Below are 47,678 nucleotides of genomic sequence, written 5' to 3'. Positions count from 1 at the left end.
GAAGCGTTTCTTGTGCCATTCGTCCGAGTCCTTTGCACGGTCACCGACTACCAAGAGGACGCGCCAGAATACAGCGCGATCTTCCGTTCTCACATAGGACGCTGTTTACCCATGGCTGTCAATACTCGGTAGCCCTAGTTCCGGTCTCCCCAGGGACAGGACGCGGCGTGAAGCGCCAACATCTGACTCAGTACTGCCGTGAGACACGAAGTCGTGCTGCGCCCAGCGTTTGATACCGACTTACCGCCGGCATCGAGTGACACGAGTTCGGGTGGACACGTCTCATGCTCAACTATCTGACGTATCCGACCAACGCCATGCCGAGAAATGTACCGTGGACGCGCCTGAGAGTACATAGCTCTCGGACACGGCCCATGGAACACGACACGCCGCGTTTGCCGAGTCGGCCGGTGAGTGTTCCATGGACGGTCGTTTGTGAGGCAGATCGAAAAGTCGGCGGATCACTTACCAATCAGAAGCTTTGGACCTTCGAGTGGTCGGCGACGATCAATGGTGTGAATAGCCAGTGACGACGACTCAAAGTAAGGGACTGGTTTGGCCGACCTCAGTGGAGACCGCTGTGCCTACAATTGCCGCGCGAACCAATCGACAGGAGCAAGCAGTGCACGACAAACGGGGCGTTGACGCGGCCATCCATGACGTATCCATCGCGCACAAAGCAGAAGAAGGACTCCTGAACTGGTTCCAGTCCGAATGGCTTATGGACCCGCGCCCGCTGGCGGCCGATGTATGGGTGTTCTCGCCGGACTTCCAACGCATACTCGTCGTTCAGCACCGCTGGCGAGGCCTCGTACCTCCCGGCGGACGGGTGGAACCCGGCGAGACGCCGCGCGAGGGGGCGATTCGCGAGCTTGCGGAAGAGACCGGCATTGAACTCCTTATTGCCGACCGCCCGGCTTTCGCGGCTGCCCGCTCATACCGCTCAGACTGGACAGCGACACTGAACCTGTCTTACTGGACGACCGCCGACCCCACAACGGAACTCGTACCGGAGGATGGCCAACCCGCGCGCTGGGTCGACGTCCGCTCTGACTGGCGAACGTTCCACAAACCGGATGCGACTGCGATCGCCCGGTTTGCAGAACAACAGAGGACCTATTAACGGCTACGGCTTTTTGCCGCATTGAATGGAGGCATTTGCATTGATTCGCCGTCCACTCGACGGCCAATCCAGAGACAGCGGATATTTGGTGACAGGCGGCCCAGCTCCCGTTTGTTTTACTTGGGGGCATGGAAACATCAGATGGCAGCGACCGCGTCCTGCAAGCCGACGGGCTGGTCAACGCCCGCGATCTCGGTGGACTCAGGCGCGCGGATGGAACCTTCACACCGCGCGGGGTATTTTTCCGAAGCGAAAACGTCGACTGGCTTACCCCGGCGGGATGGCAACACCTCTACGACGCCGGGATCCGCACCATCGTTGACCTCCGCCAACAACGCGAGCGTGACACGGACGCCCAGAAGCGCCCCGACTGGCTCACCACGATCCACGTCGATCTCGACGGCCTTGAGAACACCGAGTTCTGGGCGGACTACTGGGACAACGGGCTGGTGGGCACCGCACTCTATTTCCTACCCCACCTCAAAGCGATGCCCGAACGAGCAGGCACCGCCCTGTCCTCGATCGTGAACGCCCCGCCCGGTGGTGTCCTTTTCCATTGCATGGGAGGCAGAGACCGGACCGGGATCATAGCCATGCTTCTGCTCTCGGCCATAGACGTCCACCATGAGGCCATCGTCGATGACTACCTTGAAACCGTGAGGCTGGGCGACCTGCGAGCAGCCAGCAGCAACCGGAACAATGTCGAACCCCTGCTCAATGAACTCTGCGAACGCCATGGCACCACCACGGAAGGTGCCTTCAGGACTGCGTTGGCAGGCTTCGACCTGGACGAATTCATCGAGGCGGCAGGGCTTAGCCATCAGGACCATGCCGCACTTGCCACCTGGCGCGGCAACACAGAAAACCTTCGCGCAGAAAGCGCCATTTGAAGCTGCGGTTTTCCCGCCAACCGAAGTTGACAGTCAAACCGCAAATATCCCGATGTACGCTTTCCACGTGACCTCAGAGAGAAGTTTGTGGCGACGGATCCTCCATGCGCTGAGGAACTTATTTGCAGACGGAGGCCCGTTGGCGCCCGGATGGGGCTTCGGTCGACGGCAGAACTGACAAGCCGGCCTAGTGGTTCAGCGTCTGGTAAGCATCTGTTGCAGTGACAGCTTCACTGTTTTCCATTCGCTGTCGATGATGGAGAACACAACGACGTCGCGCACCGTGCCGTCGCGCCACAGGTCGTGGTTGCGCAGGATTCCGTCTTGCTTGGCACCCAATCGGGCAACAGCCGCGCGCGAGGCGTGGTTGTGCCAGTGGGTTCTGAATTCCACCGCGATGCAGTCAAGGGTTTCGAAGGCGTGGGTGAGCTGGAGAAGCTTCGCTTCGGTGTTGACGGCGGTGCGCTGTGCGCTCTTGGCCAACCAGGTCGAACCGATCTCCAGCCGCCGGTTATCGGCCCTGATATTGCAGAATGTGGTCATCCCGCAAATGTCACCGGTGTCATTGCGGCGGATGGTCCAAGGCGCCATGGTCCCCGTTTCCTGGAGCGCACGTCTTTTGTGAATCTCCGCCATCATCTGATCCGGTGCCGGAATGCGTGTGAACCAGGTGTTCCACATCTGACCGTCTTCCACGGCTTGACACAAACCATCCAGGTGTTCCTCGGCCAAAGGCTCGAGTGTCACATAGCTTCCGGTCAGGGCCACGGGCTCAGCGAAGGTCATTTCGCAATCCTATGGCCAAACGTCTAAAGCCGTTGAGTAGTCCCGTTAGCCGATCGTCAAACGATCATCAGTAGTGACATTTAGCGCCGCGAAAATGCGGCCACTTATCGCTGCGATTCACACAGAAAGTCGTCTCACTGCTCATTTGTGTCTCATAGCGTGTTCTGGGTATTTCCGAGACGCCTGGATTTGGGCCGGCCAGCGGAATTGCCGCGGTAAATCGGCTCAGCGGTTGTTGATGGTCAGGCCCCAGTTGGCTTGCACGGAGCAGGTGCTGGCATACGGCTGGGCCGCGTATGTCACTTTCGTAAATCCCGGGTTGAGCATCCAAACATTGATGTCCTGGTCCACTGACCAGGCGATATTCTCTTTCAATGTGAACATCACTGTCTGCCCCCGGCCTACGACGATCGGCGCCGCCTTCGTTTGGCTGCTGTAAAGAGCCCAAACGCTAAGGTCAACTTTAATCGATCCCAAGGAATAAATTCGCAGAGGCGTGATGTAGATGTCCTGTGATGTTTGGTTGGCCTCCGTGTCCATACTCGTCTGCACTACCCCGAATTCCGCGGGAGCGAGTACAGACGAGTATAGACACGACATGTGCCGCTGGCGGGTCTGCGGGGATCGGGCGGGAGGATCTGTTCCGATTCTTCACGGTGCCCCCGGGGGACGTGGCGTTCGCCCACGAAGGGCTCTCGACGTACAACCCACGTGACCGACCAGCACACCACCTGCGGCACCAAGGTCGTCGTCGCGACTAGGCGCGATGCGCACTACGTGCTGGACGCCAACGGCTTCCCCGCCATCGACGAGTTGCTCGCCTGGCTGTCTGCGCATACGGCCGCATCGACTTCCTGGGCCTTTACCCCTTTATCCGGCCGCCGGTTTCGGGACTGCGGCAGCTGCGCGACCGGCACAGAGACCGCGAGGGCGGATAGCCCGCGGGCTCCTTGCTCAGGGTGCCTACGCTTTCATGCCGTTCCCTGCTGGCCGGTGAAGCTCACGTTGTCTGTCGCGGCGGCGTGTTCGGCGGGCGTGGTGAGGTGCTTGGCGGTGTCCAGGGTTTCCCGAATGTGCTGGGCGAGGGTGTGCTCGTCGGGGTCGTTGATCCAGCGTTCGTAGGCGACTTTGAACGCGGCGATCCCGATTTCCGCGGCGAGTGCTGCGGTGGTGGTGTCCAGACCGCGTTCGCGCAGCGCCTGGGTGAGGGTCGCGGCGAGGGCGGCGAGTTTGGCTAGTTCGCGTTCCTGGAGTTCGGGGTTGGCGGCGATGACGGCCTGGCGTTGCCGCACCAGGTCCTCGCGCTCTTCGTAGACGGGAGCGGCTTCGATCAGGGCATGGGTGACCACCTCCAGCGGTGGCAGCGGGACGGGGGCGCTGGCCGTGGCGTCCGCGAGGATGGCGGGGAGGGGGTTGTCGCTGGGGAAGAGGACCGCCCGTTTGTCGGCGAAGTGCCGGTAGAACGTCCGTTCGGTGAGTCCGGCGCGGCCCGCGATCTCCGCGACGGTGGTGGCCTCGAAGCCCTTGTGGTTGTAGAGCTCCAGCGCCGCCTTCTCCAGGCGGCCCCGTCCGTCAGGTTTCCATCGGCTCATGCTACGATCCTACACCGCGATGACAGAAACTGACATCCAAGTGATGACAGAACCTGACATGGGTGCTACAGTGATGTCACGAACTGACATCAGGACTCCCCCCGGTGGAGAGCCCACAACAGGAAGGGCACACCATGCACGTATTCGTCACCGGAGCCTCCGGACACATTGGCTCCGCCGTCGTCCCCGAACTCCTCGCAGCGGGACACCAGGTCGTGGGCCTAGCCCGCTCGGACAAGGCCGCTGCCGCGCTGATAGCTGCCGGTGCCGGGGTGCACCGAGGCGACCTCGACGATCTCAACGGCCTCGCCGCGGCCGCCGCAGCAGCCGACGGTGTCATCCACCTGGCCTTCAAGCACGACGCCATGTTCTCCGGCGACTTCGACGGCGCGGTCGCAGCGGATCTGCGCGCAATCGAGGCGCTCGGGGACGCACTCGCCGGCACCGGCAAGCCGCTGGTGACCACGTCGGGAACAGCGCTGTTCGCCTTCGCGGGACTGCAGGACGCCCTCACCGAGGACTACGCGCTCGACGCAGGTCCGCGGATCGACGCCGAGAACGCGGTGGTCGCACTCACCGAACGCGGCATCCGCTCCTCCGTTGTCCGGCTCACACCGACCGTGCACAGCACGCTCGACCGCAATGGCTTCATCCCGACCTTCATCTCCATCGCCCGGTCCAAGGGCGTTGCCGCCTATGTCGGCGACGGGGCCAACCGCTGGCCCGCCGTGCACACGCTGGATGCGGCACGCCTGTACCGGCTGGCCCTGGAATCCGCGCCAGCGGGGTCACGGCTGCACGCCGTCGGCGACGAGGGGATCACCTTCCGCCAGATCACCGAGGGCATCGGCCGCGGGCTGAACCTGCCCGTGGTCAGCATCCCGCCGACGGAGGCCGAGGCCCACTTCGGCTTCCTGAGCGCCCATGCCCAGGCCGACAACCCGTCCTCGAGCACGCGGACCCAGGACCTCCTCGGCTGGGAGCCCGTCCAGCCCGGCCTCATCGAGGACCTCGGCCAGGGCCACTACTTCGACGCCCCGCCGACCACCACGAACTGAGCCCGCCACCATCTCCATCACGCCCCATTTCAGGCCCGGGGTGGCTGGTCCCCAGCCACCCCGGCCTGCTCAAAGACCTGGAGAGCGGCGACCACCTCGCCGCACCGACGGCCTGACCACCCTCCCATGCCCCCACGCAGACCCCACCCAGGAAGGAAGAACCATGCCCCGCTCCCGTCCCGCGATCGACAGCGAACTAGCCGCAGCACTCCAGACCATTCCGATCGGCCCGAACGGCGTCTTCGACCTGACCGACATCCCCGCCACCCGCCAGGCCGTCCGCACGCTCGCCGAATCCATCGCCAGCACCATCCCCGACGAGCCCACCGTCACCGCCGACGAGATCCAGGTGCCGCGCGCCGAAGGCCCCGACGTCCCGGTCGTCCTGCTGCGTCCGCAGAACGCGCCCGGACCGGCGCCTGTCCTCGTGTGGTTCCACGGCGGCGGGCAGGTGCTCGGCTTCGCCGCGCAGGACACCCCCTGGCTCAAGCCGCTGTCCGCGGCACTCGGCTGCGCCATTGTCAGCGTCGACTATCGGCTGGCCCCGGAAACCCCCGCGCCCGGCGCCGCCGAGGACGGATACACCGCCTACCGGTGGATCAGCGACAACGCCACCGATCTCGGCCTCGACCCCACCCGGATCGGCCTGGCCGGCCAGAGCGGTGGTGGAGGCATCGCCGCCGCCACCGCCCTGCTGATCCGCGACCGCGGCGCAGCCACCCCCCTGTTCCAGCTACTGATGTACCCGATGCTCGACGACCGCAACACCACCGACTCCAGCCGCGAGATCACCGACATTGGCATCTGGGACCGCTCGACCAACCTCCTTGCCTGGCAGGCGATCCTCGGAGACCGCGCCGGCACCGAAGACGTCATGCCCTACAGCGCCGCCGCCCGGGCGACCGACCTCGCCGGCCTGCCCCCGACCTTCATCGGCGTCGGTGAACTCGACGTCTTCCGCGACGAAAACCTCGACTACGCCGCGGGCCTGCGCGCCCACGGCGTCCCCGTCGAGCTGCACCTCTACCCCGGCGCCTACCACGCCTTCGACATGTTCGCCCCGCAGTCCCACCTCGCGGCGAGCTTCCACCACACCCTGAACGACTACCTCGCCCGGCTCCTCACGGAGGCCCCGGCAACGCCGACTGCTCAATAACCGGCGACGACGCCCGGACATTCCGTGCAGCCGACTTCGAAAACCGGAGACCGACACATAGGCTCGTCGTGGGGGTGGCAGGGACGGCTTTTCCGAGAAGCGGAACCGACCAGCGGCCCGTGAAGGAAACGGGAATGGCAACAGGTACTGTCAAGTGGTTCAACGCCGAAAAAGGCTTCGGCTTCATCGCCCCGGACAACGGAGGCCCTGACGTGTTCGCACACTATTCGGCAATCGCTTCACGCGGCTACCGCTCGCTGGAGGAGAACCAGAAGGTTCAGTTCGACATCACCCAAGGACCCAAAGGACCCCAGGCGGAGAACATCCAGGCAATCTAACGGTCCAACAAGAGAGACTGGTCAGCCCATCCGCCGGCCAGTCTCTCGCCATGACCGGAACCCTCGGTACTGGCACCCGTTCGCCCCCGGAAAGCAAATAGACCTCCGACACTCCGGTTCAGCCAAGAGCTGTAGCGCCCAAGGCACCCGGCGCGACCCGTCCAAGTCATCGCGAATCTCAGTTGTCCAGACAGTGTCTGGACAACTCGATCAAGGGTGTCAGCGCCGCGGATTAGGTTGGATTCATGACCCAGATCGAGCCGGACCTGCCTAGCCTTAAAAAGTGGATACGACTAACTTCCAGTTGGCAAGCATGTTGGTACCCGCTGCGGCGGGGCTTCTCGGAGCCATCGATGGGGGTTGGTGCACCCTGATCGCAGCATCGAAACCGACGAAGAGCGCATCCAATCAAGCATTGGCCGTCCAGCAAGCCGAATGGAACCTCAGGCCAGGACCAGTGATCGACCAGACCCCACTTGCACATTCTGAACATATTCAGAATAATGGGTTTATGTCTATCGTCACGCACAGCCGCTCAGCCACATCCTCGGACTTGTCGCGGAACCCGGCGCAGGTCTTCCGCGCCGCTGAAGAAGGCCCCGTCACGATTACACGCCGCGATGGTGAACCCCTGACACTGGTCCGGTCGAGCACGATCGAGCAGGAGCACGACGCGCTGCGCCTTGCGGCGAACCTGGTGGCTGCGTCGCTGGCGCCTGGCGAAGAGAGCTTTGCCGAAAGATTGCTTGCGCCGTTCCCGTGGTTGGGTTTCCTGCCGCACGAACACCGTGAACGCTTTGCGACCGAGATCGTGGAAGTGGCCCGCGCCTGCGCCGCCGTCTCCAGCTTTGAGCGGCTGTTCGTCGTGCTGGCCGAATGGAGGGCGACGGCCGAAGCGATCGCGGCCGGGTACACACCTGACGACCAGCTTGATTGGCTGGATGATTCCGAAACGGTTGCTGACCCGCGGGCCGGAGAGTGAGCCCGAAGAAGGAGACCGTCCACCGTCCGCTGCGTCGTACCGAACACGAAATTGTTTTCGGGACGACAAATGCGAGCAAGGGATGGACTGATGTTCTCGCCGTGCAACGCAACACGGTCGTGGAGGCATGGGAGCGCCTGACCAAAGATCCCTTGAGCAACGACCTGACCTGTCATGGCATGAAAGGCGATCTGGAGTTCGTCACCCACAAAGGGGCAACCCACCGCAGGCGACAGTATGAGCTCTCCAATGGTGCGAGGATCTGGTTCTACGTCCACGACGGAACCGTGGTCCTCATCGATGTCCACACCCACCACCCGAACGCCACAAAATAATCCAAGCCGTTGGGGCACGGCTTGTACCCGCAGTGACCGGCCGGCCGGCAACCGTGCGTGTAGCCAACGGCTGCCGATCCGGTGAGTGCCTCTGAGTTTTGTGAGTCTCACCGCCCCTCGCCTCCGGCCCTGCGGCCACTCGAGCTCCTCACAAGGAAGAAATCCTGCTGATCCGGGGAACCCCTTTTCAGCGGGAAAGGACTATCACGACACCCGATTGCACAATTGATCCGCGGCCTGCCTATGGCGGGTCCGCACAGGAGCGGCCATCGGGCCATCCAACTCGTGAGCCAGGCCTGGTCTGCCCAACGTAAGCTTCCGCCGGCGATACTCACGACGGTGCGGCCAAATCAGGACTGGTCCCATGCCTCTACCGTGAGCTTCGTGTCCCCGGGGCACATCGCAATGCCCTCGTCGTTGATGGTCCCGCCCCGAGGCAATGGCGTCTGGTTCCAGTCCCCTGATCCGCCCTTGCGGGTAAGACGTCGGTCCAGTGCCGCGCGCTCCGAAAGTGAAAAAATGGCAATGACCTCTGCCGCAGCCACTTCGTACACGTATGGGTACCCTCCACTGTCCTGAACAAGCGCCGCACGGTTCCCGGTCACCAACTCGTTGATCCAGTCAAGACCGTGTGCGGACCAGCTCGCGAGGCTCTGCCGTTTTCCTTGGCCGTCGTAGTAATAGACCGATACATCGAAACCGAGCATCCGTTGCCCCTTCCGGTTATGAGCTTTGAAACCAACATAAAGGAGCCTCTGGAAGGCATCCCAAAAACGTCGACGCGACGGAACACGTCACGGGAACGACCCTTATTGCACCAAAGACCGCGTGTCCGGGTGAGGCATGGCCTCACCGGACAACAAACCTCCCGCATGCCGGTCTCAGATTGACGCTTTCGCCCCAGCCGTTCCAGCGAACCTCCCGACGTCAATCCGAGAATCGAAGGGGAAACACCCATCTCCAGGCGACAAGGGCGATCCGGGACCGGGAAAACCGCCCACAGGCTCAGACTTTCCGCGGCGGGGGGCGCCCCGACTGGGCGATTTGCGAGCCGCCAGCAGCAATAGGAACAATGTCGAACCGCTGCTTAATGAACTCTGCGCCCGCTACGGAACGACAACGGAGGGAGCTTTCCGCGCAGCTCTGGCCGGCCTTGATCTGGACGGCTTCATCAGGGCGGCAGCGCTTGGCAGCAAGGACCGTGCCGCGCTTGCTAGCTGGCGCGGAAACGTCGACAAGCGCAGCGCAACGGCCATTTGAAGAAGCGACCTAACCGCCAACGAGGACACCAGTCACAGGGTGGAGATGTCGACACTGGTGTGGGGATGGCTTCTCATACCTGAGTCGGACGGAGCCCGGATCACAACGGCTAGCCGACCCGTACGGGTCCAGGGTTCCGTTTCCGAGCCTTGGGAGACTGCTCTCGTAGTTCGACCTGTTTGGTGTTCCAGGTGTGGAGCTGCGGGACCGCGCCCTGATGGTGCTTGTTGTTGTGTTTTCGTGCGTAGCTTAGGGCTGACTCCAGTCCGTCGAATAGACGGGCCTTGTTGTGATTTCCGCACGTGACGAGGTAGGCGACCCCGTCAAGGCCGAAGGACTGAAAGACGTAGGCCGGACGGGTCATCACGCTCCCCTTTGCGTCGTTGTGCGTTGTACGAGCTCAACACCATACACGAGGTCGTTCAGGAGGACGTGCGGCCGGACCGCCGGACTCCGGCCCGCTGCCTGGCCCCACGTGCGGATGGGTCAGGAAGCCATGAGGATGCCGTAAGCTCCGCAGGCACCATTCCCGTCCCGTGACCGGCATGCGGACACTCTCCCGGACGAAGCTAGGACGGTCAGTAGGATGCAATGAAACCCCGGCTCCGACCCAAGGAGGAAATGCCGTCGATGCTCCCGCCAGAGAAGGACCCCGGCCGTTTCAACCCCGCGCTTCGGAACCGGGAGATAGTGCTCGACCCGGCCCGCATTGGAGCGCTCATTAAGGAGCACTTCCCGGAAGGCGAAGCACAACGCTTCCTGGCAAACACGGTGGATATGTTGCGGGAGCACGTACGCGTTCTGGGCGCGACCTTGGACGCTGGCAACCTCGGGGCAGCCGGAGGAGCCGTCGTTGCCCTGGCGGCACTGGCCTCGAGGGCGGGAGCCCGTCAGGTTGAACGGGACGGCCGTCTGATCCAGGCCTCCTTGAACGCGGGCCGGCTGGAGCGGGCGCGACGGCTGTGGCACCGCCTTCACTACAACCTCGCTGCACTCGACCAAGCCTTGGGACAGCTGTTCCCCTGACCAGGGTGCCAGGGCAGGCTTCCATCTGGCCCCGGGGGCGTGGCGGAAATGTGGTCTACGCTTTCCCATGGGCAAGGTGACCTCGGAAGGCAATCCGTGGCGACGGATTCTGCGGGCCATGAGGAACTTATTTGAAGACGGAGGGCCATTGGCCCCTGGATGGGGCTTCGGCCGACGGAAGAATTAACAGACTGCTGACGATGCAACCGTGAAGCCTAGCCGGCGGGAGCGCCCGCGCCGGCTGTCCCTTACGCCGAACGTCGAGCCGGATTTCACGGGAATCATCTGACCGGAATACGGCCGGTGCCCGGCGGGCTCACCGGCCTGGCAGGCGGCTTCAGCTCCTGGTGAGCATCTGTTCGAGTGACAACTTCACTGTTTTCCACTCGCTGTCGATGATGGAGAACACCACGACGTCGCGCACCGTGCCGTCGCGCCACAGGTCGTGGTTGCGCAGGATTCCGTCCTGCTTGGCACCCAACCTGGCAACAGCCGCCCGCGACGCGTGGTTGTGCCAGTGGGTTCTGAATTCCACCGCGATGCAGTCCAGGGATTCGAAGGCGCGGCTGAGCTGGAGTAGCTTCGCTTCGGTGTTGACGGCGGTGCGCTGTGCACTCTTGGCCAACCAGGTCGAACCGATCTCCAGCCGCCGGTTATCGGCCCTGATATTGCAGAACGTGGTCATCCCGCAAATATCACCGGTATCGTTCCGCCGGATGGTCCAAGGCGCCATCGTCCCCGCCTCCTGGAGCGCACGTCTTTTCTGAATCTCCGCCATCATCTGATCCGGTGCCGGAATGCGCGTGAACCAGGTGTTCCACATCTGACCGTCTTCCACGGCCTGGCACAAACCATCCAGGTGTTCCTCGGCCAAGGGCTCGAGTGTCACGTAGCTTCCGGTCAGGGTCACGGGCTGGGCGAAGGTCATTTCGCCATCCTATGACCGGGCGCTAGGTAGCCGTCGAGTCGTCCCGTCGGCCACCGGTCCAAAGATCTGTGCTCTGCTGCCAAGTCGGGAAGCGCTGAGGGATCGGCTAACGAAGCCTATGGGTGACATTTAGCGCTGCGAAAAACACGCCACTTACCGCTGCGATTCACAGCCTTGGGGGCGGCCAGAGCAATTCACCGCCTTGAAAAAGACGTTGTTGCGGGTGGCGGCCCTGAAGTCCTCCTGCCGGGCAGCTGCCGCGGCCGGTGCGATCAATGAGACGAACCTCGAACTGGCCGGAGCGAAATCAATACGTGCCCGGCTCATCAACAGCTTCGGTGCAGCTGCGGGGAACATGCGCGCGGACGCCCGGAACTATGCCTTCGCGGCAGCCCTCACCGCCGGTGGTGGTCTGCCGGCGTTGATCGTCGGCGTGGAAGGAACGTCCGCCACCCGGAATCCGCTGTGGATTGTCCCTGCTATCGTTCTTGCGCTCATCATTGCCGTGCTGTCACTGATTGCTCGGCGGAAGACCGGACACGCGACGCGCCTGGCGGCCGACTTCCTGGGGGTTGCCCCCATGATCTGCCACCATGGACGGGCACCAAGGCACCCCGCACCGCCCGGTCAGTCCGGCCTCCCGCCGGCTGATTTCCGCCGGGTTCTCCTGCAAAACCGTTTGCGATCCGTTTGTCACAGAACGCCCCGGCGATCACCGCCTTCCCGGGGGGTCACGCCGTCCACCTCGACGGGGACCTTTATGCAGCCGGGGAAGCTTCACCGGACAGGTGGAGCTCCAGCCGGGCCTGTCGACCGCGGGTTACCCGTCCGGGCTGTCAAGCTGCCGGTTCAGGCTCGGCGAAGCGGAGAACTTCATCACCGGATAGCCGTCGATGTCCTGCTTTCCGAAACGGACTTTGTGGCCTTTGTGGTCCTGCCGGTAGAAGCGGCCGACATTGGTGAGCATGACGACTTCGCCGTGGGAGACAGCCTCCGTCAGCTCACTGAACAATGCCTCGTACAGGGAGCTCACCGTGGTGACGGACCAGCCGCCCCGGCTGCCACGCGCGCGATGAACTCGCGCTTGGAGATACGCGGTTGCCCGGTCGTCACGATGCTCATTCCCGTCGCCTTCTTTCAATCAATGGCTTTCCCCGTAGGTCCGTATTTCCCTGTCAGTTCGACAGGCAGCCGTTCCGAGGCTCAGAACCCGGGTCCCTCGTCCAGCCGGGAGCGGGAATCCCGCTCCGGGGTGCCGGCCATCCCGGCTTCGACGTCGCCCACTGTCCGGCGCTGTGGCCTGGCAATGGTCAACACCATGTCGTTCTCGTGCTCTGCCTGTGCACGGTACATCGCCTGCATCCTGGCTTTGCCGACCTCGCGCTGGACACGGGTCAGCGCGCGCATCGCGGATGTCAGGAACTCTTTGGCCGCGGACGGCTGCTTCTGCCGCTGGTACTGCCGCGCCTGATCCCATTTCGCCCGGTCCTCTGCGGTGACAAAGCCGAACCCGAGGGCCGTCTCACCCGGGCGGGGCAGGCCGTTGCCTTGTCTGTTGCTCATCGTCGGAACACTCCATCCTGGTTTCGCACTCGGTGGTTTCTTAGCGCTGGCAGTCGTCATGGCCGGCCGGCCCGGGAGCGTTGTGCCCTCGACCGGGCTTCCGTTGTTCACAGGTCTCCTGTTGCTCCGCCCACCGTTTGTATGCTGCTTCCGGGTCCACCCCGACCTGCCCGGTGAACCGCTGCCAGCCCGCGCCGCACTTTTCCCGCCAGCGCACAGCGAACTCCGGGTAGGCGCTGTCGATGGCCGCCGTCGCTTCCGCATATGCCTGGGAGTAGATCACCCGCTGCTGCCTGGGCTTGATTCCGTCGACGTCCATTGCGGCCTGCATCGTGCGCGACTGGAACAGGCGCTCCTGCAGCGGCTCGGGCAGGCCGTCGCCGTCGAACGTGCGTGCGCTGGCGATGCAGCCTCCCATGTAGGCGGCCAGATCCTGGTTGAAGGCGGTCAGGTCGCCGCGCTCGGCTGCCTGCATCAAGGTCATCGTCATGGCGACCTGCATCCGGTCGCGGTGGGCCTTGTCTCCCATCTGCTCACGCAGGGTGAACGCCCCGGCCACCCGGGGCGGCAGGGCCTCACCCTCGTCATCGGTCAGCGGGTTGCCCTGCTTGTCCAGCAGCGTCTCGTAGCGGGTCGGATCCACCGGCTTTCCCGTGTAGTCTTCGAAGTAGCCGCGCCAGACGTTTTGAACCTGGCTCGTCCCGGCGACGCGTTCCTCCCGTGGCGGCGCCATGCGGTGCTGGCCGTGGGCCAGGCCGTCGAACATCAGCCGGATGCGGGGATCCTGCCGCAGCCGTTCGCCGAGCACGATCCGTGAGGCCTCGGCGACCTCTTCGCGTGCCAGGCCGTCTTCCCCGGCCTGCCGGTAGAGCCTGCTGATCATGGCCGTGTAGCTGGACATGATCCTGTCGGCCTTCGCACCGGGTTCACGCAGGGCGTGGAAGGCATTCTCGGTCAGGGCCATCTCGGTCAGGCCGGCGGACCGGGCGGTGTACATTTCCCGGTGGCCGCGCTCACGGTATCTCAGCTCGTCGTAGCGTTTCTGCCATCTGCCGGCGACATACGTCCGGGCGTCGACGTGCTGTTTCCCGTCCTTTCCGTCCGCCCGGCGCTTCCCATTGCGCCGGTCGATCCGGTCGTTCACTGCGGCGGCTTTCTGCTGTGCCCGGTTCACCGTCGACTCGGCCTTGGCGTCGATCCGGGCCTGGATTGCTTTCGACACCGGCTCGAGCTTTTCGTCGACGACCTCCCTGAACGTGGACGACAGCAGGTACATCGCCGCCATGGTCGACATGACGCGGACAACGGACGCGGGGTTGACTCCGTTCTGCAGCGGTTCCATGCCCACCGTCACCATCTGCTGGACATAGATCCGCTGTGCCATGTCCAGCATCCCGAAGCGCTCATCATCATTGAAACCGGGGGCGTGGATTTTCGAACGCCTCAACGAGTCCATGTAGTCCTCGCCGGCGGCACGGATGTTCCCGCGCAGAAGCATCAGTTGTTCGCGCCCGGACAACTCACCGGCCTGGTTCATCCGCCCGCGCTTCGCCTCCCGTTCGCGGTCTTGTTCCTCCTGGCGGCGCCGGGAGCGCGTGGCGAAGAATTCCCGCGCCCGGTCCCAGCTTTCACGCCATCCGGATCCGCCGGGGGAGGAGGCTGGAACGTCCTCCCACCATTCAGCGTCCACGGGTGGTTCGTTCCCCGCCGGTCCGGTGTAGGACGGATACACCGGCCCGCGGACAGGGTCGGTGACGGGCAGGGCCTTCGGTCCCCGGCCGGTTGCTGTGGAAGTCATCGCTTACGCTCCCATTCCGTAGTCGTTGCCGGCACCGGTGACATCGGTGGCGGGAACAGCCGGCGGCGTATGGACCCTGGGCGGCGTACGGTGCGGTGTCCTGGTGCCCGCCGCCACGGCGTGCCGGGACCGCTTCCGCTCGCCGCGGGCCTGGGCGGACTCCAGGTCCGCAGGCATGACGTCGCGCTTGATCAGCGCATCGGCGATCACTCCTGCCGCATGACGTTCGTCCTGGTGCCGGGCTTCCGCCTCCCGGCGGGACCGCCGGGTCGGCAGGGCGCAGAACTGCTCGTTTTTCCCGCCGTCGAAGAGGTTCTCGTGTTTCCCGGCCGCCGTGATCAGGTCCTCGAGCGTGCCGCCGTAGGCCATCCGGTCCATCAGCGAGCCCTGCAGCGCCGGATCATCCTCCAGGTTCCGGATCCGTCCGGACGCCGGGTCTTCCAGCGCTGCGGCGACGCGTTCGACGTATTCGGGGTTGACGGTGACGTTGAAGCCGTCCTTGGCGGAGTAGAAGTCGATGAACTGTGCCTTCCATTGGTCCCTGGTGGCCTGCACCGGCTGACCGTTGTCGAACACGGGCCGCCATGCGCCCGGGCCCGGATGCTCCATCAGGCGTCCACGCCACAGTTCACGGCCCGGGCCCTGGAGCATCTCGTACTTGTGCCGCGCCTCGGCCGCGTCGTGCTTGGCCTGCAGGATGCTTTGCGTCACGGGATAGGTGACCTCCAGGACCGCCTTCAGGTCCACGTTCCGCAGTGCCCGGACGGCCCGCTGGCTGTACATGCCGCCCAGGCCGGTGCCGTGGGCCTTGATTGCCGTGGCGAACATCGACGCTTCCTGGTCCTTCCGGCTGATGCCCGACACGCCGTCGCGGCCACCGAGGTACCGTGCATAGTCCATGAGCTTGGCGGGGCTTCCCTTGGCCCCGGTCGTTACGCAGACGTCGCGGACGGAGTTGAGGTGGGCCTGCAGGTCCGCGAACGAGAGCGCCGTGCCGAACTCGCCGCGCTGGGCCGCACGGTAGAAGTCGCTGAGCTGCCCGGCCACGTCGTCCTGCCGGGCGCGGGTGGTCGCCGGGTCTTCCCCGGCACCTTCCCGGGCGATCAGGTTCGTCTCTCCGCTCAGGCTGTCCAGCTCCTGCCTCAGCTGTGCGCTCCTGGACAGCGCCACCCGGGTATCGAGCGAAACCTGCAGCGCGAACGGATGGGTGCCGTCCTCGCTGCGCACTCCGGTGTCGAGCAGGTTGGCCGGCACGGAGAGCTTCGCCATGGCTTCGGCCTTCGCTGCTTCGCTGTGGAGCTTCACGACAGCGACGGCGTCGCCGTCGAAGTCGCCATCGAAGCACTGGTCCATCACCGGGTTGATGGCAACGCCCGTGAGCCGTTCGTCGATGGCTACGCGGAGGTAGCGGACACCGGCGTCGCGCAGCACGGGATCGCGCCAGACCAGAGCGTGGTCGCCTTCGATGAACCCGAGCTGTGCGGCCATGACGGGGGAGAGGGCTATCTGATCGATGTCCAGCCGGGGATCGGCGGTCCACACGGCTGTTGCGGAGTCGGCGAGACGGCTGGACATGAGCCCGGATTTGAAGGCATTGTGCTTGCCGCTGAACACCCGGGTTTGAAGGTCTGTCGTGATCGCCTGGAAGCTGCGTTGGGCGTTCCGTGGGGCGTCGGTGATGATCTTCAGCTGCTCTTCGCGCTTGGCCTGCGTCAGCGAAGCGTCGGCAAGCTTCTCCCGGGCTGCCCGGTAGCGGCACGCCTGTTCGTGGATGTCCAGGTAGCGGTTCGTGTAGTCGTGCGTGACCACCGATCCGTCGTCGAATTCCTGGCCGGAACGCAGGTGGGAGCTGAGCACCGGCATCTTCCAGCTGGTACCGGTGAGCTGCTGCGTCTGTTCTCCGGTCGGGTAGCTCAGCGGGAACGGGATCTCCAAATCGCCGCCTTTGTCTCCGATGAGCGAGCCGAAGGACCGGCGCATGGCCAGCGTGTGCAGCCCGCCGCCCTTGACATGCACCAGTCCGGGCATCCGGAAGAGCCGCCGGCCCGGCCGGGCATCGACCGGCTCAGGCGCCGACCCGGTGTGATCGTTGCCGCGTCCGATCACATGGAGAGTGCCGTCCGCTTCCATGTCGAGGCCCACGCTGAGCATGTACTCGCGCAGGTTCGCCTCGGCGCCGGCGTTGTGGCCGTAGAACTCCTTCATGATCGCCGGGCAGTCCCGGGCGCCGAGCGCCCAGGCCAGCTGCGAGGATGCCTTGCGTCCCTTGCCGGAAAGCACCGCGTCGTCGTCATAGACTTTGGTCTTCTCGTCGACGGCCATGTGCGTGACGATGAAGCGCATTTCGCCCAGTGCGCCGTGGCCCGGGGGCGGGGTCGAGCCGTCGGCGTCCGGGAACGGGCGGTCGATGGCGCCGACCGGGCCGCCCATGAGCTCCCGGGCCGATCCGGCATTGCGACGCGAGATCAGGGAGAACGGGCTCATCACCACATCCAGCCGGCTGTTTTTCCTGAACCACGCGACCTCCTGCCCGATGCCGTGTTTGACGGCTTCACCTGGATCCATGTCCCGGTCGACGATGAGGGAGATGACTCCTTTGTTGCCGTGCAGGTCGGAGAGCTTGTCGCCGACGACCAGGCCACGGAGCCCGCCCCCGGCGCCGCGGATTTGGTTGGCCTGCGCGAATTCCCGGCTGACGACGATCGGATCGTCGGCTGTCCAGCCGCCGAAGGTCATCATGGCCGTGCCTGTGGGCCGGGTGATGGCCGAGGACTGCATCAGCGTGGCGGCAGTCATCTGCTGCCGGTCGAACGGGTCATACTGTAGCGTGGCCAGCTCGGGCCGGTTCATCAGCGGCGTCCGGGCGCCGCTGCGGGTTCCCGGGTCCCCGGGAATGATCCGGCCATCAGCCGTGACCCGGGCGTCTTCGGTCAGGTACCGCACGATGCCCTGGTTGGTGGCGCCGCCCGTCATGACCGGATCGAAGAAGCCGCCGGCTCCCGGCACGCCGTTGCGGTCGCTGCCGGTGAGCACGGCCATGTTGCGGCCGCCGGTCAGCGTCCAGGCATCGAAATGGTTGTCGTCGGCCGGATCAACGTCGGCCCTGCCGGCCTGGTATTCCGCGTACACGGTCGAACCCTGTTTGATCTCGTTCGGATAGCGCACGCGCCGTGCCTCGGTCGCCAGGATCGAGGCGGTCCACCCGTCCAGCCGGCCCTCTGCGTCCAGGGACCGTTCGATGAAATCGGCCGGATGCCTGGTGCCGTACAGCTGCGCGTACACACGGTTCAGTGACGCGCCTTCGCCGACTTCGCTGCGGCCCTGGATCAGGTCGTTGGCGAGCTGGAATTCGATCCGTTCGACCATCGCCTGCTCGTAGCCGCGCAGCATGGTGCGTTCCTCCACGGTCTTCGTCTGGCCGGGAAGCTGTGCGGCGATCCGGGCTTCGTAGCCGGGAACGATCAGCCCGTTGTCGCCGCTGGCGAACCGGGTGATGATCTCCCCGTGCGCGCCGATGTCGAAGATCTGGCCGATCTCGCCGCTCATCTGCGCAGTCGAGCCGTCGCGGCGCATCTTCTCCGCGGTCCACCTGATGACGCCGCGCTCGTCAATGAGAACTTCCAGGGGTTCGGTCGCGTTCCGGGCAAGGCACGCCCGGACCGTCGCGCCCATCCGCCGGATGAACGGGGAACCATGGTCTTCCAGCGGAAGCGCGAGGGTCGCATCGAACCGGACAAGCCGGTCCTTGAAGCGGTCGGCCTGGAAGCCGGTGCCGCGGATCTCACCGGCTTCGATGCCCATCCTGCGCAGCGCCTGGGCGAGCTCGTCGAGGTTCGACCACTGGCCCTTGGAACTGGTCATGTACCTGGCGACGCGGAGCGGATCGAAACGCTGGTCAACGATGACGCCGTCAACCAGCCGGGTCTGCAGGTCATAGCTGCCGATCAATTCGTCGAGCACCTCCTCGGCGTGTGCCTGCACCTTTTCGGCGGGCGTTCCGCCGTAGACGAGGTTGCCGAAGTCCGGGATGCCCCCTTCGGCCGCCTGGAGTTCGCCGATCATGCCGAGGCGATGTTCGTACATCTGCTCGGTGGCTCCGGGACGAAGCAGTTCCTGACGCGCCCCGGTCATGACATCCCAGTAGGAACGCTGGATCGCCGCGATGTCGGGATCGCTGGAGAACTCCGGAGCCTGGAATTCGACCAGATTCAGGCCTTCGGCCCGCTGCTGCTCGAAGTGCCCGATCAGGCCGCCGGCGTCCAGTGACACCGACAGGTTCGCCCGGGCAGTCTCCACGGCCGTCCGAAGGTACTGCTCTGCCGGTTCGGCGCTGACGAAAAACTCCGGCAGGGTGCGGTTCCTGCCCTCGCGGCGGAGCACCACCTTCGAGCCTTCGCGCCGGGGCTGGCCGGGAACGGCGTAGTCCTTGATGACGAAGACGGAGTCCTTGTCGACGTGGTAGCTGTCCTCGAATTCCGCCGGTTCCAGGGGACCGCCACGGCCTTTGCGCACCATCTCGGTGTGGGTCATGCCGGACTGTCCGGCGAGCAACTCCGGGTGATCCCGGCGTGCCACCGCGCGGCCCTGGGCGAAACGCAGCAGGTCCACGGCTTCGGCGGGGCCGGGGGAGTAGGACGCGACACCTCCTTCGACCTTGTGGTTGGTCGAGTAGCGAACGGTGACGCCATTGTCGTAGACGCGGGCCCCGGCGTAGTCCTCGCCGAAGCGGGAGTCGGTGAGCCTGATTTCCATGCCCGTGCCGGAAATCCGGGCCTTGATCTGCCCCGGATTGCTGTCGCGGCGTACCTCGTAGCCCAGTCCCTGGGCCTGCAGCTCCCGCAGCATCGCCACGGAGCGGTCCACTGCGGCGGTGGACATGAAACGGTTGCGGTCGATCCGGCCTGACTGATCCCGGCCTCCGTCGATCACCCACGCACGGACCTGCCGGTAGTCCTTGACGCTCATGAAGTCCCGCAAAGCGGTCAGTCCCGACGCGTCGTCATCGGTCATGGCCGGACCGGCTTCGACGAACTTCCCCGTACCGTCGTAAGTGAACAGCGCCGCGTTTCCGTGCTCCGGTGCCGCGGCGCGGCTGGTCTCGCCGTCCATGTCCTGCTCGATGGTCGCGTCCGGCAGATAGCTCAGCCTGGTGCCCGCGCCCTTGACCGTTGCCCGCCGGGACCACTCCGGGTCGTAGGGGCTGATCGGAAGTGCCGCCGGCCGGCTGTTGTCCGGCCCCAGCCCGGCTACCCGCATGAACTGAGCCTGCATCTGCACGAAGAGCCGGTCCTGGCCGGAATGCGTTGCGAAAACCGGTTCCGCTGCAGGAACGGACTCCTGGATCGCAGCATCCAGCGCATCGAGGAAGTCCCGGACCCCCAGCCGGGGATCCGCGACTGTCATGCCGTTCTGCTGCCGGAGCTGCTCATCCAACCGCTCCCGGATCCGCTTCGCCTGCGAGACCGGGACCACCTGCCCGGTCTTTTCCCGGAGGAGTCCGATGGCCTGGTGGACGGTGTATTCGTAGAAGTACCGCCGCAGCCCGTGTCCCTTTTTCATGTCTATCGCCTCCGCCGGAGTGATCGGAACATATCTATCGATAGATCATAACTCATGACTATTAATAATGACTCAAGAAATGAGTCATAAGTGAGTGAAACCCGCGCCCCGACCTTGCGGACCGCGGCACGGGGTTCACAGCGGTTGCGCACTTTATGCGGCTGTCATCTCAATCGCCATGGCCCGGTCGAAGGCGCCGCCGGCCAGTTGCTCCCAGCCCGGCAGGGATGCCAGGAACGTGTAGAAGTCCGCCGAGATCTCCAGGGTCGCGATTGCGTGCAGCTCGTCAGAATCAAGCTCGTCCTCGGCGTACACGCGGGAGCCGGCTGCCGCGGCCGCGGCATTGAGCTTGCCGGCGGCTTCGGTGAACTGGGCCGAGCGAAGGGCCGTGATGTAGACCCGTGAACCATCGGCACTGCGCAGTTCGCCGTCAGCGCCCACGGAGAAGTGATCCCGGTCCTGGTGAAGTTCGGTCAGCGACGCCTTGTAGGCCTCGCTGATCTGCCTGTCCAGGCTCTTCACGCGCGCCGCTCCATCAGGGAACGTGACCAGCATGTCCTTGCTGATCGTGCCTTCTGCGTAGATCTTCCTGGCCCAGGCATCCCTCCGGGCCTTCAGCCCGGTAACTTCGGCGGCGAGCTCGACGTTGTCGACGACGTTCTCGTCGTCGAAGATGTACCCGGCCGCCAGGTCGTCGGCATCCACCTCCGGAATCGCGTGCGGATCCCGGCCTTCGTCGACATTGACGCGCATCCGGACGATCTGCATGACCTCTTCGCTGTAGACGTCCTGGTCAAGGCGTGCGATGTCGACATCGGTGTAGCCGTAGCTTTCGGCGAAGACCTTTTTCGCGTCCGCGGCGAAGACCGCCTGCTTGATCCGCTTGCCGAGCATCCTGGCGAAGTCCGGCTGGTTCTTCTGGACGTCGAATTCCATGGCGGTACTCAGCGTCGGAATCGTCTGCAGGGAGTACTCATGCCCCGGGTGCACAAGGTTTTTCCCGGTGCTGTGGCCCAGCAGCATATGGGACATGGGCAGGATGGTCTCGTTCCTGTTCCAGACGGGCGCGTCGCCGGCGCGGAAGACAATCGAGTTGCGCTCGTTGATGAAGGCCATGTCGTTGTACGAGATCAACGGCTCCTTGGTGGTGCTCATCGTGTAGGACACCTCGCCGTCGGTCTGCCCGCCGACCATCTTCTCCATGTTCTTGGTCACCGTCTTGGAGTCGACATAGGAGACATGCCGTGTGCCGCTCATTTTCTCCAGTGTCTCGATCATCGTATCGTCGGTGGACTTCAGGAAGACGATGTTCGCTGTATTGCCTTGGACCACTTTGTCGACCGACTGGCCGTATACATCCCTGAGTTGTTGGAGGGTCTGCAGGATGAGCGTGAACTGCTGCTCCTGGCCCAGCCCGATCGACAGCATGGTCTCCAAGCCGGCGATGCCGTGGCCGTCGCTCTGCAGGTTTCCGAGCTCGTCGAGCATGTACCTGGTCCGGTACAGGGGCTTCTGGTTGGCCTTCGTCATGTACGACTGATCGAAGCTGACATCGACCAGTTGCTTGACGCAGATCAGCAGCAGCTTCGCGTACGAGGTGAGGTGCGGCGGCGTCACCAGGAACACGGCCTTCGGCGACTCGCTGTACCGGGTCATCGTCTGCGTGATCGCCCGTGCCTGGACCGTGACTTTCTCGGGGCTGCCGGATGCCGTCAGATCAAGACGGTCCCGGGGATACGTCGTCTCTCCGGCCTGGTACCTCGTCATGGCGCCGTCGGCGTTGCAGCTTTCCCGTACCGGCCGCACCTCGCGCAGCACGCCGTTCTTGACCATCTTCCTGCCGGTCACGGACTCTGTCACATAGTGGCGGCCGCTGAGCGAGAGCGCATAGCTCTTGGTGAACCGGAAGTAGAAGGTGCGCACGAGCATCTTGCTTTGCGGGTTCACGAGTTCCAGCTTGAGCCAGGCGTCGTCCGCCGGGAAGATCCCCTTGAAGTTGTACCTGGCCCAGCCTTCCCGGCCGATGATCTCCTCGTGGTCGAAATCCTCTCCCAGAGGGCGGGTGAACTTCCCGTCTGCGTAGGCGGACCAGACGGCCAGCTTGCCGACCAGGTGGTCCCGCTTCACATAGCCCATGGCAAAGCGGACGCCCAGACGGCGGGGGAAGCTCAGGCCCGCCAGGTCGGTGTTCTGCGAGGGCTTGCCTGAGGTAAGGGTGGAGATCGTCGGATCGGTGAAGAACGACATGGCCGTGATGGCGATGCCGTAGACCGAGGCCAGCATCTTCTCCGCGCCGGCCATGGCACGCAGGGCGTTGTCCGCGTTGCCGATCATCGTGCGCATGTTGTTGCGCGGCAGCGCCTCCGTGGCGTTGAAGTAGAGCGTGAGCATGTCCTGCTCCGCCTTGCCCTCCCACAGGAACGCCTGGCGCGCGGCCTCCTCCTGCGCCGCTTCGAGCCCTGCGTCGTCGCCTTCGAAGTCGCCGTTCTTCACCCGCCTTTCGAGCTCGGCTTCGGGGTTCTTGAGCTTCTTGCTGGTCAGCTGCACGAACAGCTGGTAGCAGTTGTACAAGCTGACCTTGCCCCACAGGTCATCGAGCTTTTGCTCCAGTACCGCGGGATCCATGCCGGTCGCCGCAGCGGTTTCCCGCAGTTCGCGCTCCTCCTCGAGGTAGAAGTCGATCAAGCCGTACGCGGCACGCTTGAAGGCGTTGTTCGCGGCGTTCGGCCACACCGGGTCCTCGCCGCCGTCGACCGGAAAAAAGTCGTTGGCGATGGCCTCGACAAACTGGGCGCACTTGTTGAAGTCGCCCTCGCGGGCCTTGTCCGCGGCAAGCATGAGCGGGTTGTAGATGTCGGTCTTCCCGGAGTTGATCAGGTTGAACTGAACCGGCTGGAAGCCCCGCATCACGAGCGGGACGTAGTTTTTCACCAGCAGTTCGCCCTTGGGGTCATTGACGACCATGTTGGACGGGTTCTTCTCGCGGCTCCACATGTCGAGGGTGGGCTCGATATAGGTCTGTCCCTTCCCGGCCCGGGTGATCGCGAGGACCATGGTGTTCACAGGGGCGGTGTCCACGATGTATGCCCCGGCCGGCCTCTGCCGCTCGTAGGGCGGGAGTTCCCAGTCGGCGTTGATCAGTCCGGCCACGTCCTTGTGCTTCCCGAGCTTGTCCCGGTTCCTGCCGTCCCCGTTGTAGGGAATGTCCGTCGCGCGGTACTTCTTCTGTTTCGTTTTGTCCTTCAGCCCTGAGCTTTCGAACAAGGCGGCACCGAATTCTTCGTCGATGATCGGCAGCGTGTCGAGGAGCGGTTCGCCGTTGTCGTCGTACACCGCCTCGCCGGCGTAGTAGAGGATGTTCCCGTCCCGGTCAATGATGTCCGTCTCGGCCCGCCTGGTGATCCCGACCTGCTTCAATCCCTTCTTCTCCAGCATCACGTGGCTGATCATTGAGCTGACCTGCACACCGGAGTGTGCGCCGGCGTCCGGGAACCAGTCGAACTTGCGCTGGATCTCCTCGGGCAGTGCGATGTGCTGGTCGCCTTCATGCTGGTTGATGTCAGTGGTGTCCGCCATCAGGTTCACTGTCGCGACACGTTTCGCGCTCCACGAGCCGATGACAAGGGCAATCAGCAGCCCCGAACCGCCTGCGACGCACAGCTTGAGCAGCGACACCTCGGCCAGCTGGGCTCCGAGCGTCGTCCCGCCGGGAACCGTCGTGCCGCCCAGGGAGTGGCCGCCGGGCTGCTTTGCCTTGTACCAGTCCGGCACGGGAACATCCGTGAGCGCCGGAGCACACTTCCCGGCCGGCTGGCCGCGCTTATCCAGCGGCTGGTAGCACTTCACGGAGCCACCGTCCGCACCCGACGTCGCCGACTCCACGTAGTACCGGCTGTTGCTCCCGCCGCCCGTTCCCAGGTCCGCGGTGATCGACCCCAGTCCGGTGACGGCCATGGCGATCACCGAGTAGAGGGCCCACGCCGCGGCGGCCACCAAAACACCGGCGACGATCGCGGCGACCCGCCCGGTGGTATTCGTCTGCTTCCTCTGCAGCCGGCCCCGGTCCAGCTGCTGTCCGTCGTGAACCTCGCGGTTCCCAAGCGTCTGGGCTGGATCCTGCGCCGAGATCTTGTCCCAGCTGCTCGCGGTCGGCTTTGCGGCTTTGGCCTTTGCCCGTGCCATGATGACCCTCGTTTCGTCGCGTGGCCCGTTGGTTCAGAAACGACCACGGCGCCCAGGTGATGCCCTGCCCCGTGCGAGGTCGTCGCGGTCGACTGCTGCCTGCGTCCTGATGCTCAGCGCACCAGGAGTGCGCCGGCGATGAATCCGGCTGCCGCCATCAAAAGCGACAGTGCCACCACCAGGGCGGTCAGGACTTTGTTGGACCGGGCCTGCATCGTATTCGCCCGTTCCAGGTCGTTGACGTAAGTCGCACGGTCCGCCTGCAGTTCATTGACGCGGTCGTCGTACTGCTTCTTGAACGCACTGCCCATGTGGTCCATCTGGGCAAGAAGGTCGGCGACACGGGCCGTCTGCGATGCGGTCCGGGCTTTCTCCAGGTTCAAGCTGTGCTGCCATTCCTCGTCGCGGGCCTGCATCTGCTCGATGGCCGCCTTGCGTGAGCGCTCGAACTCTTCCTCGGAGCGGCGCAGGCTGACGCCGTGCTCCGCGCGCAGCCGCTCCACGATGCTTGCGTGTTCGTGTTCCAGCGCGCCCACCCGGTCGACGGTGGCCTGTTCGGTGGCGAGGGCCTCGGCCCGGGAGATGTCGTTTTTCCGGTTTTCGTCGATGATCCGCTGGATCCCGCTGGTGAGGTCGAGGAGCAGAGTGCGCTCGGCTGCCAGGTTTTCCTGCTGCCGCTCGACCAGGACTTCGAAGATGCGGGTCTTTCCGACCGCCATTTTCCGTTCGGCGTCCTTGCGTCGCAGGCCGAGGATTTCCTGCCGGGTGTAGGAGTAGTCGTTTTCGATCTTCGCGTCGATCGCCGCGGCCGCATCGACCTGTTCGCGCTGGATCCGGCTCTTGTTCCGTTCGCGGTACTGGATTTGGGCCTGGTCGGCGGCCTGCTGTCCGATCTGTGCGATGGTCTGCTCGAAGGCTTGTGCAATCCCGGCCTGCGCCTGCCGCGCCTTCTCTTCCCGTTTCTCCAGCTCTTCACGGTACGCCTGCTTCGCCCCGTCGGCGAGCCGGCGGTAGGTGCTGTCAACGCGGTCGATGGAGACTTCGCGGATCACCTGCTCAGCGTGCAGCCCCATCAGGTTCACGAATTGCGCCTGCAGTTCGGTTTCGCCGTCGGCGTGCAGCTTGGCCAGCTGTGCGTTGGCCTGGCGGGTGAGCTGGGCGACCTGCTCGCCCAGCCAGACGCCCGTCCCTTCCGGCACGTCGATCCTCACGGTCGGGGCGTCGAGGTTGAAGGTGACCAGGAACTCGTCGAGCGTGACCTGCAGATCCAGGTCCTCGCTGAGGAAGCGGCGGGCCAGGGTCCCGCGCACCTGCGCCTGGCCGGCTACCGGTTCGCTGTCGTCCACCGCAGCGGAGATCCCGTCGCAATCATCAAGGCTTTCGACATCGTCGTCGACGGCAGGGGAGTCATCCTCGTCTTCACCCTCGAAAAAGGCGTAGGGGAAATCAGGCTCCGCTTCGTCGGACCCTGCCTCCGGGGACTCGTCGAACAGCGGGTCGCCGTCGTCACCGGAAGTGCCGTCGATCGCCGCGTCAACCGACGGTGCGGCGTCAAGTCCAGCCTCAGCCGAGGATGTGCCCACACCGCTGTGCCTGGCCCAGGCGACGTCGCCGACTGCGTCCTCAAGCGGCATCGTCCCGGAAGATACAGCCTGTGCATCTCCGAACGTGGCTTCCGCCACCAGGTCGACCTGCAGGCTCTGCTCGTTCTGGTAGACGACGGCCCAGGAGTAGGCCGCGCCGGTCAGCAGGCCGAACTCGTCCATGCGTTCCAGCGTCCGGGGAGTCGGGATGATGCCGAAGACCTCTTCGCCGAGCATGGCCGCGGTCGCCAGGGTCTGGATCGAGTCGTCCTCGATCAGTTCGATGATCGAGCCCTTTGCCTCGTCCCGGCGGTTTTTCCGGCTCAAGCCACCGATGCGTTCGGCAGCGAGCACCAGGATCACCCAGGCGGTGCCGCTGGGGAACACGAAGCGGCCGTTGCCCCGCAGCAGCTCGACTGCCGCCGGGACCGCGGTCTCGCGGACGACCGAGGACAGCAGTTCGTCCGGCTTTTTATGGCGCTCTCCGCGTTTTGGTGCCGCCAGAATGCTCATGCCAGTGATCCCTCCGACCAATTGCTGGACAATTCACCTCGTCTATCAGATTATCATTCAGAATGCTTCAATTGCAGTATTAGATACATTTATTGACTCATGTATGAATATTACTGATGACGTCCGGCGGTCGGTGGTCAACCCATCGCGGACACGACGATGTGCGCGTCCGAGGTCAGCAACTGCTTGTTGCCCGAGGCCAAGGTGCCCGCAACGTCGATCCGCACGTGCCGTTGACCCGGGTGCCTGTTGATGAACGCCGCCAGCTCGGTGCTGACCTCATCGGTCAGTTTGGCTACGGCAGCCCGCGCGCCGCCGGCGTCCGAGTCCGGGTCGCCCTTGTCCTCGATCAGGTACTGGAGCACCCGTTCATCCACGGCGACCCGGACGTTGTGCTTGATCAGAACGTCCTGCACCAGCTGGCGCAGCTTGCTCTTCACGATTTTCGCCTGCGTCGGAAGCGACAGCGGCTGGAACGGCACGATCGCATCCATGCGCCCGAGGAGCTCGGGAGGGAAGCGGTTGCTTCCCTGCGTCGTCGAAATCGAGCGGCGGATGAGCTTCTCGTACTCCACCAGCTGCTTGCCGGATCCCGTGTCGTCGGCGGCGTACTGGGCGATGTCCCGGTAGATCTCGTTTCCGGCGTTCGTGGTGAGGACGATGTAGGTGTTCAGGAAGCTCACCTGGCGGTTGTTCTCGTCGCTGAGCCGGCCGTCGTCGAGCACCTGCAGCAGCATACGGGTCACCAGCGGGGAGGCCTTCTCGATCTCGTCGAAGAGCAGGACGGCGTGTGACAGGTCCCAGACGCGCCTGGTCAGCTCGGAGCGGAAGAGAGCGAGGGAGGAATCCTCGGCAAACTCGGTGCAGTCGAAGCGGATCAGGCGGCCCTGGTGGGCGCCGAACAGCAGCTTCGCCAGCTGCTTGGCAAGTTCGGTCTTGCCGACACCGCTCGGACCGGCGAAGAGCATGCTCGCCATCGGCCTCGTCCGGTCATTCAGGTCGGCGACGCACAGCTGCAGCCGCCTGGCAACGACCCGGGTGGCCAGATCCTGGCTGAAGACCTTCCTATCCAGCTCCTGCTTGATCTTTCTGCCGTCGACCCTGATGGCAACGTTGACGTTCAGGCTTTCCATCAGCACATCCGAAAGCATCCTCCGGTCGATCGGACGCTTCGTGAACCGGTGCCAGCCGACCATGGAGTCCAGGACCAGGATCGATTTGCGCGGCTGGGAGGACGCCGGCATGTACCGCTGGGTGTATTCGTGGATCAACCGGAAAAGATGGTCGTCGGCGAACTGGCCGGCAACGCCGTAGCGCACCGCCATGGCCTGCAGGATCTTCACGGTCGTCTCCTCGTCCGGGGGAGCGAGGTTGATGCGCTGCAGGCGCTCCACCAGGGGCAGGTTCGGTGCGATGTGGGTGTGGTATTCGTCGTAGGTCGTTGCCGCGATGACCCTGATCCCCCGGGCGCCCGAGGCGGCCAGCACCGGCTTGATCGCCTCCACGGTGGCGTCCGAGAGCTGGATGATCTGGTGGAATTCGTCGATGAAGAGCACCAGCTCCCGGCCCTCGTCGCTGACAAAACGCTCGGCTTCGTCGAAGAATCCTTTGAGCATCGCCGCCATGCGGTCCGGGTCGCCGGCCGCGGAGATCATCCGTGCCGGATCCACCTCCAGGTACAGGCGGTCCGTGTCCATCTGGCAGACACTCTGGACGAGCATGGTCTTCCCGGCACCCGGCGCGCCCAGCAGCAGGGCATTGCACAATTCGGCCCGGCTCATGGAAGCCAGCAGCTGCTCTTGTTCCCGTTCCCGGCCGATGATTCCGCGCCCGGGAATCCTGACGGGGCTGGACAGGCGTGACAGCAGCCCGTAGTGCTCATTCAGACGCTCGTCGGCGAACATGCCGTGCCTCCTTGGTCTTCTTTGGACTGATCAGTCGGATCAAGGTCAGGTGATGATCCATCCATGGGTTCCGGCAAAGGCCCGGAGGGGCGACCCCGGGAGCCTGACGGTCGGGTCCGGGAGTGCAGGTGTCCGCAGCCTGAAAGACCCCCGGATCTGAATCCGGGGGTCTTTCATAACCCCGTGGGGTGTCACGCCGCCCGTGGCGCCGGGCCCGGCCTCAGCCAACCGCCAGCTGCTCTTCCCCCGCCTCGTAGACCGGCACATCGGCGGTCAACCCGGCCGCCTGGACCTGAGCCTCGGCCGCAGGAGCCTCTGCCTGGGTCGCCGTGGTGGCTGCATGGGCCTCCTTCGCCGCCTTCATCGACGTGAACTGGTTGTCCAGCGTTTTCGCGTCGACCCGGTGATCGGACTGGCTGAGCGACTTGGTGTTGATCACCAGGCCGTTGCCGCGCGTGGACGGCATCACGTTTGCCTTGATGGCGTAGACGCGGCCGATTTCCCGGCCGTCCTTGTTGGTGATCGGCTCGGAGTTCGGGCCGGCGGCCTTGACGATCTCCTCGAACTGGCCCGCGGAGTACGCCGCTCCGTTGTTGTAGCGGACCTTGCCGTCCTTGTCCTTGATCTCGGACGAGACCAGATGCAGATTGGTCTGCTCCGGCCCGCGGGGGTCGCGGTTGTCGATCTGTGCGTCGATGAAGCGGGTCTTGCCGTCCTTGGTCACGCCGTTGTCGTACACCTTCGCCAGAAGGTTGACACCGGTGAATGCGCCCTTGCCCTGAAGCTTTGCCATGATCTCTTCTCCCTGATTTCGTTCGACCCGAGCATGAATCTGTCTTGATCCGACCTCCGCCGAATGGCCGTGGCGACCGGTCCGCGAATAATAACAAGGTTAGTGCAGATACATGACTCATACAAGAGTCAATCATAAATCGAATGATGATCCACTCAGTCGAAGGGGGCGGGCTGGTCTGTGTCCAGGTCGGGTTCCGGTCCGGAAACGAGCGCTTCGGCGGTGTCAATCGCGGCTTGATCGACCTGCACCTGGATCCGCACCGCGAGTCCGGCATCCAATGCGGTCGCGGCTTGACGCCGCGTGGCCCCCTGCCGGGCCCGAAGCCGGGCAAAGCGGCTGGGAAGGGTGGCTGTGCCGTCAGGGCGCGTTGAGTCCGCCAGCTGTGCAGCCAGCTTCGTCATGGCGGCAACGTCGTCCACAGGGAGATCGGCGATGGCACTGGCCTGGCCGGAGCCGTCCAGGTAGGACATGGCACCCTCCAGCAGGCGGTGGCGTTGGCCGGCATGTGAGATGAACGCCTGCGTGGGCCCGGCGCCGATGGAAATGTCGGCAGGGAAGTCATAGCCCAGATGATGCAGGTCGAGCGCCTTCACTTCCCGGAAGGCGTAGCCCAAGCCTGGTTCGATGGCCGTGCTGACGGGATCGCCGTCGCCGGCCCCGGACCCCGCGGGCGCCGGACGCAGCACCAGCGATGAGCCGGTGAGCTCCGCCTTCAGGTCGTCGAGCCGTTGATCGTAGATGCGCCGCATGGTTTCGATGCGGTGGTCGAGGACGGTCCGTCCCGCCGTGCCTTCCGTCAGGAGCCGCCCGCCCGGCTGGCCGTAGATTTCCCGGCCCAGGCGCTCGGCTTCCCCGGCGACCTTCATGCGCTGCAGCGAGGCATCGGCACGCAGGCTTATCAACGAGAGCAGCCGCCGGCCGTAGCCGGAAAGCTCCCGATGCTGTTCGTACCAGGCGCCGGCGTCTCCGACGAACGGGAGGAAGTGCTGGTACTTCGCCATCAGCCGGCGGTGATGTTCTTCCTCGAAACGGTAGAAGTCGTAGAGCGGACGGGAATCCAAGGGAATGCCGGCGCGGTCGGCCTTCTCCCATTGCCGCGCCAGAGTGCGGTAGGCGGCTGCGCGCTCCTTGTGATGTTCAAGGCGGGAGGCGTAGCTGCGCAGCCGGAAGCCGAAGGAGACAGGGTCGTCGTCACTGCGGTCTCCTGCTCCGGCGCCCTGGCGGCCGCGGGCCAGTCCGGCCATCTCCTTGTAGTCCATGCCCATGATGTCGAGCATGGGGGTACGGATTCTCAGTTCATCTTCCGGCAAGGCGCGCACCAGCTGGTAGACGGCATTGACCGCTCCTTCGATGATCCGGCCCCGGCCGGCGTCGACAAGCTTCTGCCACGCGGTGGTTCCCAGGCCCTCTTTGGCCCGGCGTTCGTTGGCGTAATCGACGATCTTCTCCATCGCCGCAGGCATTGGCGAACCTGCCCGCTCCAGCTGTTCAGTGACCAGCTCCGTGACCAGCTGGTTGGCCTTGCGCATCCGCCGGTCGTTGCTTCCGGCGCGCCAGAGGGACGTGTCCCTGGGCAGGCAGGCCAGCAGGAACTGGGGGAGCGCCTCGTCGCGCATCCGTTCGTGGGCCCAACGCTTGATGAACGTCGTGACGTTCCTTCTCTCGTAGCCGACGGCGCTGGAGAGGTGGGCCATCGCCTGCTTCTCGTCCAGCCAGGCGTCGACGCCGCGGCGCAGCCGGGACTTATGCCGGTCCAGCAGCTTGCCCCGCTGCCTGCCGTCGCGTGCCGCCGTGCCGGCCCCGGCATCGACCATGGCGAGGTGGCAGTGCAGGTGCCCGGTGTCGACTTGAAGGACTCCGACGTAGCGCAGGTCGTCGAATCCGCTGTTGCCGGAGCTCATCCGCTCAAGACCGTGCATGATCGCCATGCGCAGCTTCATCTGGTCGATGTGGCCCCGGTAATCCCCGGGTTTCCCGCAGTGGAAATCCCGGGCGACGATGCCGTGCTTCTTCAGATACTCCTCGCTGAACGACAGCACCGTCTTGAGCACGGTTTTGCCGTTTTCAAACCCGTTCTGGATGTCCCGGCTGGCCGCCTTCAGCTGCTCGTCCGAGAGTGAGACCGAGCCGTAGCCGAACGCCACACCGCCGTTCCCCTGGGCTTGCCGCATTCCCTCCTTGGCAGCCGTCCGCGTCGGTGCGTGCTCGACAGCAGTTTCACGTGCCATGTACCGGAGGATGAAGTCATCGGTGCGCAGGCGCTGCACCGGAGCCAGCGGCTCCACCGCATGCTCGCGGGCCATGTAGCGCTCGACATAGCTTCCGGGCGTGGCGCCGCGGCTGCCCCTGCCGTCCGGGAGCGGAACGCTGAATTCATTGACGACGACGATCGAAGTGCGCAGATTCACCGCGCACGTCCTTTCGCCGGCTCAGTACTGACGGGGCGCCGCGTGGTCATGGTGACGCTCCAGCTCGGAGGCGCGCCGGGATACCGTCCGCTTCAGTTCCTCGAGAAGGGCTGGTCCCTGAACCGGCGTGCTTTCCGCCGGTGAAGGGCCGGTGTTTTCTTCCTGCGCGAACTGGTCGGTCTCCCGTGGTTCCTGCGCAGCCTCCTTGCCGACCTTCGTGTGCAACGCGCTGGCGATGCGCTCCCGGTAGACGTTCTCGAAGGTTCCGCTCCGGGCTTCGCGGGAGAGACGGTCCTGCTCGGCCTCGGCGTCCAGCCCGGAGGCGACGGCCAGGAGCTGCACGGACAGCTCTTCCTTGGCATCGCGCGCCGTCCCAGGTCCGGCCTCCACCGCGGAGGCGGTCGCGGCAGGCCGCTCGAAATCCGCGTCGTCGAACAGCGACACGATGGCATCGGTGCGGACAGGCCGGTTCTCCTCAAGCGGCTGCTGCTCCTGTTGCCGGATCCTGTCCGTTGAATGGTCAGCGAAGTACGGAATCAGGTCGTAGCCCGAGGACTCAAGGTCGATGGAGAGATTGCCAAGGTTGTGCACCCGGACGAACACGACGGGAATGTCAGGGACATCCGCAGACGTCCCCGAGATGTTCCCGGACGGTCCGGCCGGCGCCAACACGAGCGCGTCGACCGTTGCCGGCAGGCTCCATTCGATCCCGGCCACCTGTTCAGGCACGGTGAACCCGGGGGAGAAGTAGCCCTTCCTCGTCAGTTCGGCCAGCTGGACGTCGTCGAACTCGTAGTAGCCGTCCACGATGTCGCCGCCGCCCGGCGGGAACAGCACTTCGTCGACACCGTGGGGGAGCTGCCCGTGCGGCCGCACCGAGCGCAGCTCGCCGTGCAGGTGGAGATACGGCCGGTAGTTCTTCCCGGGTCCGTGATGCGCCAGTTGCAGCGTTTCGACGAGCACCGCTACCTCTGCAGGGGCGCCCTCGATCAGTTCTGTCTCCACCCCGCGTTCCCGCAGCACGCGATGGGCCCAGACATCGTTCATGGCCAGTCCTGCGATTCTCATCATGGACCCCCCGCTTACTTCCTGGCGGTCTTCGTCCGGGGTGTTCCACCGGCACGCACCGGCTTTCCATCGCCGGAGGCATCCGGCGTCCCTGGGCGGTGGACCGTTCTGAAGGCGTCGATCCGGCGGCTGCCCGCACGCCACAGCCAGCGCAGGATCGCGGTTTCAGCGACGAACAAGACCCCGACGACGAAGACGAAGGGCACAACCCACACGGCAAGGACCCCGTCAAAGGTCAGTTCACCGTCGTCGGCACCGCTCTGCTGGTGCAGGAACATGCCGATCATCGGGATGACGCCGAACGCCGTGCTGAACACGAGCACGTAGGCCGCAAGGAGCGTGGCCAGCCGGATCACTGCGGCCCGGACGAACGCCCGCGCGCTGTTCATGAGCCTGCCCCACACGGAGGCGGCCACGGCCCGCACAGGGTTCTTGTCCCTGGAAGCGGTACCGTCCGCTTTCAGCCGCGGCTTCATCGTGCGTGCTGTCATTGCCGCCATCTGTCTGGCCTCCTGCCGGTCCGGCTCCTGAGCGTGCCATTGGTTCCGCCCGGGCATATCAATAACTGTATCAAGAGATGATTCAAGACATGAGTAACAAGACCTGTTGACTCAAGGGGATGTCCGGGTGTCTCCGGACGCGGGGTACCCCGTCAGCTCGGACACCGTGCCGTCCGCCGCGACCGTGACGTAAAGCAGCATCCGGCGGGTGACGGAGGCCGTGGTGCCCTTCGTCTGCCCTGCACCGCTGGTCGATGAGGTGGGGGTCCCGCTGATGACCAGGTCCGCCATCACGGCGTACCGGTAGCTGGTGCCTGCTATTTCGACGACGTCGACATCGACGTTGCCACCGACGTTCGATGACAATCCCGCGGCGTCGATGTAGTAGTACTTCCTGCCGGTCTTGTCCTGGTTGAAGCCCGCCGGCGGCATGAAGGTGGTGAGGAACCGGCTGCCTTCCGCCAGGTCGTACCGGGCTTTGACCGCCTCGCGGGATTCCCCGTAGCTTTCCCCGGAGTTCCAGGTGAAGGCCGTGGACAGCAACTGCGTGATGATGGCGGTGTCCGTCGACACCCGGTCCGGGCTAATGCCCAGTCCGTCCTGCACGCTCCTGGCGGTCCCAGCAGCTGCCTGGAGGCTTTGTTTCGCGGAGTCGTTTGTCAGCTGCGTGATCTGTGCCTGCTGTGTGGCGAGGGTCCTGGCGTGGGCTGCGTAGTTCGTTCCGGCGAGCGTGACAGCGACGAGGGTCAGGGCCCCGAAGGCGGCCAGCCATCGGTTCGTGGACCGGGTTCCGGAATCCCGTGGCTGTTTGGTCGGTGGCATCATTTGGTCCCCGTTCCGTTTACATTGGACAGCCCGGGCACCTGGTCCGCGAGCGCCGCTGCCGTCATCGGCAGGTGGCGTGCTCCTTCGGCCGTCACCACGAGTGACAGGCGGCTGAACTTCCGCGTTGCGTCCGTGTATGCCGCAGTGGCCCAGGCCAGGACCGTGCCGTTGCGCTCCTTGTTGGCCCAGACCACCTGCGCCGTGGTGGGCGATGACAGGTCGGGCATCACGGCATCGACGGACCACATGTAGCCCGTCGGGTCCGATGCCTTCAGCCCGTCGTACCGGACGTACCACGGAAACCGGGGATCGATCCGTCCGGCATCGAGGACCGGGGCCGTGGTCCACTGGTAGGCCAGTGGCTCCGCGACGGTCAACGACGCCGGATCCCAGTACTGCGCGAGATCCCTGCGGTGCCCGGCGGCGTCCAGGTCCGCCGTGGCGGGTGTTCCGTTTCCGGTGTCCGGTGCGGTGGTGGCAGCGAGGTAGAGCGTCGCGAACCGGTTCTGCCCGTCCGCAACCTTCTGCGCCTGGCCGGCGGCACGCTCTGTGAGTGCTGCGACGGCCTGTCCGTCGACAGCCTTCGAGGTACCTGCCGGCTCCGGGGCGGCGGCCTGCTGCAGCTCCCCGATTGCGGCGAGGTTTGCGTCGTATTCCTTCTCGTATGACGTTCCGGCGAGATTGCTGAAGACGGCTGTGCCCAGCAGGACCACTCCGACGACGGCGGCAACAGTCCGCCGGAAAGTCCGGCTGGTGGCCTCAGGTGTGCGGTACGCCTTCTTCACGGCGGCCCGCTCGCTGCGGTCCGCCACCCAACAGTCGAAGGCGGCCTCGAGTTCTTCCCCGGTGTACGCCCGGGCCTTCGGGACCAGCCGCCGTTTGGCGGTGCCGCCGGCAGGGTCACCGTTGGTTGTCACGTCGGTCTTTTCATCGATCATGCGGTTCCTTTCCGGCGTCATCGTGCGGTGGCCTGTCCGTTTGGCAGCAGCGCATCCTGCATGGGGACGAACATCCACCCCTGGGACCTCATCCGTGCGGCACTGTCTATGCGGACCCGGCCCATGAAGGCGCAGTAGCCCGCCTCGCCGAGGATGACCTTGTCGCCTTGGACACCGAGCACGACCAGCGTGTGGCCTGCGTCGCCCGTACCGGGGCCCGATCCCACCGAATACGGCGTCGGTGTCGGGGACATCTGCTTGCCGGTCTGCTCCGCGACGGCATACGCCGTCCTGATGCCGTCGCCGCCCGGGAACGCCTGGAAGGTCGTGTACTTGTTCAACCAGTACGTCGAAAAGCTGACACAGTTCTCGGCGTGGTTGCTGCCGCACGAACCGGGGCCGCCCTGGTCGCCGTACCGGGCATCGAGGAATTTGTCGCCTTCCCGGTTGTACAGGTCGATCAGCTGCCGGGCCTGCTCCTCGGACATGCCGCCGCTCGTCGGGGTGATGGTCGTCGTCGCGGTGCCGTTCGTATCCGTGCAGCTGCCCGGCGTGAACAAGGCGCCCACCGTCCGGGCCGCCCCGGAAACGAAATCGCCGACGGTGCTGTCGACGGTGGTGCCGTTCAGGTGCCAGCCGGACATCGTCGCGTACCACTGTTCGGCCATGGCGCCGCGGCGTGCCACTCCCGCTGCATCATCGGCCGAGCGTTCCCAGCTGTCGTGGAAGTACCGTGCGGCCGCCGCGGGGGTGCCCTGTGAGGTGCTGATCATCGACGTGAAGACCGTGACGTCGCCGGCGCTGTCGCCGTGCGGGTCCGCCATGAACGCCAGCTGCAGGCCCAGGTTCCACCAGTCGGTGTTCCTGGCCCGGGCGTAGTTGCGCAGCAGGGTGTTCCGGGCACCGGTCCACTGGCCCAGCCCGATGCCGTTGTCCGTGTTTTGCGCCGCGGCCTTCTTCGCATCCGTCATCAGGGCCATGCCAGCGGGGAAGCCCTGGACACTGCCCGGGTCGATGCCCGACTCCTGGGTCCAGTTGCCGAGGATTCCCGCGATGTTTTCGTCGGGCATCCCCTGCCTCTTCAGGACCGACCAGACCTCCCGGGCGTTCTTCTCGCTGTCCGGTGTGGCTGGACCAGTGTCGGGACCGGAGCTCACGGTGGAGACGTTGACCGCCCCGCATGTGCCGGCCAACGGATCGTCGTTCGCAGCGATCGACGTGCTGACAACGCCGATCAGGCCGCCGAGCAACGAGAACACCGTCACACCGGACACTGCCGCACCGGTCACGGTCGCGGCCGTGGCGGAAAGCGCCACGGAGCCGCCGGTGATGAACGCGACGCCTTTGGCGATGCCGGCCCCGATCGCTGCAAAGGGTGCCTTGACCGCGTTCACGATCGCAGCGCCGAGGGAGAAGGCCCACTGAAGCATCATGGCCAGGAAGGAGAGAAGGTACCCGAGCAGGGCGAAGAAGAGCGACTTGAGCCATTGCAGGAAAAGGATCAGCAACAGCAGTCCGGATGCCGGGGGAGCAGCAGCTGCCGCACCAGCGGCGGCAATCTTCCTGCCCGGATCACCGGCGGGTTTCCCGCCGCCGAATTCGTTCCCGGCCCCGGCGGCACCATGGGCGTCCGGTGTCCTCTCGAAGCTCGTTCCGCCGGCACCGAGCCGGTGGGCCGTGGTGTCGCAGGTGTGCGGACCGGACTTCTCCCTGACGTCATCCTTGTTCGCGGCAAGCTGCCTGGCTGCCTCCAGGCCTCCCGTCATGGTGGCGCCGGCCGCCGCCCCTGCTGCGCCGCCCTTCATCGCACCTTCGCCCGCTCCTTGGACAGCGGCCGCGGCAACTTTCTTCACGCCTGCGGCATTCACCGGGTCCTGGAGATCAGCCATTCCTCGTCCTTTCCCGGGTCCGGAGCGGTCAGTGGAACGTCGTCAGGAAGTGGTCGGAGTTGGCGCTGCTTCCGCTGCGCACGTTGAGCAGGTTCACCTCGAGGTTGAGCAGGGCCAGCAGATCGTCCGACTCGTATTTCCGCTTGTCCGCGTAGTACCCCTGGTATGCCTGCGACAGGTTGTTCATCAGCGTCGTCAAGGGGCGCATGGTCACGTCCGAACTCCTGTAGTCGTTGGCCAAGCTCCTGCCGTTGGAGAGTTTCCAGGCCATGCTGTTGATCTGGTTCGACGCGTTGGCCGCGGTGTCCGCTCCAGCGGTGGACTGCTGCTGGAGATAGCCAAGCCAACTGCTCTGCCCGCTCGGCATGATCCTGCCGAGATAGCCGCTCAAGACGTCGCCGTCCCGCCAGTTGAAATCGAAACCGCCAGGAACAACCGTCCTGGTGTTCAGCGCCAGCGTCGACTGCCCGGTTGTGGACTCGGCCGCCGTGCTGCCGGTGACGGTGTCGCCCGAGATGGCGTCAGGAACGGCCGGCGGAAGCAGCGAGACACCGTCGACCTTCGTCGTGGCCAGTTCGCCCGTGTACGTGTTGATCTGCGTCAGGTCGCTGCGCATCAGGGCCAGCTGCCGGTCGAGTTCCGCCCTCGCCGCGGTCTCCTGGGGTTTAATCACGACGTCGTAGTAGGCCCGGGCCGGATCAAAGGCCGGCGCGTCCAGCGAGGGCAGTGTCGTCGCCTGCGCGGCGCCCGGATTGGCGAACACCCGCCACTGGTCGAACCTCGTGAAGCTCGCATCCCCGACCACCTGGTCCTGGGTGGCCCCGGCCTGCTGTTGCTGGGCAAAGGTCAGCTCGGCCTTGGCGCGGACGGTCAGGTTCAGGATCTGCTGCTGGAACGGTGCCGGGCTTTCCAGCATGACGGCGACGTAGCCGGTCGAGCCGAAGACGTGGAAAGAGCCCGTGATGTCAGGCGTCTGAACCCTGGACGTCCTCAGCTTCTCATCGGAGCCGAGAAGAAAAGCCTGGTAGTCGGCGGCGTTGTAGGAGATTTTCGCCTGCGGGTCGAAGTGCATGACGATCAGCGCCCGGGTCCTGGAATCGCTGAGGTAGACGCCGTCGACGGTGCCGGAAAGCCGCGTCTTCGAGGTCGTGAATTTCGTGGTCCACAGTGCGGTGCCGGCCAGCTTGTCCTGACCCGCGGTAAACGCCGAAAATCCGGCCGCGCCCACCACGAGTACGCCGCTGAGCATCAGCACGCCGAAAAAGATCCCGAAGCGCTCAATGGCGTGATGGGAGTCGAGCCTGGTGGCCCGCATGAATGTGGTGAGCCTGGTCTTGAAACCCATAATGTGTCCCGTGTCTGTCGTCCGGCTGCTCCCGGATCACGTCGTGTCGCCGGTTGAGTGCCGGGGCCGGTGAAGCTCAGCGCGTCGGAATTCCGTGTCCGGCATCGCCGTTCCAGGGCTGGATGATGACCGTGCCGCCGCCGAGCTCCTGGATGGTGGTCTGGCCGCCCGAGCCCACGGTGCTGACCAGCGTCCAGCCGCCCGTGCCGAGTGCGCCGCCGACCAGGATCAGCATGATGATCTGGGTCCAGCCGTGCTGGCCGCCGTGCTGCTGGCCGCCCAGGAGCTTCTTGATGAGCAGGACGCCGCCCCAGACCAGGCCTACCGCGCCCATGAGCATGAGCAGGCCGCCGCCGATGCCCTGGACGTAGGTCTTCGCGTTCTCGAAAAACGACCTCAGGTCCCAGGCCGCACTCACAGCCCGCAGTCCGGGCGGCGGAACTGCCGCCTGCGCATCAATGAGTGAGCGCATGGCGGACTCGGTGATCGGATTCATCGCTGTTCTCCTCGTGGTCATCCCGCTCGTCCGGACGGTCCCGGGCACATCAATGACTCTTATTCGAATAGTCTATCGATAGATAACTTGAAAAACCATTGATTCGGGACCCTGGCGCGTTATCCATTCCGGGCGAAGCGGGAGGAAAAGTGCCTGCCCGACGGGGCCCGTCCTGTGGATTCCGCAGATAAGATCGGATAGTGTGCGTAATGCGCACCATGGGCGAGAGCCCTCAGTCACCACCGAAAGCGGAAAGCCGCACGATGCCAACTCCACTGCCTTCCGACATCTTTGCCCGCCGGCTGCGGACCGAACGGGAACGCCGGAAGATCAGTCAGGCCGAGCTCGCGCGCCGGATGGCCCAGGTCCTGGACAGCAACGTCGATCCATCGGCAGTGACACGCATCGAGCAGCAGACCCGGGCCGTGCGCCTCGACGAAGCGGTCGCCGTGGCCGCGGTGCTCGATGTGCCGATCGCTGCCTTGCTGGCCGACCCTGACGCCGACCGGAACGAAGCCCTGAAGCAGCAGTATCTGGCTGAGCTTGCGGCGGCCTACCGCCGGTGGGAGGAGACCCGGCAGGAGATCGGCCGGCTGACCGGACTCATCCAGAGCCTCAGCATGGACCAGTCGGGCATCCACGACCCTGCCGGCGGTGAAAAAGGCACCGGGTCATAACCCCAGGCACATGACGCTGTTGCGTGCAGCGGGATTGAACTCGCGGTCGTAGACATTCACCGTCTCGGCCTTCCGCCAGCGGCCTGCACGCATGATTTCCCCGGTGCTCGCTCCGTTGGGGTTAATCGACGACACCGTGGCGGCTTCTACGCGTTTTCCGGTCGCAATCGCGAGACGTTCCAACCCGACACCGTTCGGCTGCCAGTCGTGCGTCAGCTGAGTAAGGCGAGGGTGTGTCAGCGGAAGCTCGTCCAGTAAGCCCTCCCGCACTCGGATCACGAAGAATCCGACATCCAAAAGAGCTTGCGTTTTGGCTGCATCCTGCACGAAGCGGTTGCGATGCCACCAAGCACCGTCGTACTCGATCACAAACCTAAGCTCAGGGATGACGATGTCGCAGCGCATGCCGCCCTTGGTCGACCCCTGGATTCCCGGAGATCCGCCGTGCGTAATGCCAGGAAATCGATCGAGCAGCAATTCGCGCAGTCTCGACTCCGTCGGCCACGTTCTGCATGTCGGACAATTGCTACCGGATCGAGTGCGGTGCTTCACCATGGTCCGCCACTCATGGCCCTGGTCGCAGAGCCACCACAACGTCTTGCTGCTGAAGGCCATAACTTCGCTGGGTGAACACGCGATTGAGTCCATAGAGGCTCGAAGAACCAATCAAAGACCAAGAGATGTCACAGCGTTGCGCTGCAAGGGCAGCCATTCTCTATCGTAGATCTCGACCATGCGATCAGATTTGTGCCGCGTTTGCCGTCGAACGTCACTCGGGTCCGCGCCGTTGCGACGTGCTTGCGTAACGAACCCCGACCTTAAACTGTGGAATCCATAGGCTGAAGGATTCATCCCGGCCTCGGACATGCGCGTGAGCAGCATCGTATGCAGGGCATCTCCGGTGACGCCCTGCGCGTGGATGCGGGCGCTCCTCCGGTTCCGGTAGGTCGCGCGGAGCAGAGGAGTGGCCGAATCCAGGTCGGCGCTGCTGATCAGCGGCGTCGATCCATCTGCTCCGCACACGTGGGTGTCCAGCTGATACCCGTACAGCAGTCTCATGGTCGACCTGCGGTCAGCGCACGCTCCCATCAGCGCGACCCACCGATGGACCGCGCACGGTGCACAGGTCCGGGGCGACCCGCCGAACGGAAGGACGACGACGTCCGGTTGGCTGTTGTCCTGGTCGGCTTTGGACGCCCCGACATGGATATGGACACCGTCGAGCCGGTTCAGTTCCATGCTCTTCAGGGACAGGGCCGCCGCTTCGCCGCGCCTGAGCGCCCCCGCGAAGCCCAGCCAGATCGCCAGCTCATCGCGTGCGGCAGAGACCCCGGCCGGATAGACGTCATGGTCCATGGCCCGGATGATCCGCAGGACGTCGTCCAGCAGCAAGGGCCTCTTCCTCACGGCCCGGGTCGCACGCAGCTTTGCCAGGCCGCGGACGAGGCCGGTCACGCCGCGGTGGCCGGTCGGATCCAGCAGGCCTTCACGCAGATGCTTCTCTGCAATGCCGGCCAGCCGCTGACGGATCGTGGCGACCGAAAACCGCGGCAGGCCGTGCTCATCCGTCTGCACCGACATCCATGCCACGTGCCACCGCACCGTCTCAGGGTGGGCCGGCAGCGCGTCCAGGCCGTGCACGGCGCAGAAGGTTTCAAAGGAGCGCCACGCCTTCACGTACGCGCGCCGCGTGTTCGCGGAAAGAGTGTGGGTCTCCAGACCCCGGGAGACGGCTTCGAGCTCGCGGAGTTCATCATCAATTTCAGGTTCCGGCGGCCATGACGGGGCGCTCAGTGCAGCCAGTTTGGTGTGAGGAGTCATCACACCAGTGTCGACTCATTGATCCGGTATTCCAAGGCTGACTCATCATTCAATACAAACTCGGCCGGCACGGTGGATCCAGCCATCCTCATGCCTGATGCCGTTGTCGAACATGCAGCCGGCGGGCGCTCGTGGGCAGGCGGGTATCCTCCGGCGACTGCTGCCCAGGCACTGTCCGGCGGGGCGAAAAGGACCGGCGGCTGTCGTCCGAAGAAGCGACGACAGCTGCCGGTCCGTGGGGCTACTTGAGCCAGGCGGCCACTTGATCGGGGTGGGCGTCGACCCACTTCTTGGCGGCAGCCTCAGGCTTCATACCGCCCTGGATGTCCGTTGCAACGGAGTTCTGGTCGGCATTGGTCCAGGTGAACGCCTTGGCCAGCTTCGCAGCGGGGGAACCGCTGTCCGCGAACTTCTTGGAGATGATTTTGTTCAACTTGTAGTCGGGGTAGTCACAGGCAACCTTCTCCGGGTCCGAGTCGCAGCCGGGGGTGTAGGGAGGCAAGCTGACCTTCTTCAGGGGTACCTCCGAGAGGAACCACTGCGGTTCGTAGAAGTAGCCGAGCAACGGGGTCTTGTTCTTCTCGGCGGTGCGGAAGGACTGGATCAGGGCAGCTTCCGAACCGGAGAAGACCACCTTGTAGTTCAGGCCAAGGTTTTTGACGAGGGCTTCGTCGTTGGTGACGAAGGCGGGGTCGCCGTCCAGGACCTGGCCTTTGCCGCTGGATTCGGAGGTGGCAAAGAGGGAGGCGTACTTGTCGAGGTTCTTGTAATCCAGGATGTCCGGGTACTTCTGGACCATCCATGGCGGTACGTACCAGCCGATGTGTCCTTCGTTGCCGGTGGGTCCGGCGTCGACCGCCACTTTCTGGTCAGTGATGTACTGCTTCGCAAGGTCGGCGTGGCCCCAGTTCTCCATGATGACGTCGACTTCGCCGGAGCCGAAGCCCTGCCAGGAGATCTGTTCGGAGAGTTCCTTCTGGGTGACCGTGCAGCCGAGCTTGTTTTGTGCGACGTAGCTGTAGACGGCAGCGTCGGCGGTGTAACCGACCCACGCGTTGAGCGCGACGTTGACGGATCCGCACGGGGTGGCGCTGCCATTGCCCGCTACTGCTTGGTTGACTGTTGCGCCACCGCAGCCGGCGAGCATCAGGGCGGCCGCGGCTGTTCCCGCCAGGGCGGGTAGGGTGCGTTTCAAGAGTTGACTGGTTCTACTCATGGTGGAGGCTCCTTGCTGGAGTGGTGCATTGGGGGATGGGGAGGCGTTTAGTGGCGCACGGGTTTTCCCGGCGCCGTCTTCCGGGCGGGGCGGACCGCGGCGGCTTGGGTCATGCGGTCCAGGAGGATTCCGAGGAAGACGATGGCGAGGCCGGCGGCGAGCCCCTTGCCGAAGAGCGAGCTTTGGACGAACCCGGCGACCACGTCGTAGCCCAGGCCGCCGGCGCCGACCAGGGCTCCGACGACCACCATGGCCAGGACGTAGATCAGGCCTTGGTTCGCAGCGAGGGCCAGGGACTTGCGGGCCATGGGCAATTGGACTTTGGTGATGATCTGCCACGGCGTGGACCCTGCGGAAACTGCGGCTTCCATGACGGTGGGGGAAATCGCTGCGATCCCGTCGGCCGTGATCTTGATGGCCACGGGTGCGGCATAGATGATGCCGGCGACGATCGCGGTGAAGCGTGTGGCGCCGAACAGGCCCAGGAAGGGAACGAGGTACACGAACGCAGGCATGGTCTGCCCGGCGTCGAGCAGGGGCCGCATGATCTGGTCCACCCGGTTGGAGCGGCCCATGGCGACGCCGAAGATGACGCCCAGGATCATGACGACGGACGTCGCGACCAGTGTCCCTGCGAGGGTGACCATTGCGTCGCTCCACAGGCCCAGGCAAATGATCACGGCAAGGCAGGCCGCTGCGACAAGGCCCAGCTGCCAACGGCCGAGCGCGCAGGCCACGGCAATAATCACCAGGGCCAGGAGATAGAACGGGGTGTCCGTCAGCAGCGACTGGAAGGGGTTCAGGACCCCGTTCGTCACGCCCTCGCGAAGGGACACAGTCAGGAAGAACAGGTTCGTCTGCAGCCACTGGCTGGCCGCTGTGACGCCGTCGACGATTCCCGGCCCGATGTTGAGGTCCTTGGGGAACACTGCAGCCCAGAGCATGGTGCGGGAGAGCTGGATCGCTGCAAGCACCACCACGAACCCCGCACCGAGCAGGATGTACCGGGTCCGGCGCGAAATCCGCCGGTTGCGGGCCGCTCCCGGTTCGGCACGCCGGCTCGCCGCGGTCGTGACGCGGTCCAGTGCGATGGCGAGCAGGACGATCGACAGGCCGGCGTTCACGGCCGTTCCGACGTCGAGCGATTGCAGGGCGCGGACCACCACCTGTCCCAGCCCGGGGGCTGCGATGAGGGCCGCGATGGTGACCATGGACAGCGCGGCCATGGTGGTTTGGTTGATGCCCATTACGATGGTTCGCCGGGCCAGCGGCAGTTGCAGCGTGATGAGGCGTTGCACGCCCGTTGTTCCAAGGGAGTCGGAGGCTTCGCGGGTGTCTGCCGGAATGCCCCTGATCCCGTGCGCGGTCAGCCGGATGACGGGCGGCGCCGCGTAGATGACGGTGGCGATGACCGCCGAGGCCGGGCCGATCAGGAAGATCAGCGCCAGCGGGGCAAGGTAGACGAACGTGGGCAGGATCTGCATGAAGTCCAGCACCGGGGTGATGACCTTCGAGACGCGGGCGGAGATCCCGGCCAGGATCCCGAGCGGAATGCCGGTCAGCAGCGTGAACAGCACGGCCGTGAGGACCAGGGCGAAGCTGTACGCGGCGTCGACGAAAAGCCCTTGCAGGCCGAAGAAGATGAACACGGCGACGGTCAGCAGTGCCACCCGGATGTTCCCGGCGGCCCAGGCGATCCAGCCCAACAGCGCGACGGTTCCCAGCCAGCCGATCTCGGGGAGGCGAAGGCCGGTGGTGCTCGCGGCGAAGATACCGGTGAACAGGTTCGCGACGACGTCGACGGCGGAACGCAGCGGGGTGAGGAGGTATTGGAAGACGGGGTTGTCAGCGCGGTTGTCCGCGACCCACGCATTGACCTGGTTCAGGGTACGGTGCAGGTCCGTCAGCTCCGACGCCGGCAGGTTCAAGGTCGCCGTGCCGTGCAGGAAGATGAACCCGAGAAGCCATGCGACGGCGGCCCCGCCAAGCAGGATGGTCCGCCGGCCAAGGCGTCGCCGCTGCGGACGGACCGCGGCTGGAGGTGTGTTCCGGACAGGGACGCGTTCGCGGATGAGGGTGGACATCACGCCGCCGCTTCCGTGCCGAGGATGACCGAAAGGATGCTGTCGCGGTCGATCTGTCCGGTGATCCTGCCCGCGTCTTCCACCAGCACAGGACAGGAAGAATTCATCACGGCAGGGATGGCGTCCCGGATGACCGTGCCCGCGGCCAGGACCGGAGCGTCGGCCGGAGTCCCGAACGCCACAGGGCCGGTGATCCACTTCAGGGTCAGGACATCGGCCCGGGGCACTTCGGAGACGAAATCGGCGATGTACTGATCCGCCGGGGAACCGACGAGGTCGTCGCCGGTGCCGCACTGGACCATCTCGCCGTTGCGCATGATCAGGATCCGGTCCCCAAGCTTGAGCGCTTCGGAGAGATCGTGGGTGACGAAGACCATCGTCTTGCCCATCTCCTTGTGCAAGCGGATCACTTCTGCCTGCATATCGCGGCGGATCAGCGGGTCCAGTGCCGAGAACGGCTCATCGAACAAGATCGTGTCCGGATCCCCGGCAAGGGCCCGCCCGAGTCCGACACGCTGCTGCATGCCGCCCGAAAGCTGGTCCGGGAAGTGCTGCTCGTACCCCTTCAAACCGACCAACTCGATGATCTCCCGGGACTTCGCGTAACGCTGGGCTTTGCCCGCCCCGCGGATCTGCAGTCCGTAGGAGACGTTGTCCAGGACCGTGCGGTGCGGCAAGAGACCGAAATGCTGGAAGACCATGGACATCTTGCGTCGGCGCAGTTCCCGCAGTTCCCCGGTCCCTGCCTCCAGTACATCTTTGCCATCGACCAGCACGCGACCGGACGTCGGCTCGATCAAGCGGGTCAGGCAACGGATCAGGGTCGACTTGCCGGACCCGGACAAGCCCATGACCACGAAAACCTCCCCTTTCCCGACGTCGAAATTCATGTCCCGCACGGCCGCGTTGCAGCCGGTCCGCGCCAGCAACTCGGCTGCACTCAGTGCCGAGAGCGAGGCGTCCTTCGGGATCTTTTCCCCGCCTGGCCCAAAGACTTTCCAAAGATTGCGGACGGATATGTCAGGATTGCTCATTGCTGTACTCCTGCTAGGCGGCTCGAACCAATGGCTGCGGCCGGGCTGATGTATTGCCGGATGTGGTTTCCCGGTATGTGGCCACATGTGCGAGCCTTGGCTCGCGGCCATTCCGGGATTGCCCGAAGCCGCCCCATTCGGCCTGCGGAAGGTAAGGGTGGTGGTCGTTGATCCGGACCGTCGGTGCGGACTATCCGGCTGAAATGTGTCCGTCCACCGTGAGTCCGGGCGGCAGGTTGGGCGCGTCCCCGGATTCCTTGACCATGATCCGGCCGTCCACCACGAGGACCTCGTGCACCCTTACCGGCAGCTTGGCGGGCGGGGCATCGGCGGCTCCGGTGCGGAGGTTGAACTTCGACGCGTGAAGGGGGCATTCCACCCAGCAGTCCTCCACCCAGCCATCGGTCAGAGAAGCGTCCTGGTGCGTGCAGGTGTCGTCGAGCGCGAAGAGTTCGCCTTCCTCGGTGTGGAAAACGGCAATGGGCGGGGACGTCTCAAGTCGAATGGCGTCTCCCGGGGCCAACGCGCTGAGCGGGCAAGCACTGTGCATTTCACGAACCTCTTTCACCGGTCAGGCCAGACCCCGTCGAGTTGTCTATCGATCAACATGAATCACGATACGCAACAGAGTGACGGTGCTCACATGCCCTTGTCAAGGGTTGGCCGGGTATTCAGCGAACCCTTGACGCGGACCATATGACGGGGCCACACTGTTGCGGATAACGAAATTCGTTGCGCCTTCCGAGGCGTCTGTGATGGACGGATGAGCAGGCCGGTTGAAGCCCGGGCAACACGGATCGGCGAGGAGGATGCCGGGCGGCACTGGCTATCGTTTACGCATGATTGGCCGGCCAACACTGACATATATTGTGAGCAGGGCTGGCAATGAGGTTTATGCGGGGATTACCAAAGATATAGGCCGAAGGGTCAGTCAGCACGGCGCCCGTTTCTCTATACGACCAATAACAGCCTTCCCGCTTGTCCGTGGCGCAGCACGTGCGATCGAGCACGCGCTGATTATTCGCACTCCCGGCTTTGAGAATAAAATCAACAGCATCTGTCCACAAAGACCGTTCTACCAAGATGCGGTTGACTGGGGGTGAGGGTTGGTTGAAGGCGGGAAGTCTCTAATGGAGTCTGTTCAGACGAATATGCACATACTCAAACCTTCGAGGAAGGGACCACTTCCGGGCGATGTATTTGTGCTCCAGATGCCGGACGAAATGTATTCTTTCGGACGCGTGATAAGCACCTCGGCGATGGTCGGTGGCCGAATCCAGGCCCAACTCATCTACGTCTATAAAGTTCGGTCGGATTCGAAAGCTCTTCCTGAGCGATCCGAACTGCGGAGCGACTGTTTGTTGATCCCACCGATGATGACCAACCGTTTGCCATGGTCACGAGGCTACCTAGAAACCGTCGCCAATTTACCGCTTGAACGCGATGATGTTCTCTCCCAGCACTGCTTCTTCGATTCTTCCTTCCGAAAGTACGTTGATGAGTTCGGTGATGACCTTCCTGGACCCGTTGAACCTGTAGGCGAACACGGTCTCCAGAGTTTCAGGACCATCGACGATTCCGTCAGTGCTGTATTGGGAATCCCTCTCGTCCCCGATGCTTAACATGGAGGGACCCCTCCCAGCACGATGATGTGTGTTAGCTGCGTCTATCCGGAATTCTGTACTTTCCAGTATGAAGCTATCGTGTCTAGTGTCGCGTTTCTGAAGTAGTTAAGCGGTTGGCTTTTGCGAGGATTTGTTCGGGGGTTTTGGTCCAGACGAACGGGTGGCATCGGTCGTTCCAGCCGGTGATGAACTGGCGGATTTTCTGGTTGAGGTCTTTGACGCTTGTGAAGACGCCGCGCCGGATGGCCTGCCGGTCGATGATGCCGAACCAGACTTCGACGAGATTCAGCCAGGATCCCGAGGTAGGAGTGAAGTGGACGGTGAAGCGGGGATGGGCCGCAAGCCATGCCTTGACTTCGGGGGTCTTGTGCGTGGCGTAG

39 protein-coding genes and 2 pseudogenes are annotated in these 47,678 nt (G+C 64.5%); 10 read left to right on the top strand and 31 right to left on the bottom strand.

Annotated features, from left to right (window positions below; all coding sequences use genetic code 11):
• The first annotated feature begins 622 nt into the window (after positions 1-622).
• Positions 623-1,123: an NUDIX hydrolase gene (locus E1809_RS22275; protein ID WP_308167012.1), complete on the top strand. Its 501-nt coding sequence runs from the start codon at positions 623-625 to the stop codon at positions 1,121-1,123.
• 128 nt (positions 1,124-1,251) lie between these two features.
• On the top strand, positions 1,252-2,013 hold the full coding sequence (locus E1809_RS22270) for a tyrosine-protein phosphatase (protein ID WP_133206428.1): 762 nt from the start codon (positions 1,252-1,254) through the stop codon (positions 2,011-2,013).
• A gap of 195 nt (positions 2,014-2,208) precedes the next feature.
• On the opposite strand, the gene E1809_RS22265 is transcribed toward E1809_RS22270, so the two are convergent.
• From E1809_RS22265 to E1809_RS22255, 3 genes are all read right to left on the bottom strand, one after another.
• Positions 2,209-2,799 (bottom strand): GNAT family N-acetyltransferase, encoded by a 591-nt coding sequence (locus tag E1809_RS22265; RefSeq protein WP_133206427.1) that lies wholly within the window; start codon positions 2,797-2,799, stop codon positions 2,209-2,211.
• Between the two features lie 225 nt (positions 2,800-3,024).
• Complete coding sequence (locus tag E1809_RS22260; protein WP_133206426.1) at positions 3,025-3,339, bottom strand: hypothetical protein; 315 nt, start codon at positions 3,337-3,339, stop codon at positions 3,025-3,027.
• 431 nt (positions 3,340-3,770) lie between these two features.
• Positions 3,771-4,391 (bottom strand): TetR/AcrR family transcriptional regulator, encoded by a 621-nt coding sequence (locus tag E1809_RS22255; RefSeq protein ID WP_133206425.1) that lies wholly within the window; start codon positions 4,389-4,391, stop codon positions 3,771-3,773.
• Positions 4,392-4,495: 104 nt separating this feature from the next.
• On the opposite strand from E1809_RS22255, the gene E1809_RS22250 reads away from it, so the two are divergent.
• From E1809_RS22250 to E1809_RS22230, 5 genes are all read left to right on the top strand, one after another.
• Positions 4,496-5,449 (top strand): SDR family oxidoreductase, encoded by a 954-nt coding sequence (locus E1809_RS22250; RefSeq protein WP_235835730.1) that lies wholly within the window; start codon positions 4,496-4,498, stop codon positions 5,447-5,449.
• A 163-nt stretch (positions 5,450-5,612) separates the two neighbouring features.
• The gene (locus tag E1809_RS22245) at positions 5,613-6,605 is read left to right on the top strand and encodes an alpha/beta hydrolase (RefSeq protein ID WP_133206424.1); all 993 of its coding nucleotides are present in this window, start codon (positions 5,613-5,615) and stop codon (positions 6,603-6,605) included.
• A gap of 134 nt (positions 6,606-6,739) precedes the next feature.
• Complete coding sequence (locus tag E1809_RS22240; protein WP_133206423.1) at positions 6,740-6,943, top strand: cold-shock protein; 204 nt, start codon at positions 6,740-6,742, stop codon at positions 6,941-6,943.
• Between the two features lie 283 nt (positions 6,944-7,226).
• Positions 7,227-7,925, top strand: a complete 699-nt coding sequence (locus E1809_RS22235) for a hypothetical protein (protein WP_235835729.1) — start codon at positions 7,227-7,229, stop codon at positions 7,923-7,925.
• Positions 7,922-8,260 (top strand): hypothetical protein, encoded by a 339-nt coding sequence (locus E1809_RS22230; protein ID WP_133206422.1) that lies wholly within the window; start codon positions 7,922-7,924, stop codon positions 8,258-8,260. The genes E1809_RS22235 and E1809_RS22230 overlap by 4 nt, the downstream gene beginning before the upstream one ends.
• A gap of 350 nt (positions 8,261-8,610) precedes the next feature.
• Here the strand turns inward: E1809_RS22230 and E1809_RS22225 are convergent, their stop codons facing one another.
• Together E1809_RS22225 and E1809_RS22220 are read right to left on the bottom strand one after the other, a co-directional pair.
• Positions 8,611-8,967 carry a hypothetical protein gene (locus tag E1809_RS22225; RefSeq protein WP_133206421.1) on the bottom strand — a complete coding sequence of 119 codons (357 nt, stop codon included), beginning with the start codon at positions 8,965-8,967 and terminating at the stop codon, positions 8,611-8,613.
• Between the two features lie 662 nt (positions 8,968-9,629).
• Entirely contained in the window at positions 9,630-9,884 is a 255-nt protein-coding gene (locus tag E1809_RS22220; protein WP_133206420.1) for a hypothetical protein, read from the bottom strand.
• A 257-nt stretch (positions 9,885-10,141) separates the two neighbouring features.
• Between E1809_RS22220 and E1809_RS22215 the strand changes: the two genes are divergently transcribed.
• Complete coding sequence (locus E1809_RS22215) at positions 10,142-10,546, top strand: hypothetical protein (RefSeq protein WP_133206419.1); 405 nt, start codon at positions 10,142-10,144, stop codon at positions 10,544-10,546.
• 337 nt (positions 10,547-10,883) lie between these two features.
• Here E1809_RS22215 and E1809_RS22210 read toward each other — a convergent pair whose 3' ends face one another.
• The 17 genes from E1809_RS22210 to E1809_RS22130 all read right to left on the bottom strand — a co-directional run bounded on the left by E1809_RS22210 (position 10,884) and on the right by E1809_RS22130 (position 38,841).
• On the bottom strand, positions 10,884-11,474 hold the full coding sequence (locus tag E1809_RS22210) for a GNAT family N-acetyltransferase (protein ID WP_133206418.1): 591 nt from the start codon (positions 11,472-11,474) through the stop codon (positions 10,884-10,886).
• A gap of 820 nt (positions 11,475-12,294) precedes the next feature.
• Positions 12,295-12,615: an HU family DNA-binding protein gene (locus E1809_RS22205; protein WP_205754304.1), complete on the bottom strand. Its 321-nt coding sequence runs from the start codon at positions 12,613-12,615 to the stop codon at positions 12,295-12,297.
• Between the two features lie 62 nt (positions 12,616-12,677).
• Entirely contained in the window at positions 12,678-13,037 is a 360-nt protein-coding gene (locus E1809_RS22200; protein ID WP_133206417.1) for a hypothetical protein, read from the bottom strand.
• Positions 13,038-13,077: 40 nt separating this feature from the next.
• Entirely contained in the window at positions 13,078-14,835 is a 1,758-nt protein-coding gene (locus E1809_RS22195) for a hypothetical protein (RefSeq protein WP_133206416.1), read from the bottom strand.
• A gap of 3 nt (positions 14,836-14,838) precedes the next feature.
• The gene (locus E1809_RS22190) at positions 14,839-20,394 is read right to left on the bottom strand and encodes a hypothetical protein (RefSeq protein WP_205754303.1); all 5,556 of its coding nucleotides are present in this window, start codon (positions 20,392-20,394) and stop codon (positions 14,839-14,841) included.
• A gap of 153 nt (positions 20,395-20,547) precedes the next feature.
• Positions 20,548-24,576 carry a type IV secretory system conjugative DNA transfer family protein gene (locus tag E1809_RS22185; RefSeq protein WP_133206415.1) on the bottom strand — a complete coding sequence of 1,343 codons (4,029 nt, stop codon included), beginning with the start codon at positions 24,574-24,576 and terminating at the stop codon, positions 20,548-20,550.
• Between the two features lie 113 nt (positions 24,577-24,689).
• Positions 24,690-26,672 (bottom strand): hypothetical protein, encoded by a 1,983-nt coding sequence (locus tag E1809_RS22180; RefSeq protein WP_133206414.1) that lies wholly within the window; start codon positions 26,670-26,672, stop codon positions 24,690-24,692.
• Positions 26,673-26,809: 137 nt separating this feature from the next.
• Positions 26,810-28,576 (bottom strand): AAA family ATPase, encoded by a 1,767-nt coding sequence (locus E1809_RS22175; RefSeq protein WP_133206413.1) that lies wholly within the window; start codon positions 28,574-28,576, stop codon positions 26,810-26,812.
• A gap of 220 nt (positions 28,577-28,796) precedes the next feature.
• Positions 28,797-29,369: a hypothetical protein gene (locus tag E1809_RS22170; protein ID WP_133206412.1), complete on the bottom strand. Its 573-nt coding sequence runs from the start codon at positions 29,367-29,369 to the stop codon at positions 28,797-28,799.
• A gap of 155 nt (positions 29,370-29,524) precedes the next feature.
• Positions 29,525-31,780: a relaxase MobL gene (gene mobL / locus E1809_RS22165; RefSeq protein ID WP_133206411.1), complete on the bottom strand. Its 2,256-nt coding sequence runs from the start codon at positions 31,778-31,780 to the stop codon at positions 29,525-29,527.
• Between the two features lie 21 nt (positions 31,781-31,801).
• On the bottom strand, positions 31,802-32,851 hold the full coding sequence (locus tag E1809_RS22160) for a hypothetical protein (protein ID WP_133206410.1): 1,050 nt from the start codon (positions 32,849-32,851) through the stop codon (positions 31,802-31,804).
• A gap of 11 nt (positions 32,852-32,862) precedes the next feature.
• A complete protein-coding gene (locus E1809_RS22155; protein WP_133206409.1) occupies positions 32,863-33,348 on the bottom strand; it encodes a hypothetical protein in 486 nt (161 codons plus the stop codon).
• Between the two features lie 111 nt (positions 33,349-33,459).
• On the bottom strand, positions 33,460-34,173 hold the full coding sequence (locus tag E1809_RS22150; protein WP_133206408.1) for a hypothetical protein: 714 nt from the start codon (positions 34,171-34,173) through the stop codon (positions 33,460-33,462).
• The gene (locus tag E1809_RS22145; protein ID WP_133206407.1) at positions 34,170-35,111 is read right to left on the bottom strand and encodes a hypothetical protein; all 942 of its coding nucleotides are present in this window, start codon (positions 35,109-35,111) and stop codon (positions 34,170-34,172) included. Before E1809_RS22145 ends, E1809_RS22150 begins: the two co-directional genes overlap by 4 nt.
• Positions 35,112-35,128: 17 nt before the next feature.
• Positions 35,129-37,000, bottom strand: coding sequence for a phage tail tip lysozyme (locus tag E1809_RS22140; protein WP_133206406.1), 1,872 nt, complete (start codon positions 36,998-37,000; stop codon positions 35,129-35,131).
• A gap of 28 nt (positions 37,001-37,028) precedes the next feature.
• A complete protein-coding gene (locus E1809_RS22135; RefSeq protein ID WP_133206405.1) occupies positions 37,029-38,345 on the bottom strand; it encodes a hypothetical protein in 1,317 nt (438 codons plus the stop codon).
• A 76-nt stretch (positions 38,346-38,421) separates the two neighbouring features.
• A complete protein-coding gene (locus tag E1809_RS22130) occupies positions 38,422-38,841 on the bottom strand; it encodes a hypothetical protein (RefSeq protein ID WP_133206404.1) in 420 nt (139 codons plus the stop codon).
• Positions 38,842-39,050: 209 nt separating this feature from the next.
• On the opposite strand from E1809_RS22130, the gene E1809_RS22125 reads away from it, so the two are divergent.
• Positions 39,051-39,518: a helix-turn-helix domain-containing protein gene (locus tag E1809_RS22125; protein WP_205754302.1), complete on the top strand. Its 468-nt coding sequence runs from the start codon at positions 39,051-39,053 to the stop codon at positions 39,516-39,518.
• Here E1809_RS22125 and E1809_RS22120 read toward each other — a convergent pair.
• From E1809_RS22120 to E1809_RS22090, 7 genes and pseudogenes are all read right to left on the bottom strand, one after another.
• Positions 39,513-39,995, bottom strand: coding sequence for a DUF559 domain-containing protein (locus E1809_RS22120; protein WP_235835728.1), 483 nt, complete (start codon positions 39,993-39,995; stop codon positions 39,513-39,515). The genes E1809_RS22125 and E1809_RS22120 overlap by 6 nt on opposite strands.
• 42 nt (positions 39,996-40,037) lie before the next feature.
• A pseudogene (locus E1809_RS28065) lies at positions 40,038-40,166 on the bottom strand (zinc-ribbon domain-containing protein); the annotation flags it as partial.
• 18 nt (positions 40,167-40,184) lie between these two features.
• Positions 40,185-41,339 carry a site-specific integrase gene (locus E1809_RS22115; protein WP_133206402.1) on the bottom strand — a complete coding sequence of 385 codons (1,155 nt, stop codon included), beginning with the start codon at positions 41,337-41,339 and terminating at the stop codon, positions 40,185-40,187.
• A 241-nt stretch (positions 41,340-41,580) separates the two neighbouring features.
• Positions 41,581-42,555 carry an ABC transporter substrate-binding protein gene (locus E1809_RS22110; protein ID WP_205754301.1) on the bottom strand — a complete coding sequence of 325 codons (975 nt, stop codon included), beginning with the start codon at positions 42,553-42,555 and terminating at the stop codon, positions 41,581-41,583.
• A 47-nt stretch (positions 42,556-42,602) separates the two neighbouring features.
• On the bottom strand, positions 42,603-44,639 hold the full coding sequence (locus E1809_RS22105; RefSeq protein ID WP_133206429.1) for an ABC transporter permease: 2,037 nt from the start codon (positions 44,637-44,639) through the stop codon (positions 42,603-42,605).
• The gene (locus E1809_RS22100; protein ID WP_133206401.1) at positions 44,639-45,673 is read right to left on the bottom strand and encodes a quaternary amine ABC transporter ATP-binding protein; all 1,035 of its coding nucleotides are present in this window, start codon (positions 45,671-45,673) and stop codon (positions 44,639-44,641) included. The genes E1809_RS22105 and E1809_RS22100 overlap by 1 nt, the downstream gene beginning before the upstream one ends.
• Positions 45,674-45,863: 190 nt before the next feature.
• A complete protein-coding gene (locus tag E1809_RS22090; RefSeq protein WP_133206400.1) occupies positions 45,864-46,223 on the bottom strand; it encodes a bifunctional 3-phenylpropionate/cinnamic acid dioxygenase ferredoxin subunit in 360 nt (119 codons plus the stop codon).
• A gap of 580 nt (positions 46,224-46,803) precedes the next feature.
• Between E1809_RS22090 and E1809_RS28060 the strand changes: the two are divergent.
• Positions 46,804-47,076, top strand: a pseudogene (locus tag E1809_RS28060) (Imm26 family immunity protein); the annotation flags it as partial.
• Between the two features lie 24 nt (positions 47,077-47,100).
• Here E1809_RS28060 and E1809_RS27545 read toward each other — a convergent pair.
• Positions 47,101-47,298, bottom strand: a complete 198-nt coding sequence (locus tag E1809_RS27545) for a hypothetical protein (RefSeq protein WP_235835727.1) — start codon at positions 47,296-47,298, stop codon at positions 47,101-47,103.
• 82 nt (positions 47,299-47,380) lie between these two features.
• Positions 47,381-47,678, bottom strand: a 298-nt coding sequence (locus E1809_RS22080) for a transposase (protein WP_205754049.1), incomplete at its 5' end; no start/stop codon positions are given.

Source organism: Arthrobacter terricola, from assembly GCF_004354015.1.
GTDB lineage: Bacteria > Actinomycetota > Actinomycetes > Actinomycetales > Micrococcaceae > Arthrobacter > Arthrobacter terricola.
This window is presented reverse-complemented; position numbering and strand designations above follow the sequence as displayed.

Bases quoted from the DNA above. Each gene is read 5' to 3' on its own strand.
- E1809_RS22270 (WP_133206428.1), top strand. From the start codon at position 1,252: ATGGAAACATCAGATGGCAGCGACCGCGTCCTGCAAGCCGACGGGCTG.
- E1809_RS22265 (WP_133206427.1), bottom strand. From the start codon at position 2,799: ATGACCTTCGCTGAGCCCGTGGCCCTGACCGGAAGCTATGTGACACTC.
- E1809_RS22260 (WP_133206426.1), bottom strand. From the start codon at position 3,339: ATGGACACGGAGGCCAACCAAACATCACAGGACATCTACATCACGCCT.
- E1809_RS22255 (WP_133206425.1), bottom strand. From the start codon at position 4,391: ATGAGCCGATGGAAACCTGACGGACGGGGCCGCCTGGAGAAGGCGGCG.
- E1809_RS22245 (WP_133206424.1), top strand. From the start codon at position 5,613: ATGCCCCGCTCCCGTCCCGCGATCGACAGCGAACTAGCCGCAGCACTC.
- E1809_RS22240 (WP_133206423.1), top strand. From the start codon at position 6,740: ATGGCAACAGGTACTGTCAAGTGGTTCAACGCCGAAAAAGGCTTCGGC.
- E1809_RS22225 (WP_133206421.1), bottom strand. From the start codon at position 8,967: ATGCTCGGTTTCGATGTATCGGTCTATTACTACGACGGCCAAGGAAAA.
- E1809_RS22220 (WP_133206420.1), bottom strand. From the start codon at position 9,884: ATGACCCGTCCGGCCTACGTCTTTCAGTCCTTCGGCCTTGACGGGGTC.
- E1809_RS22215 (WP_133206419.1), top strand. From the start codon at position 10,142: ATGCCGTCGATGCTCCCGCCAGAGAAGGACCCCGGCCGTTTCAACCCC.
- E1809_RS22210 (WP_133206418.1), bottom strand. From the start codon at position 11,474: ATGACCTTCGCCCAGCCCGTGACCCTGACCGGAAGCTACGTGACACTC.
- E1809_RS22200 (WP_133206417.1), bottom strand. From the start codon at position 13,037: ATGAGCAACAGACAAGGCAACGGCCTGCCCCGCCCGGGTGAGACGGCC.
- E1809_RS22195 (WP_133206416.1), bottom strand. From the start codon at position 14,835: ATGACTTCCACAGCAACCGGCCGGGGACCGAAGGCCCTGCCCGTCACC.
- E1809_RS22190 (WP_205754303.1), bottom strand. From the start codon at position 20,394: ATGAAAAAGGGACACGGGCTGCGGCGGTACTTCTACGAATACACCGTC.
- E1809_RS22185 (WP_133206415.1), bottom strand. From the start codon at position 24,576: ATGGCACGGGCAAAGGCCAAAGCCGCAAAGCCGACCGCGAGCAGCTGG.
- E1809_RS22180 (WP_133206414.1), bottom strand. From the start codon at position 26,672: ATGAGCATTCTGGCGGCACCAAAACGCGGAGAGCGCCATAAAAAGCCG.
- E1809_RS22175 (WP_133206413.1), bottom strand. From the start codon at position 28,576: ATGTTCGCCGACGAGCGTCTGAATGAGCACTACGGGCTGCTGTCACGC.
- E1809_RS22170 (WP_133206412.1), bottom strand. From the start codon at position 29,369: ATGGCAAAGCTTCAGGGCAAGGGCGCATTCACCGGTGTCAACCTTCTG.
- E1809_RS22160 (WP_133206410.1), bottom strand. From the start codon at position 32,851: ATGATGAGAATCGCAGGACTGGCCATGAACGATGTCTGGGCCCATCGC.
- E1809_RS22155 (WP_133206409.1), bottom strand. From the start codon at position 33,348: ATGGCGGCAATGACAGCACGCACGATGAAGCCGCGGCTGAAAGCGGAC.
- E1809_RS22150 (WP_133206408.1), bottom strand. From the start codon at position 34,173: ATGATGCCACCGACCAAACAGCCACGGGATTCCGGAACCCGGTCCACG.
- E1809_RS22145 (WP_133206407.1), bottom strand. From the start codon at position 35,111: ATGATCGATGAAAAGACCGACGTGACAACCAACGGTGACCCTGCCGGC.
- E1809_RS22140 (WP_133206406.1), bottom strand. From the start codon at position 37,000: ATGGCTGATCTCCAGGACCCGGTGAATGCCGCAGGCGTGAAGAAAGTT.
- E1809_RS22135 (WP_133206405.1), bottom strand. From the start codon at position 38,345: ATGGGTTTCAAGACCAGGCTCACCACATTCATGCGGGCCACCAGGCTC.
- E1809_RS22130 (WP_133206404.1), bottom strand. From the start codon at position 38,841: ATGAATCCGATCACCGAGTCCGCCATGCGCTCACTCATTGATGCGCAG.
- E1809_RS22125 (WP_205754302.1), top strand. From the start codon at position 39,051: ATGCGCACCATGGGCGAGAGCCCTCAGTCACCACCGAAAGCGGAAAGC.
- E1809_RS22115 (WP_133206402.1), bottom strand. From the start codon at position 41,339: ATGACTCCTCACACCAAACTGGCTGCACTGAGCGCCCCGTCATGGCCG.
- E1809_RS22110 (WP_205754301.1), bottom strand. From the start codon at position 42,555: ATGAGTAGAACCAGTCAACTCTTGAAACGCACCCTACCCGCCCTGGCG.
- E1809_RS22105 (WP_133206429.1), bottom strand. From the start codon at position 44,639: ATGTCCACCCTCATCCGCGAACGCGTCCCTGTCCGGAACACACCTCCA.
- E1809_RS22100 (WP_133206401.1), bottom strand. From the start codon at position 45,673: ATGAGCAATCCTGACATATCCGTCCGCAATCTTTGGAAAGTCTTTGGG.
- E1809_RS22090 (WP_133206400.1), bottom strand. From the start codon at position 46,223: ATGCACAGTGCTTGCCCGCTCAGCGCGTTGGCCCCGGGAGACGCCATT.
- E1809_RS27545 (WP_235835727.1), bottom strand. From the start codon at position 47,298: ATGTTAAGCATCGGGGACGAGAGGGATTCCCAATACAGCACTGACGGA.